The sequence below is a fragment of the Streptomyces sp. NPDC020747 genome (assembly GCF_044334695.1).
Lineage (GTDB): Bacteria > Actinomycetota > Actinomycetes > Streptomycetales > Streptomycetaceae > Streptomyces.
Genome location: NZ_JBIRTJ010000032.1, coordinates 1 through 49,481, shown reverse-complemented (window position 1 = coordinate 49,481; position 49,481 = coordinate 1). Strand labels below are relative to the sequence as shown.

The following is a 49,481-nucleotide window of genomic DNA, read 5'->3' as shown; positions in this document are numbered from 1 at the left end:
AACTCAGCTACGACGGCGTGGCCAAGCCCATCCGCTTCAACCAGGACATCACCCACGGACTCAGACCCGAGAACACGAGCTTCCTGTACCAGGTCAAGGACGGGAAGTTCCGATTCCTCGGCCGGTACGACCAGGTGACCTGACCAGCGCCGTTCCACAGGCGAACCGCACGCCCTCGCCGCCGGAAGCGGTCGCCTTCTACGCTGCCTTTCTCATTGTCATGGCGTTCGCCGGCAGGGCCATCGCCCGCCTCGGTGAGGCTGTCGCCGGTGGGACGGTTGGGGGTGCCCAGTTGCTGGCCCCATCAAGGTTCGGGACCCCGCGGGGGTGAAATCCGCCCGTTCCGGCTGCGCGTTCGGTGGGCGCTGCGACGACCCGGTCCAGGCTGCTCTCGCTCATCCTGCGCGAACTCGGCCAGCGCTCGGTACTTGGCTTCGTCGAAGGTATCGCCCGAGCCCCCGCGCCTTGCCTTCCACTGCCATGTGACAGCGGATCGCCCGTCCTCCGTCCTTCACCGCGCCGCGCGACACCTGCGCCACCGCGTCCCACAGTGCCGACACGTCTGGGCGGCATACGTCCACGCGGGGACGTGACCGCGCACGGTCCGGGCGTGGCTGATTCATGCCCACTGGCTTCCCGCCGACCGCGACTCGTCCGGTGTACGGGGCTGTACGTCACTGTCCGCCCGGGCCGTGCGCGGACGACCGGACCGTCCCGACGCGGCGCGGCGACCGTGCAGGGAGCCGGAGAGCAAAAGGCTCGTGCTCAAGAGTGCCGCCTTTGGCCGTCTAAGCTGCTGAAACAGGCATTGCCTTTCAGGGAATCGGACACGGCTCGTGCTTTCACGGGTCCGGACACCACGGACAGGGGACGACGCATGGCGGCACCGCAGGACCGATGGAGCGCCTTGCTGGACATACTGACGCGCGACGGGCGGATCGAGGTAGAGGCCGCCGCGGAAGTACTTCAGGTCTCCTCCGCCACGATCCGACGCGACCTGGATGAGCTGGCACGCCAGCAAATGGTCACCCGTACCCACGGCGGCGCCGTGATCAACGCCATCGCGTACGACCTTCCGCTCCGCTACAAGGCCGCACGCAACGCTCCGGAGAAGGAGCGGATCGCCAACGCGGCGGCGGGTCTGGTGAAGCCGGGTGCCGTGGTGGGTCTGAACGGCGGCACCACGACCACCGCGGTCGCCCGGGCGCTGGCCATCAGGCCCGATCTGAGCACGGAGGGCGCCGGGCCCCCCGCGCTGACGGTCGTCACCAACGCCCTGAACATCGCCAACGAGCTGGTCGTACGCCGCCACGTGAAGCTCGTCCTCACCGGGGGAGTGGCCCGCCCGGCCTCGTACGAGCTCACCGGACCGCTCGCCACCGGAATGCTCGCGCAGATCACCCTTGACCACGCTTTCATCGGCGTCGACGCGATCGACGTCCAGCACGGGGCAACGGCCCAGGACGAGGGTGAGGCCGGTATCAACTGGGCGTTGGCCCGCCGTGCCGAACGCGTGATCGTGGTCGCGGACTCCTCCAAGCTGGGTCGGCGGGCCTTCGCCCGGATCTGCCCGGTGGAAGACGTCCACGTTCTGGTGACCGACAAGGCAGCGGGCCCGGAGCTGACCGAGCCGTTCGCCGCGGCGGGTGTGGAGATCGTCCGGGCCTGAGCCCCCTGAGCGCTGCAGGCCGCAGCCGCAGCCCGCCTCGTGAAGGAGCGCAATGCGTGTGCCTGCAGATCACTTGATGCCACCGGCCGTCAGACCGCTGATCAGGTAGCGCTCCACGAAGACGAACAGGACGACGACCGGCACGATGGCGATCAGTGACGTGGCGAAGAGGTACTGCCACTGCTCCTGGTACGCCGTGACGAATCCGGGGATTGCCTTGGTCAGCGTTGTCCGGTCGCCGGACGAGGTGATGGTGAGGGCGACGACGTACTCGTTCCAGGCCCCGATGAACGTGTAGACGAGCGCGGTCACCACTCCGGGCAGCGCCAACGGCAGGGTGACTCGCACCATCGCGCCCAGCCGGCCGGCCCCGTCCATGTACGCCGCCTCCTCCAACTCCTTGGGGATGCTTGCGAAGTACGCGTTGAGGATCCAGATGCAGAACGGCAGGTTGAACGCCGCGTTGACCAGGATCAGCCCCTCTGCGGTATCGGTCAGATCGAGGCTGACCATCTCCCGGTAGATGCCGACCAGCAGTGCGGTCGGCGCGAACATCTGAGTGACGAGCACCAGCAGCAGGAAGGCGCCGCGTCCGCGGAACCGGTGACGGGCGGTGTAGTACGCGGCGGGCAGCCCCACGGCGAGGGTGAGGAGCGTGGACATCCCGGCGACGTACAGCGAGAACCAGAGCGCGTCGGAGACCGGCGGGTCCTTCAGCGACCAGACGTCGGCGAAGTTCGACCACTCCCACCGTGACGGCAGATAGGACGGCGGCGACTTCATCAGTTCCGGTGTCGGCTTCAGCGCCGTCAACAGCATCTGCAGGTAAGGCGCCAGGAACATCAGGGCCACCAGCCAGCCCACCGCGGTGAGCACGACGGTCCGCAGCCGGGGAGGACGCCGCCGGGTCGTTGTGGATGGGGCCGTCGCGGATTGGGGTGTTGTGGAACTGGCCGTGACGGCGGACATCAGCCGATCTCCTCTCGCCTGCGGACGACGCGCAGATACACCAGCACGACCAGGAGGATCAGCGCGAAGTTCACGACGGCCATGGCAGCCGACTCGCCGACGGCCTGGTTGTCGAACGCGAGCTTGTACATGTACGTCGTGGTCGTGTCGGTGGCGAAGCCGGGACCGCCGCGGGTCATGGCCCAGATGACCGGGAAGGAGTTGAACACGTTGATGACGTTGATGATGGCGGCGACCAGCAGGGAGGGGCGCAGCAGTGGCAGCGTGACGGAGAGATAGGTGCGGGCGGGTCCCGCGCCGTCCAGGCGGGCCGCCTCGTACACCTCGGCGGGAATGGTCCCGAGGCCGGAGAGGATGACGAAGGCGGTGAACGGCAGGGAGACGAAGACGGCCACGGCCATCATCCAGGCGAATGCCTGGGCAGGGTGGGCCAGCCAGTTCACCGGTTTGTCCAGGATTCCCACGTCCATGAGTACGCGGTTGACGACGCCGTAGAAGTTGTTGAGCATCCAGCGCCAGGTCAGCGCCGTCATCAGGACCGATGCGGCCCAGGGGACGATCAGCGCCCAGCGGACCATCCGGCGCCCGGGGAAGCGCGAGTTGAGCAACTGCGCCAGTGCCAGCGAGACGGTGATGGTGACCGTGACCACTCCCACCACCCACACCAGGGTGCGCAGTACGACGCCCGGCAGGTCCGGCTCGGCGAACAGTTCGGCGTAGTTGGCGCCACCCGCGAAGCCGCGGGTCACTCCGGTGGAGCTGATGTCCATCAGGGACGTGCGGACCATCTCCACGACGGGCCAGATGACCACGCCGAGGATCAGCGCCAGCGCGGGGCCGAGCCACAGCAGCGGCTCCAGTGACCGCAGGCGGAGACCCTTCCGGGCGTGGCGCGAGCCGCGCGCCGGTGCCACCGGCGTCCGTCCTTCCCCGGACCCCGAGCCGGACCTGGAGGTGGACCCGGAGCCAGTGCTGTGTGCAGCGGTGTCCTGTACGGCCACCCCGTCAGCCGTCCTTCTCGGCGGTCTCCTGGATTTCGCCCAGGACCTTCTTGGGCTCCGCGCCCGATACGGCGGTGCCGATGCGCTGTTTCACGGCGCCCTCGACGGCCGACCAGTTGGGGTTGTCGGTGGGTGCGAACCGTGCGCCCGACAGAGCGTCGACGAACGGCTTGTAGTACGCGGAATCCGAACTCAGGGCGTCGCCGGCCGACTTGGTGACCGACAGGAATCCCTCGGTGGACAGGAACTTCGAGGCGTTCTCCTTCTGGTAGAAGAAGTCGAGGAACTTGTTGACGGCCTCGCGGTTCCTGCCCTCGTCCTTCTTGAAGGCCACCAGGTAGTCCTGGACACCGAGCGTGTTGTGGGTCGTGCCGTCCTTGCTCGGCAGTGGCGCGACCCCGTAGTTCAGGTTCTTGTCGACCGTGTCGAGGAAGCCCTTGCGCATGAAGACGGCACCGTTGACCATGCCGATCTTCCCCTGCGCGAACTGGTTGAAGACGTCCTTGCGGTTGGTGGCCTCGGGGTTGGGCTGGGTCAGCCCGGCCTTCGTGAGCTTCCGTAAGTAGTCCAGCGTCTCGACGTTGGCCTGCTGGTCGACCGTCCACTTGCCCGACTTGTCGATCCAGCCCCCGCCGTTGTTCATCGCCCAGATGTAGAACTCGGCCTGGGCCTCCTCCGCGCCGAGCGGCAGGCCCAGTGGGATGTCCCCGGCCTTCTTCACCTTCCTGGCGGCGTCCTCGACCTCGGCCCAGGTGGACGGCGGTTCGGAGATCCTGGCCTTGTCGAAGATGTCCTTGTTGTAGAAGAAGAGCCGTGCACTGGAGATGAACGGCAGGCCGTACTGCACGCCTTCGTACTGCGCCTGGTCGGCGAAGAGAGGCAGGAAGTCGTCGAGCACCTTCGGCGACACGATGTCCTTGGCCTGGTAGATCAGGTCGTCGAGGGCGAAGTCGGAGAACTTGTTGTAGTTGAGGACGTCGGGCTGCTGCCCGGTCTGGATGTACGTCTTGACCTTGGAGTCGAGCTGCTCCCAGTCGACCACCTCCAACTCGACCTGGTAGCCGGGGTTCTGGGCCTCGAAGGCCTTGATGAGGTTGTCCCAGTAGGGCTGGGTGTCGTCGTCGTACTTGGCGGCCACGAATCTGATCGTCTTTCCGTCGGAATCGCCGTCGCCGGACGAACCTCCCTTGCCGCATCCGCTGAGGACCAGCGCGAGGGTCACACCTGCTGCGATGCCGATGAGGTGCCGTTTCACGGAATACCACCTTCGCTGCAACCTGTTGATTGTTTCTGCTTGAAAACCGCTCGGTTCGAGCATTAATCACCATCATGCCCAACAGGGCGCGCAGGATGTCAAGAGTCGCCACTGGGTGAAGGTTGCCTGGGGAGCCTGCCGGGTCACCGTGCGAAGGGCGCCTCGGTGTAGAGCAGTTGACTGTTCTCGGAGGGGGCGAGGTCTGCCACGGCTGCGGCCCCCGTCGGGGCGGAATCCCCCGAATCGGGCGCGGTTCACGCAGAATTTACAGCCGTTTCCCTCCAGGCCTGCCGACTCCCCAAGTAGTGCGCGGACCTGGTCAGGTGACCCCCACCAGGGGCGGCAGTGGCCCGTGGTGTGGCCGAGAAATCATGAAAGTGAATGTTGACAGCTGACGTTTATAGCCAGAACATGAGCAGAAATGAGCATGATCTTGCCGTGCTGCTCTGCGAAGCAACGCCCCGCCCCGCAGGAGGACATGAGTGCGCATCCAACCGCTCAGACGGCACAAATCCTGTAGTCCCGGAACGCTGTTGGCCGCCGCTCTGGCCCTGACACTCATACCGTCTGTTACCGGACCCCTCACCACAAAGGCTCAGGCGGACACCGGCTCCCGGCCGAAGGTGACCCAGAGCGCGGACGGCCTCACCCTGTCCGTCCCAGGCGGCAAGAACGCGCCCGGCTACACCGTCGACATCGCCACCGACGCACTCGCCCTCACCACCGAGCGCTCCGGAAAAACTGTGCTCGGCACCGCGGGCGGCGACGACGGAGGCCTCCGCTTCCGCTCCGACGGGAAGTGGGAGCACGCCACCGCGGTCACCGACTGGACGTGGCGGAGCGGCGTCCTCACTCTCACCACCGACACCACCCTCGACGGCGCCACCGTCAAGGCCCGGCTCACGCCCGAAGCCGACCGCTACCAGCTGACCTGGGACGTCGAAGGCGGCAGCCCCGATCAACTGGGCCTCGCCTACGACCTGTCATCTGCCGGCCACTGGTACGGCCACGGCGAGGCGGAGACCCCGCAGGGCGGTCCCGGCGTCAACCAGCCCTGGCCGCTCGACGCCGGTGAAGTCGACCACAAGGCCTTCGGCCCGGCGTCGTACAACATGATCGACCCGTTCTGGTACACCTCCAGATCCACCGGTCTGCGCATCGACACCGGGAACGTCATGGACGTGGCGCTCAACAAGGGCAAGGACGGCCTCGGGCAGTTCATCGTCGAGTCGCCCGACACCTACAAGGCCACCGTGTTCGTCGAGTCGACCCCGCTGGAGGTCTACCGCGACTACGTCGGCATCGTCGGCAAGCCGGCCAAGTCCGATGCCCCGTACGAGCAGTACGCCAAGCCGCTGTGGAATTCCTGGGCGCAGTTCTACACCAAGGTCGACCAGGAGAAGCTGCTCGACTACGCCACCGACCTCCACGACAACGGTCTGGACGGGCACACCATCCAGCTCGACGACAAGTGGGAGTCCAACTACGGCAATCTGACCTGGGATCCCAAGACCTTCCCCGATCCCAAGGGCCTGTCCGACAAGATCCACGACATGGGGTTCGACTTCGGCATCTGGGTCACCCTGTGGATCAACCTCGACTCCGACAACTACCAGTACGCGGTCGACCACGGCTACTTGCTCATGGACGCCAAGGACACGAGCAAACCGTGCGAAGTGACCTGGTGGAACGGCCAGGCCGGAATCATCGACCTGGCCAACCCCGAAGCCAAGGCCTGGTACGAGGGCAACCTCAAGACCCTCATGGACACGTACGACATCGACGGGCTGAAGTTCGACACCCGCTTCTTCGACGAGAAGTGCGCGCCGCGCGAGGGACACCAGGCCACGGACTACCAGAAGCTCGGCACCGAGCTCGCCGACGAGTTCGACCTCCAGGGCGCGGGCATCCGGGTGCACTGGAACCGGACGGCCCACGAGGCCGGCTTCGTCACCCGCCAGGTCGACAAGGGCACCGGCTGGGACTCCCTGCGCGCCTCCGCCACCCAGAACCTGGCCATCTCCACCATCGGCTACCCGTTCGTCGAGTCCGACATGATCGGCGGCTCCGGCGGCCAGCCCGCACCGACGAAGGACGTACTGGTGCGGTGGGCGCAATCCGCCTCCCTGATGCCGCTGATGTACGCATCAACCTCGCCGGTCGACACCAACGACACCACCACCGGCCAGAAGGTGGACTACGACCAGGAGACGGTCGACCTCTACCGGCAGGCCATCAAGACGCACGAGAAGCTCGCCCCGTACATCTGGGATCAGGTGCAGAGCACCCTGAAGACCGGCGATCCGATCATGCGGCCGCTCTTCTTCGACTTCCCGAAGGACGAGGCCAGTTACACGGTCACCGACGAGTGGATGCTCGGCCCGGCCGTGCTCGCCGCGCCCAAGCTGAGCACCGGTGCCACCCGCTCCGTCCATCTCCCGCCGGGTACCTGGTACGACGTGAACCAGGGCACCGTGATCCGCGGCCCCAAGACCCTCAAGGGGTACGCGGCACCGCTCGGCGTCACCCCGGCCTTCGTGAACCTCAAGGCCAAGGGCGCCGCCAAGGCCGTAAAGGCGCTCAAGCGCGACGACGCCCCGGCAGCCTCCGTCCTGATCACCCCGGACGCCCCGTCCACAGACGCCGGTAAGCCGTTCGCGGTGACCACTGAGGTGACCAACTGGGGCACCCGGACCCTCAAGAACGCCACAGCGGCACTGGACCTGCCCGACGGCTGGACTGCCGAAGCGACCGGCCCGACCACCGTGAAGTCCCTCAAGAACGGCGCCACACTCACCACCACCTGGACGGTGACCCCGGCCGACGACGCCCGATGGGGCAGCCACGACCTCACCGGCACTGTCACCTACACCGGATCCAACGGCTCACAGAAGGTGTCCGACACCGTGCGGGCGCAGGTGAAGGCCGCCCCGGGCAGTGTGCAGGCGCCGTACCTGACGACCGACACCACGTCCGAGGACCCCCAATACGCCCAGGCCGGCGACCAGTTCGCCATCTGGGCGGGTGGCCAGGACCTGTCCGGCTGGAAGGACGAGAAAGGCGTCATCTACCGCGACGACGCGGCCGGTGAAAAGGCCACCGTGCAGGCCCAGTTGGTATCCCAGAACAGCGCCTCACCGGTCGGCAAGGCAGGCATCGCCCTCGCCAACGACCTGACGGAGCCCGGGAAGGGCGGCTACGCGGTGCTGGTCATGACCCAGAGCTACGGCCTGGAGTTCATGACCGACAGCGACGGCGACGGGAAGCTCGACACGTGGGCGGGCGGCGGCTCCACCTACCACCCGGCGTACCTCAAGCTGACCCGGGACGGCGCCACCTACACCGCGTACGCCAGCAAGGACGGCGACACCTGGTCGCAGGTCGGCACCGCCCAGGTGCCGTCGGCCACCGGCACGGGTGATGCCGGGATGGTCGCCGGCGCGGCCAACGTCAACTACCCCGGCGAGAACATCGAAGCCGTCTTCAGCGGATTCTCCGTCACCTCCTGAAAAGCAGTCACGACCGGCACCACCCCGCTTCCCGGCAGGCCTCCCACCCCCTGGGGCCTGCCGGGGAGCACTCCCTGCACGTCCATGAGAGAGGGAACCCACCCCCATGGCACGTACGTCCTCAGCTGTCGCCGGCTTCGTCGCGGGCGTCGTCGTGGCCGCGAGCACCACCGCGATCGCCGTCACCGGTACGACGACCACCGTCACCGACCTCAATTCCAAGGCCACCACCACCTGGCTGACCGCGAAGGTCGCCGACGCCATGGGCACCAGGGACACCATCACCTGGGTTCCCACCGGCTCCTTCGCCGGCTCCGCGGAGGAACGGGTCCCGCGCTACCCGATGACCGCCATCCAGGGCAAGGACACCAAGGAGCTCAAGCTTGCCGCCGTGCGCAACGAGCAGGTGTCGGCGCAACTGGCGATCGCCTCCGGCCAGGACCTCGACGACGTCAAGGCCGTCGTCGGCGACCTCACCGGGCCCGGCGGCGCGAAGCTGTCCGGTGCCGACACCCAGGTCCGGTTCGTCAAGTACGTGCCGGTGCAGCGCTCCAAGAGCGAGGTCGACTGGTCCGCCACCATCGACCAGGTCAGCTCCGGCAAGGAGGTGTCCGGCGACCGCAACCCCGATGTGGTCGGCGACGCGATCGAGGAGCGGTCCTCGGTGGACGTACCCGCGTACGCCGCACAACCGCTGTGGTTCACCTTCCACATCCCCAAGTCGGCCAAGCCCGGCACCTACACCGGCACGGTGAAGGTCAACGCCGACGGCCGTACCCGGACCACCTACCCGCTGACCATCGAGGTCGCGGACGCGAGCGTCCCCGATCCCAAGGACTACGGCTTCTTCCTCGACGTATGGGCGCAGCCGGAGACGATCGCCAAGAACCACGGCGTCAGGCTCTGGTCCGACCAGCACTGGAAGCTGATCGAGACGTACAACCGCGACCTGGCCTCGCGCGGCCAGAAGGTCATCAACACCACCATCGTCGACAACCCGTGGCACCACCAGTGGTCGCTCGGCACCCGGGAGTCGCAGACCGCCACCCCGTACACCAGCATGGTGGGCTGGGCCTGGAACGGAAAGGCGTTCTCCTTCGACTTCGGCCGCTGGGACAAGTACGTCCAGACCGCCAGACGCGCCGGTCTCGGGCCCGACATCGGTGCCTTCTCCATGCTGGCGTTCCAGGACCAGGAGCACCTCACCTACACCGACACCCGCACCGGCAGGACCGTCTACGAGATCGTCGATCTGGGCGGCGACCGCTGGCGGGAGGCGTGGGGAGCATTCCTCCCGGCCTTTGAGAAGCACCTGAAGGTCAAGGGCTGGCTGGAGGACACCTGGCTGTCCTTCGACGAGCGGCCCATCGACACCATGACGGTCGTCAAGGACTTCGTCCACGAGGTCGCGCCGGTCTTCGACGACCGTATCTCCGTGGCCGGTTCGATCAGCACCGAAGGCGTCGCATCCAACCTGTCCGTCGACTGGGGCGGCATCGACGCGATGACGAAGGAGAAGGTGGCCGAACGGCGCAAGGCCGGCAAGACCACGACCTTCTACGTGTACGGCGCGCCGGCCCACCCCAACACGCTCTCGTTCTCGCCCGCCGTCGAGTCGCGGATGCTGCCGTGGATCTCCGCCGAGCGGAACCTGGACGGTTTCCTGCGCTGGTCGTACAACAGCTGGACCAGCGACCCCTTCAAACAGCCCGTGCACATCTTCACGCAGGGCGACGAGTACCTGGTCTACCCGGGCAAGGACGGCCCGATGTCCAGCATCCGCTGGGAGCAGCTGAAGGAGGGCATCGAGGACTACGAACTCATCGCCCAGCTGCGGAAGAAGAACGGCGGCACCGACAGCGACGCCCTGACCGAGGCCCTCGCCACCGCGACCCGGAACCTCGACGGCCGGACGAAGGACGCCAATGACATCGAGACCGCGCGGGCGGCCGTCGTGAAGGGCCTGACGTCATGAGGGGGAAGTGGAGGTCCCTGCTGCTCGCTGCGGCCTTGACTGTCATGCCCCTGACGGGCGCGGGCGCCGTGACACAGGCCCAGGCGGAGCTACAGGCCCAGACGGAACAGCGGGCCCGGGCCCCGCACACCGTCACCTACGACCAGTACGCCGTGCAGGTCGACGGCAAACCCCTGTACATCTGGGGCGCCGAGTTCCACTACTTCCGGCTGCCCAGCCCCGACGCGTGGCGCGATGTCCTGCAGAAGATCAAGGCGGGCGGATTCAACGCCGTCTCGCTCTACTTCGACTGGGGCTACCACTCGGCCAAGCCGGGCTCGTACGACTTCACCGGCATCCGTGACGTGGAGCGGCTGCTCGACGAGGCGGAGCGCGCGGGCCTGTATGTGATCGCCCGCCCGGGCCCGTACATCAACGCGGAGGTCTCCGGCGGCGGTATGCCGGCCTGGCGCAAGACGCAGGCCGGCGTGAACCGCACCTCCGAGCCGGAGTACATGAAGGCGGCCCGGGAGTGGATGAGCCGGATCAACCCGATCATCGCGCGCCACCAACTCACGCGCGGCACCGGCAATGTGATCCTCTATCAGGTCGAGAACGAGTACCAGGGCGGTCGCCAGGACGCCGACTACATGCAGACTCTCATCGACTGGGCCCGCGAGGACGGCATCGACGTCCCGACGTTCGTCAACGACGGCGGCGCCAACAAGAACTGGGTCAGCGGCAAGGGCGCCCCGGACATCTACGGCTTCGACGCCTACCCGCAGGGCTTTGACTGCAAGGACCCCGACACCTGGAAGAACCTGCCCGACTACTCGTACGTCAACGAGTGGAAGCCCGAGTCCCCGCTGCTCATCCCGGAGGCGCAGGGCGGCGCCTTCGACCCCTGGGGCGGCACCGGATACCAGGACTGCGCGAAGCTCACGGGCACCGACTTCACCCGGGTGTTCAGCAAGATGAACATCGCCGCCGGAGTGAGCGGCCAGTCCTTCTACATGACGTACGGCGGCACCAACTGGGGCTGGCTCGCCGACCCCAACGCGGTCTACACGTCGTACGACTACGGCGCCCCGATCAACGAGTCCCGCCAACCGACCGACAAGTACCAGGAGTTCAAGCGCCTCGGGTACATGGTCAATTCCGTCACCTCACTGGCGCGCACCGACAAGGCCGAGGCCCCCGCCCCGTCCGACGACGCCCTGCGCATCGACCGGCGCGTCAACCCCGACGACGGCACCCAGTTCTTCACCGTCCGGCACGCCGACACCCGGGTGAAGGACAGGGACGAGACCACCCTGTCGCTGAAGGGCGCGGACGGCGACTACCCACGCGTGCCGCAGCAGGGAACGATCACCGTCGACGGCCGGGACGCCAAACTCCTCGTAGCCGGTTACGACTTGAGCGAGAGTCAGCGGCTCGTCTACTCCACCTCGGAGATCATGACGCACGCCCGGATCGGCGACCGGGACGTGGCGCTGCTGTACGGGCGTGCGGGCGAGGCAGGCGAGACTGTGCTGCGTTACGCCGAGCGCCCCAAGGTGACCGTCCTCGACGGCGATGTCACCACCATCTGGGACGCCGAACGCGGCGACCTGCGCCTGAACTACACGCACAGGGGCCTGGCCCGGGTGCTGGTGAACGGCATGGAACTGCTGATCGCCGACACCGCCGAGACCGCCCACTGGTGGCGGCAGGACACCGCCTCGGGCCCGGTCCTCGTACGCGGCCCGTCCCTCGTCCGTACGGCTGAACCGGCCGACGGCACCCTGAAGTTGACCGGCGACTCCACCAAGGCCGCGAAGATCGAGGTCATCGCGGACGCCAAGAAGGTGACCTGGAACGGCAGCAGGGTCGCCGTCACCCAGGCGCCGCGCCCCGTCGAGTTGCCCAGGCTGACGACATGGAAGTACAAGGAGGAGGCACCGGAGTCCGCCCCGGACTTCGACGACGCCACCTGGACCACCGCCGACCGCCTCACCGCCAACAACCCGGACCTGGCAGGGTCGTTGCCGGTCCTTGCGATGGACGAGTACGGCTACCACCACGGCAACGTCTGGTACCGCGGCCGGTTCGAGACCACGGGCAGGGCGACCGCGCTCGCGCTCGACGCCAACACCGGCCCGACCGGCCAGTACGCGGTCTGGCTCAACGGCCGCTACCTCGGTAGCTCCGGCGACGGCGCGCACACCTTCGACATCCCGGCGGACACGCTGAGGGCCGGTGGAGACAGCGCGGACAACGTCCTCTCCGTCCTCGTGGAGAACGCGGGCCACAACGAGGAATGGGGCCACGACTACTCGAAGGAGCCGCGCGGACTGCTCGGCGCCGAGGTGATCGGCGGCGCCTCCACTCTCACCTGGAAGATCCAGGGCAGCCGGGGTGGCGAGGACCCCGTCGACACCGCCCGGGGCCCGTACAACAACGGCGGGCTGTACGGAGAGCGGGCGGGCTGGTCGCTGCCGGGGTACTCCGACGGCAGCTGGAAGAGCACCCGCCTCTCTCGGCAGACCGGGAAGAACGAGCCCGGCGTGCGCTGGTACCGCACCTCCGCACGGCTCGACCTGCCGCAGGGCCAGGACAACGCGATCGCGCTGGACCTGGCCGAACCCGAAGGCGGCAGTACCGGCTACCGCGCCCAGATCTTCGTCAACGGCTGGCTGATCGGCCGCTACCTGCCGGACACCGGACCCCAGACACGGTTCGTCGTCCCCAAGGGCATACTGCGCGAGCAGGGCACCAACACCATCGCCCTGGCCGTGTGGTCCACCGAGGCCGGTGCGGGCCCGGGTGCCGCGAAGCTCGTCGGCCTCGGCGCCTCGGCGGGCGGGATCAAGGTCGGTACGGTGACCGCGCCCTCGTACGACGCCGAGACCTACGCCATGCCGACCGCCGGCGCGCATGTCACCGTCGACGCCGAGCCGTTCCTGGGCACCGGTACCGCCACCGAGGTTCCGGTGTCGCTCACCGTGCCGAAGGGCGCGCCCACCGCCCGGGACGTACGGCTGACGCTGACCACCCCCGACGGCTGGACCGCGACCACCGACGACACCACCCGTTTCGACCGGATCCGGCCCGGCGACACGGTGACCGCGGACTACACCGTGACCCCGCCCCGCGACCCGGTCCACTACGCCGTCCTGTCCGCGACCGCCAAGCTCACCCAGCCCGGCCGTCCGGGCACCGTCACCGGTGTACGGGCCGTGCAGGTGCCACCGCCCGGGCTGTCCGCCGACGCCCATGTGAGCGACCTGACTCTGGTCAAGGCGGTCAACGGCTGGGGTCCGGTGGAGAAGGACGCTTCCAACGGGGAGTCCGCGGCCGGCGACGGTCGATCCCTGAGCATCGGCGGCACCACGTACGCCAAGGGACTCGGCGTGCACGCCAACAGCCAGATCCGGGTCTACCTCGGCGGGGGCTGCACCCGCTTCACCGCGACCGCTGGGGTGGACGACGAGGTCGGCGACAACGGCAGCGTCTCCTTCGAGGTGATCGCCGACGGCCGCTCCCTGTTCGACAGCCCGGTGCTGCACGGCTCCGACGGCGGCGCCGCGGTCGATGTGGACGTGACCGGCGCCCGTTGGCTCGACCTGCTGGTCGACGGCGACGGCGATGTCTCCACGGACCACGCCGACTGGGCCGACGCCAAGCTGACCTGCGGCGGCGGCGTCTGATGCCCGTCATCGGGAAACGAGCTGTCCGCTCCGGCTCGGCGGCGCTGCTCCTGACCGCCCCGCTGCTCGGCACGGCTCCGGCAGCCGCCGACTCCGGGCCGATCACCTTCGCGACACCCGCCTACGAACTGCGGATCGCCACGGACCGGTTGGCGGTCACCACCGTGCGGGCGGGCCGGACCGTCCTGGCCACCGCGCCCGGGGCGTTCCGGTTCCGGATCGGCGGCGACTGGCACATCGTCCGGGAGGCCACCGGCAGCACCCGTGACGGCAACTCCCTGCGCGTCACCGCCGCGACCGACCTGCCGGGCGTCACCGTCGATCTGCGGATCACCCTGCGCTCCGACCGGTACGACCTGAACTGGAACCTGTCGGGGGCCCGGGCCGACGCGCTCAGCACCGCGTACGACCTCAGCAGCGCCGGGCACTGGTACGGGCACGGCGAGAACAGCGACCAGACGGTCCAGCCGTGGCCGTTGGACTCGGGGCAGTTGGTGGACGCCGGGTTCAGCCCGGCGTCGTACCAGGTGGTCGCCCCCTTCTGGTACACCTCGAGCGCCACCGGGCTGCGGGCGAAGACGAACGACCCGATGGACGTACGGATCAACGGCGGCGGCAACGGGCTCGGCGAGTTCACCGTCACCGGCGAACGGCCCGCCGCCTCCACGGTGTTCGTCGAGGACACCCCCGCCGAGGTCTACCGCGACCACATCGCGCTGGTCGGCAGGCCGGAACGCTCCGACACCCCCTACGAGCAGTACGCCACCCCACTCTGGAACTCCTGGGCCCAGCTCTACGGAGAGCAGACCCAGGAGAACGTCCTCGACTGGGCCCGCGCGCTGGCCGGCGCCGGGCTCGGCGGGCACGCGGTGCAGATCGAGGAGAGCGTGATCGCCGCCGACTTCGGCGAACGCTTCCCCGACCTGCCCGCCCTGTCCGAGCAACTCGACCGCCTCGGCTTCGACCTCGGCATGTGGACCGGCCTGTACATGCCCGAGACCGCCGCCAACTTCTCCGAAGCAGTCGACAACGGGTACCTGCTGAAGGACCCGTCCGACCCGACCAAGCCGTGCCTCTTCACCTGGTGGAACGGCCGGCAGACCGGCCTGATCGACCTGGCCAACCCGGCCGCCCGGCAGTGGTACACCGACGATCTCCAGGCACAGACAAGCGAGTTGGGGGTTGCCGGGTTCAAGTTCGACACTGCCTTCTTCGACGACCGGTGCGCCCCGTATCCGGGGGCGACCCGCGTCGACTACGTGAAGTACGGCACCGAGCTGGCCGACGAGTTCGACCAGCAGGGAGCCGGGCTACGGGTCGCCTGGAACGCCGCGCAGGACAAGGGCTTCGCCACCCGCACGGCCGACAAACCGACCACCTTCGCCGGGCTCCGCGCCGCGGTCTCGGCCAACCTGGCGGTCTCCACGATCGGTTACCCCTTCGTCGAGACCGACATGATCGGCGGCTCACTGAGCTACCCGCCACCCACCAAGGAGGTCCTGGCCCGGTGGGCGCAGGCGGCATCCCTGATGCCGCTGATGTACGCCTCGACCTCGCCCACCGGTGTACGGGACGCGACGACCGGCGAGTGGGTCGGCTACGACCGGGAGACGGTCGACCTCTACCGGTCGGCCATCGCGACGCACGAGCGGCTGGCCCCGTACATCTGGGATCAGGTGCAGGGCGCCGTGAAGACCGGCGATCCGATCATGCGGCCACTGTTCTTCGACTTCCCGAAGGACGGGGCGAGTTACACGGTCGCCGACGAGTGGATGCTGGGCCCGGCCGTGCTGGCCGCGCCGAAGCTCGACGAAGGCACCACCCGGGACGTCTTCGTGCCGACCGGAACATGGCGGGATGTCACCAACGGCAAGGTCGTACGCGGTCCGGTGACGCTCAGGGGGTACGCGGCACCGCTGGGCGTGACCCCGGCGTTCGTGAACCTCAAGGCCGAGGGCGCCACCAAGGCGTACCGGGCCCTCGCGCGTACCGGCGCGGAACGGTAGGGGGCGGCGCATGCATGCGATAGGCGGCAGACTCGCGGCCTTGCTCCTGGCGGTCGTGGCCGTCGTGGCGGGGACGACGGCACCCGCGGAGGCCGGTCAGCAGACGGATTGGCGCGGCTGGACGGGGACCTGGGCGACAGCGGCCAGCGAGCACTACGAGGTATCGGGGATGTCCGAGGTGACGGTGCGGATGCCGGTGCACACCAGCGTCGGCGGTTCATCCGTACGCATTCGCCTGACCAACGCCTACGCCACCGACCCGGTGACGATCGGGCACGCGACGGTGGGCCTGCGCGACGGGGGTTCTGCCGTGGCACGCCCGCACGACCTGTGGTTCGGCGGGAAGCGCGCGGTCACCGTCCCGGCGGGCGGCCAGGCGGTCAGTGATCCGGTCGGACTCGCCGTGCCAGCCCTGGCCGAACTCGTGGTCAGTCTCCATCTGCCCGGTCAGGTCACGCACATCACCGATCACTGGTGGGCGCAGCAGACCGTGTACTGGACGGACTACGGGGCGGGCGACCACGCAGCCGACACCGCCGGTGACGCCTTCACCTGGACCACCACTAGCTGGCCTTTCCTCAGCGGCGTCGATGTGACCGCGCCGAAAGCCCGGTCGGTCGTGGCGCTCGGCGACTCGATCACCGATGGGTCCTTCTCGACGGCCGACACCAATCAGCGCTGGCCCGACCTGCTGTCCGCCCGCCTCAACGCCTGCCGGCCCGGTGCGGGGGTGCTCAACGCGGGCATCACCAGCAACCGGATCACCGCCGGGACCGCGACCAACCCCTCGGCCCTCGACCGTCTCGAACGGGACGTGCTCTCCCAACCGGGGGCCAGGACTTTGATCCTCTTCGAGGGCATCAACGATCTCGGCGGGGCGAGTGCCGAGCAGATCATCGCCGGGATGACGGAGATCGCCGACCGGGCGCACCGGCGCGGGATGCGGGTCGTCGGCGCCACGATCACGCCGTACAAGGACTTCACCTGGGGCGGCTGGAGTGAGGAGACGGAGGCCCGGCGGCAGCAGGTCAACGCCTTCGTCCGGGACTCCGGTGGGGTCTTCGACGAGTACGCCGACTTCGACCGGGCGGTACGGGATCCGGCGGATCCGCGGCGGCTGGATGCGGCGTATGACTCCGGTGACCATCTGCACCCCAATGACGCCGGGATGAAGGCCTTCGCCGACTCCATCGACCTGACTGAGCTCGGCCTCGGCCGCGGCTGTTCCTGAGGAGGACCCGTGCTTGGACCCCTACGTGGACGACGAAGATTCGCAGCCCTGAGCGCCGCCGTGGCGGCCGTCCTGGTGTCCCTGCTCCCGGTGACTCCGGCCGAGGCCGGAGCCAAGCTGGGGGAGTGGACAGGGACTTGGGCGACCGCGCAGCACGCCTCGTACGACCCGGGCATCTCGGAGGTGACCGTACGGATACCGGTGCGGGTGAGCGCCGGTGGGTCGAGCGTGCGTGTCCGCCTGACCAACGGCTTCACCACCGAGCCGGTGACGATCGGCCACGCGACCGTGGGGCGCGGTGACGGCGGATCCGCTGTCGCGAAGCCGCACGAGTTGCGGTTCGGCGGCAAGGACGAGGTGACGATCGCCGCCGGGGAACAGGCGGTGAGCGATGCCGTCCGGGTCCCCGTGCCGGCCCGCGGCGACCTGGTCGTCAGCCTGTACTTCCCCGGCCGGCTCACCCACATAAGCCAGCACTGGATGGGCCTGCAGACCGTCTACTGGACGCCCGACGGCGGCGGCGACCACGCCTCGGACGCCGCCGGGGACGCCTTCACCAGGACCGACTCCACCTTCCCGTTCCTGACCGGCGTCGACGTACGCGGTAGTGACACGGCGGGCTCCGTCGTCGCGCTCGGCGACTCCATCACCGACGGCGCGTCCTCCACGGCGAACGCCAACCGGCGCTGGCCCGACTATCTGGCGGGGCGCCTGTCGGCCTGCTCGTCCACCGCCGGAGTGCTGAACGAGGGCATCAGCGGCAACCGGATCACGGCCGGGGTCGACGGCAACCCGTCGGCACTCGACCGGCTGGAACGCGACGTGCTGTCGCAGCCGGGCGCCCGGACGGTGATCCTGTTCGAAGGCGTCAACGACCTCAGCTGGGGCGGCGCCACCGGCGACCAGGTGATCGGCGGCATGAAGGAGATCGGACGCCGTGTCCACGCCCGCGGGCTGCGCCTGATCGGCGCGACCGTCGTGCCGTACCGCGGCTGGGGCGACTGGTGGACCGAGGCCAAGGAGGCAGACCGGCAGAAGGTCAACGCGTTCGTGCGCGACTCGGACGGCGTCTTCGACGACTACGCCGACTTCGACAAGGCGGTACGGGACCCGGACGACCTGACCCGCTACGCCGCCGCGTTCGACTCCGGTGACCACCTGCATCCGAACGACACCGGCATGAAGGCGTTCGCCGACGCCGTCGACCTCACCACCCTCGGAGCGGGCCGCGACTGCCCGTCGGCCCGCGTCCGGCTCACTCCGTACCGGCCGGCCCTGCAAGCCGGTGGCGACGGCACGGAGATCACGTCGACCGTCACCAACACCGGTCCCAGGGCGGTCACTCAGGTCAGCACGCGCCTCGATCTCCCCGACGGCTGGTCCGCCGAACCGGCCGGCAGCGCGCGGATCCGCTCCCTCGCGCCGGGCGACAGCGCCACCGTCACCTGGACCGTGACACCCGCGGCCGACGCGGCCTGGGGCACCCACCGGATCGGCGTACGCACCTCCTTCCGCCAGGACGGCCGTACACGCCACGACTCCGACAGCGTGGACGCGACGGTGACCCCCGTTCCGTCAGAGGTGAGCTCTCCGTATCTGACGACCGCCACTACGACCGAGGAGGCCCAATACGCCCAGAACGGCGACCAGTTCGCCATCTGGGCGGGCGGCCAGGACCTTTCCGGCTGGCAGGACGAGAAGGCGGCGGTCTACCTCGCCGACGCCGCACCGCCGTCCGGCACGGTGACCGCCCGGGTCGTCGGCCAGACCGGCAGCGGCCCGTCCGCCAAGGCGGGGATCGCCGTGGCCAACGACCTCACCGCGCCGGAGGCGGGCGGCTACGCGGTGCTCACCATGTCCGCGCAGTTCGGCCTGGAGTTCCTGACCGACAGCGACGGCGACGGGAAGCTCGACACCTGGGCCGGAGGCGGCAGTTCGTACCACCCTGCCTGGCTGAAGCTCGTCCGCGACGGCACCGCCTACACCGCGTACGCCGGCTCCGACGGGACCACCTGGCAGCAGGTCGCCACCGCCACCGTGCCATCCGCGAGCGGCACCGGCGACGCCGGGCTGATCGCGAGCGCAGTCAACCTCAACTATCCCGGCCAGATAACGACGGCACTCTTCGACTCCTTCTCCACCCACGAGTGAGAGGCACGTTGATGGCAGTCAACCGCAGACACTTCATGACCACCGCGGCCGCCCTCGGCGGCGCAGTGCTGCTCGCCCCGCCAGGCACCGCCCAGGCCCTCTCCGGCGGCGCGGTGCCCGGCGGCTCCGGCATACCCGACTACCAGCCCACCAAGGCGTCCCTCGATACCCATCCCGTGCCGCGCTGGTACAAGGACGCCAAGTTCGGCATCTTCGTCCACTGGGGCGTCTACTCGGTGATCGGCGGCGCGACGCCGAGAAGTGCCTCCGAGTGGTACCTCTGGTACCAGAGCTCCAAGGACTCCGCCGAGTGGAAGTACCACCGCGACACCTACGGCGAGGACGTCACCTACGACGACTTCATCCCGCGGTTCAGGGCCGAGAAGTACGATCCCGACGCCTGGGTGAAGCTGTTCGAGCAGGCGGGCGCCGAGTACTTCGCGCTGACCAGCAAGCACCACGACGGATTCGCCCTCTACCCAAGCAAGGTGACGGACCGTCACTCCGTGGCGTACGGCCCGAAGCGCGACCTCGTCGGTGAGTTGATGACCGCGGCCCGCAGGCGCGGCACCGTGCGCCCGGGCCTGTATTACTCGCTCGGCGAGTACTTCAACCCGGCGATCGGCCGGCCGATGCGCAACTTCTACACCGACCAGGAAATCCCGATGACCGGCTACAGGCCGGTCGAGGACTACATCGGCGACTACGAGCTCAAGCAGCTCCACGAGATCATCGACCGCTACGACCCGGAGCTGCTGTGGGCGGACGGACAGTGGTTCCGGCCCACCGGCGAACCGCCGTGGCGCAGCGAAGAACCCCTGGCCCACTACTACAACCAGGCCAAGAACCGTAAGCGCCCCAAGGGCGTGGTGGTCAACGACCGGTTCGACACCCACTTCGACTTCGCGACGTACGAGCAGCGCACCAACCCCACGATGGATCCGCAGAAGTGGGAGTGCTGCATGACGATGGGCTACTCCTGGGGCTACAACAAGCACGAGCCGGACGAGGACTACAAGACCTCCGAGTTCCTGATCCGGCTGCTCGCCGACGTGGTCAGCAAGAACGGCAACCTGCTGCTCAACATCGGTCCCAGGCCGGACGGCACGATCCCCGAGATCATGCAGGAGCGGCTGCGGGACATCGGCGCCTGGCTGAAGGTCAACGGCCCGGCGATCTACGGGTCGACGCCCTGGGTGCGGGCGGAGGAGGAGGGCGGCTCGCTCGGCATCCGCTACACCGTCTCCCCGGGCAAGTTCAACATCATCGTGCTGGGCGCGCCCAGCGGCACCCTCTCGGTGCCCGGCGACATCCCCATCAGCGCCACTTCCCGGATCCGGCTGCTCGGCACGAACGGCAGTCTGCGGTGGACCCGCCGTGACGGAAAGATCAACATCACCGTCCCGTCCTCCCTGCCCAGCGACATCGCCAACGTCTTCACCGTCGACTGGGCCCGGTGAGCGGCATGGGAATCCGAAACAGCACCCGGTTCGACACCGTGGGGCCCGCGCTCACCGTCACCACGGAACCCGTCGAGCCGGCCGGCGGTGACACGGTCACCGCCACCGCGGTCCTCACCAACGACTGCCCCTTCCCGCTCCGCAACGCCGTGCTCCACCTGATAGACCCCGGCGCCACCACGGCGGCGAAGACCATCCGGCTCGGCGACCTGCGGCGCGGAGCGAGGACGACCCGGCGCTGGGAGACGGCGATGCCGGCCGACGTGGCCGGGAACGTGTCGTTCACCGCGCACGTGGTCTTCGACGTCGACGGGCGCAGCAGCGACTGCGCGCGGTCCGCGAAGACGTTCACGGTGCCCTACGAGCCCAATGAGGTGCGGGACCCGTACCGGACGTTCGCCACCACCGACGACGCCGAGTTCGGCCAGTACGGCAGCCAGTTGGTGATCTGGGCGGGCGGCCGCGACCTCTCCGGCGGCACCGACGAGAAGGGGGGCATCCTCCTTCCCGGATCCGCCGCCGAGTCGAGCGTGGTGCAGGTCAAGACGGTCAGCCTCACCGGCAGCGACAACCCGACCGCCAAGTACGGCATCGCGGTCGCCAACGACCTGACCGCGCCGGAGAAGGGCGGCTACGCCGTACTCACCATGTCGAAGTCGTTCGGCCTGGAGTTCATGACCGACAGCGACGGCGACGGACGGCTCGACACCTGGGCCGGTGGCGGCGGCTCCACCCACCCCGCCTGGCTGCGCCTGGTCCGCGACGGCACCACTTTCACCGCGTTCTTCAGCACCAACAACGGCCTTTCCTGGACCGAGATCACGAGCGTGAACGTCCCCTCCGCGAGCGGAGTTCTGGATGCCGGCGTGGTGGCGAGCGCCGTGAACCTCAACTACCCCGGCACCAACGTGCAGGCCGTGTTCGACCACTTCTCAGCGGAGACGAGATGACAACCCATCGCCCTGCCCAGGCCGCCTACCGCCCCGAACAGGACTTCCTCCCGCCGCCCGTCTCCCTCACCGTCACCCCGGCCACCCCTGAGCCGGGCGAGGCCGTGGCCTTGACCGCCACCCTCAGGAACACCACCGGCATCACCCTGCGCGGCACCGTTCTCTACCTCGCGGTGGGTGACGTCGAGGAGTCGGACGGCCTGGGCGGCATCGCGCCCGGACGGTCGGTCACCCGCACCTGGAGGACCCGGCTGCCCGACGACGCCGAGGGAGTGGTCCCGTGCGTCGCGCACGCGCTCTTCGACGTGCACGAGAACGGATCCGACTGCACCCGTGCGACCTCGCTGCTGAACCTGCCGTACCGGTCGTTGGTCAGCGCCTTCGACAACGCCGGCATCTCCTCCGACGACGCCACTACCACCGCCGACATCGATGCCTCCCGTTCCAGCCTGTCCGCCCAGGCGCTGGCGTCGGTCGGACTGACTCCCGGTGCCTCGGTCACCTACGGCGGGACGGCCTTCACCTGGCCGGACACCGAGCCCGGGGCCAAGGACAACGTGGTGTCCTCGGGGCGGACCGTACGGCTGTCCGGCACCGGATCGCGGCTGTCCTTCCTCGGCACCAGTACCTGGGGCGACGGCAAGGGGCCCGGGAAGGTCGTGTACGCGGACGGTACGGAGCAGGCCTTCTCCGTCGAGGTCCCCGACTGGTACTCGGCGGACCCCGCCGCCGCGGTGGTACTGCCGTACCGCAACACCCCCTCGGGCCAGGACAGGAACCCGGTCAGTCTCTACACCTTCGGCGTCGAGCTGGAGGACAGGGAACTGCACTCCGTCGTACTGCCGAAGGTCAGCGACGGCGTGTCGAGCGGTGTTCCCGCGCTGCACATTTTCGCCATGACCGTCGCCTGATCCGGACCGCGGCCCGGCCGTACCACGGTCCGGCCCGGCCGTACCACGGTCCGGAAGATCCGAAAAGTTCTGAGAGGACGTTCATGACAGGCAATCAACCCCTCAGCCGCAGACGCCTGCTGACCGGGACGGCCGCGTTCGGCGGAGTGGTGCTGCTGGCCCCGCAGTCGGGTGCCCACGCCGCCCCAGGGGCCGCGGACAAGGCCGGCAAGCCGTTCGACGCGACCCCCGCGTCGGTCGCGCTGCGACGGCTGCTGCCCGGCCACCACCGGCAGGTGACGCTGCGCGCGTCGGCCGCCGGGGGCGCCGACCGGTTCAAGGTCACCGGCCGGGCCGGGGCGATTACCGTGGAGGGCACCAGCCCGGCGGTGCTGCTCACCGGGCTCAACACCTATCTCGCGCGGGCGGCGAAGGCCGACATCTCCTGGAACGGCGAACAGCTGAACCTCCCCAGGCTGCTGCCCGCCCCCGACGGGGAGATCGCCGGATCGGCGAACGTGCCGCACCGGTTCGCCCTCAACGACACCAACGACGGCTACACCGGCCCCTACCGGGACTGGGACGCGTGGCAGCGCGAGCTGGACGTGCTCGCGCTGCACGGCATCAACAGGGTGCTGGTCTACACCGGCGGCGATGCCGTCTACTACGACACCTTCCGGCAGTTCGGCTACTCGGACGCCGAGATGCGGGCGTGGATTCCGGCACCGGCCCACCAGCCGTGGTGGCTGCTGCAGAACATGTCGGGGTTCGGCGGTCCGGTGTCCAGGCGGCTCATCGAGAGGCGCGCCGATCTCGCCCGGAAGATCGCCGACCGGGTGCGCGAACTGGGCATGACACCAGTGCTGCCCGGCTACTTCGGCACCGTGCCGGACGACTTCGTCGCCCGACACGGAGGGGACGCGGCCGTGGTCCCCCAGGGAGACTGGGGCGCCTTCAAGCGACCCGACTGGCTCGACCCGCGCACCACGGCCTTCGACGAGGTGTCCGCCGCCTTCTACCAGGCCCAGTCGGAGCGGTTCGGCGACAGCACGATGTACAAGATGGACCTGCTGCACGAGGGCGGCAACCCCGGTGACGTTCCGGTGGACGAAGCCGCGGCAGGCGTCGAAGGGGCGCTCCAGAAAGCTCATCCGGGCGCGATCTGGGCCATCCTGGGCTGGCAGTCCAACCCGTCCGAGGCGCTGCTCGACGGGGTCGACAAATCCCGGATGCTGATCGTGGACGGCCTGTCCGACCGATACACCACCGTCACGGACCGGGAGAGCGACTGGGGCGGCACCCCGTACGCCTTCGGCAGCATCTGGAACTTCGGCGGCCACACCCCGATGGGCGCCAACGCCCCGGACTGGGTGGAGCAGTACCCCAAGTGGCGTGACAAGGAAGGCAGCGCGCTCGCCGGGATCGCGGCGATGCCGGAGGCCGCCGACAACAACGCACCCGCGCTCGCGCTCCTCACCGACCTGGCGTGGGCACCCGGCACCATCGACCTCGACGACTGGTTCGCCTCGTACGCCGTGTCCCGGTACGGAGGCGAGGACCCGCACGCCCTCGCCGCCTGGAAGACGATCCGCGACACCGCGTACAACATGACCCGCAAGGACGCGTGGAGCGAGGCGCCCGACGGACTGTTCGGAGCTCGGCCGAGCCTGGGCGCCAACAAGGCCGCCGCCTGGGGCCCGGAGGCCGACCGCTACGACACCACGGTCTTCGACACGGCCCTCACCGAACTGCTCCAGGTCGCGCCGCGACTGCGCGACAGCTCCGCCTACGCCTACGACCTCGCCGACGTGACCCGTCAGGTGCTGTCCAACCGCAGCCGTGTGTTGCTGCCCCGGATCAAGGCGGCGTACGAGGCCGGTGACCGGGCCGGCTTCGACCGGCTCACCAGGACCTGGCTCAGCTGGATGAAGCTGATGGACAAGGTGCTGGCCACGTCTCCGCAGCACCTGCTCGGACGGTGGCTGGCCGACGCCCGGTCCTGGGGCGCCACCAGGGCCGAGAAGGACCAGCTGGAGTACGACGCACGGTCGATCATCACCACCTGGGGCGGCCGGGAGAGCAGCGAGGAAGGGCTGCACGACTACGCGAACCGGGAATGGTCGGGGCTGGTCGGCGGCCTGTACCTCACGCGCTGGAAGACATACTTCGGCGAGTTGTCCGCCGCGCTCGCGGCCGGCCGGGAGCCGGCCGAGATCGACTGGTTCGCTCTGGAGGACCGCTGGGCGCACCAGCACGACAGCTACGCGGTGAAGACGTCCGGCGACATCCACAAGCTGGCCCGCCAGGTGCGGGACACCCTGGCCGCCGATCCCGACCAGGTGACGCTGACCGCGTCCGCCGACCGGGGCGCGGTGGCGGAGGGCCGCCCGGTGACGGTGACCGTGTCGTTCACCAACCGAAACGGCTTCGGGCCGGCGACGGACGTGACGCTGTCCGTCGAAGCGCCGGAGGGGATGACCGCCGAGCCGGCCGGGGCGACCACCGCGGCGTCGGTCGCCCCGGGCGAGACCTTCTCGGCGACTTTCCGGGTCACCCTCACCAAGACTGCCAGCGTGCTGGTCTCCCGGGTGCCGGTGGGCGCGTCCTACCGGACCGGCGGCACGCGCGGCTCGGCCTCGATGGCGGTCCGGCTGATGGCGGGCACCGGTGTCCAGGCGCCTTACCGAACAGCCTCCTTCAACGACGCGGTCTTCGGCCAGTCCGGGGCCGCGCTGGCCATCGAGGGCGCGGGCGCCGACCTGTGGAGCGGTACCAACGAGTTCGGCACGGTCTACCAGGCCGCCGCCCTCGGCTCCTCCTCGACCGCCACGGTCCGGGTCACCTCGCAGGACACCACCGGCGGCTGGGCCCGCGCCGGGCTGATCGTCCGCAACGACCTGTCCGAGAACGGCTCGGCCGGCTACGTGAACCTGGCGGTGACTCCGTCCAACGGCTGCGCGCTGTCCTGGGACTCCGACGGCAACGGCCAGTTCGACTCCATCGAGTTGGCCGGTTCCCAGGCCGCCCCGGTGCACCTGCGACTGACGCGCTCCGGCGACGCGTACACCGGTGAGTGCAGCCGCGACGGCGTCTCCTGGACCAAGGTCGGCACCGCCACACCGGGCGGCGCTGCCGACACCCAGGACATCGGCGTCTTCATGACAGCGGCCAACGGCTGGACCGGCACCCGCGGGATCGCCGCCTTCGAGGACTTCTCCGTCACCTGAGTGATGGGCCGGCCGGGCCGTGGCCGCCTCGCGTCTCCGGCCCGGCCGTCGCCGTATGGCCGGAGGAACGCGTGCCCCTGCCACGTCGTCATCGTCTGCGTGCGCCCAGAGCGACGTCCGTAAGTCGGTACGCGCCCTCCGGAGCGGTGCCTCCGTGATCGACACCTCGACGCCGGCCTGCCCCACGGCCACGTCTTCCTGAGACCACCCCGCACGAGGAGCCGCGCCCCCGAGAGCCCTCGTACGGGGTGCCGTCGACAGAGACGGCGGGAGCCTACTGGACGAGTTCCCAGTCCTGTGAGCCGTCCGTGGCCGCGTTCTGCAAGGTCAGCGGCGCTCCGTCGGACGCGCCGGTCAAGTACAGGTTCGTGTTCTTGACCGCTTGCAGTTTGTAGAACCCGTCCCTGGTCTTGACGAGGTTCCAGCTGCCGGTGGAGCTGTTGTCGACCCACTGACCGATCCGCTGCCCGACCGTCGCGTTGCCCGTCCAGATGGCTGCTGCGCGACCGCCAGACTTGTTCAGCAGGCTCGTGCCACCGTTCGGCTCGGTCACCACGTGCCAGTACTGGGTGTCCGGGTTCGCGGCCGAGCCGGGCTCCTCCAACACGACGTCGGGAACGTCTCCGTTGCCGATGTTCGCGTCATTGGTGTGGTTGCCGGTGCCGATCACCTGGTCGGTCTTGCGGTTGACCAACTGGTAGTAGGCGCCGTCCGATTGGCCGAGGTCGACCTCGGCGTGGGCGATCGTCGAGGTGCCCTGGTTGTTGAGGATCGCGATGCGGCCGGTGCCTTGGACGTACTGCAGGTTGCGGCTGTAACCGGCAGGCGAGGTCGTCTGGTACTCCTTCCACGTGCCGTCGCTGCGTCCGCTCTCGTTGACCCAGACGTTGCCGCTGCCTGCGGCGTTGTAGACCAGGCGGCCGCCGGGAAGCCTGACGATGACCGGACTGCCGCCTCTCGCGAGGGGGCGGGAGCCTGCGGCGACGGGCAGGGAGGCGACGTCCGTGCCGGTGGCGGAGCCACGGTAGAACTCCAGCGGGCTGTCGGCGATCACGTACCGGGTGTTGGCGCCGCCACCCCAGTACTCGAAGGGGAGCATCCACTTGCCGTCCGTCGTCCGGACGACGTTCGTCATGCCCGGCCGCCCGCCTCCGATCTCCGTCTTGCCGCCGCCCATGTCCTGGGTCAGCCCGGCGAGGTCGACGACGGGGCCGCTCCACTGTGCACTGCGGCCGTCCCAGGTCTTGTGCACGAGGATCTGGCCGTGCGAATCCGGAGCGGTGTCGTTCGCGCGGTCCAGCGTCGGGACGCCCGTGGCCGGGTCGAAGCCGATGTAGTCGTTCTCGTCGGAGTAGTAGCAGACGAGCTTGCCCTTGTAGACCATCAGGTACGGCTCCCAGAGGGGATCCACCTGCTTGTGCGTGTTCGCGCTCGCGATGTTCTGGCCGACCGCGCCCGCGCTGCCGCCCTGCCAGCCGCCCGTCGCGATGACGTTGAGGACCTTCCACGACACGCCCCCGTCGGTGCTGGAGTAGAGGGCGATTGCCATGTTCTTGCGGTCTCCGTCGTTGGACGGGGTCCAGTTCGGGTCGGCTGCCTTGTGTTCCTTGTAGTAGTGGTCGTCGCCGGACACGACGCTCGCGAGGAGCAGCGTGCCCTGCTTGAGGTTCCCGACGTCCTGGGGAAGCGTGTAGAGGTACGGGTTCGTCCAATTGCTCGTGTACTTCGCGTACTTGGGGTCGTTGGAGAGGTACGCGGGAGCCTTGACCTGCGACAGCCGCTGCCAGCTCGTTCCGTGGTCGTCGCTCTTGTACACGGGGAGGGTCTGTCTGTCGGCGCTGCCAGTCTTCGGCACCACCGTGGACTTCTCGAACGACGCGACCAGACGTCCGCCCGGCAGCTGCGCCGACTTCGGGTAGACCGCACAGTTGCCCCGCCCCTTGAGGCACGGTTCGTTTCCGAGCTGGTAGAGGATCCCGCCCGTCGGGTTGTACGCCTGCGCGCTGCCCATGGGTATCGCCAGCAGCGCGGATGCCGCGACGAACGTACCCAGCGCCTTCACTGTTCTTCGTTGCACAGCCCCTCCTTCGGGGAGACGAGTATGCGGACGTCCCAGGCACCGAGGTCCAGCGCCGTGCCCGCGGGGAGGGACGTGCCGGTCAGGGCGTCGGAGAGGTCCACCGGGGCGGGTACGCTCGCGGGCTCCCAGCTCCAGTTGTGGACGATGTGGACGCGGCGTCCGTCGGGGGAGGTGCCGGTCGTCGCGGTGACGGATTCCGGGAGGTCCTGCCACGCGCTGCGGGAGGCCGGTGCCATCCAGGCGGCCAGTGCCCGGGCGAGGTCGCGGCCGGGGACGGTGCCGACGGTGGTGACGCGGCCGGAACCGTGGCGGCGGGTGGTGACCGCGGGCCAGCGGCCGAAGTGGGGGTGGTCGTAGGTGGCGAGCACCTCGGCGTCGGTGACGGTCAGGCCGTCCGCCCAGCGGGTCGCGGTCGAGCCCTCGGGCAGGTCGAGCGGCCCACCGGACGCCGACTGGACGGGGACCTCCTGTGCGAGGTTGCTGAACTCGTCGTAGTGGACACCGGCGGCTTCCACCAGTCGCCCGGGGGCCGGTTCGTGCCGGGCCCTGGCCTCGTGGTCGGCGTAGCCGGTGCGCGGGCCGAGGACCAGGTGGCCGCCCGCCTCCGCGTAGGCCGCCAGCCAGTCGAGCGTCGAGTCGGCGGCGACGTACAGGGCCGGGACGACGAGGACGGGGTGGCGGCGCACGGCCTCCTCCGTCGTCAGGCCCTTCCGTTCGCCGCGCGGGTCGTGCAGCTGGCGGGCGTGGACGATGCGCACCTGGCGGCCGGCGTCGAAGGCGCCTCGGTAGAACGGGTCGAAGATGCGGTGGTAGGCGGTGGGGTCGGGTTCGCCGTCGGGCGTCGCGAGCGGCGGGTACTTCTGCATGAGCCATTTGCTCGGCGTCGAGTAGACCATGGTGATGTCGGCGTCCGGTTCGAGTCCGGCGACGAGTGGACCCGCTGCCTCGAACTCGGAGCCCAGACCGGCGAGTTCGGCGTACGTGCGGCCGGGCCGGCCGGTGTGGGGCAGGATGCCGCCCCAGTAGGTCTCGGCGCCGAAGTGCAGCGTGTGCCAGTGCCAGTACTCGATCATGCGGGCGCCGCGGGCGACGAGTGCCCAGGCGGCCTGCCTCCACTGGCCGTCGTAGGCGGGGCGGTTGTCCCACGGCATGCCGATGGAGCCGGCGTTGGTCTCGGTGACGAGGAAGGGCTCCTGGCGGGAGGAGAACATCCAGTCGGCGGTCTGGTACAGCGCCCAGACGCCGGTGGTCTGCCAGCTCTGCTGGTGGTCGTCCGGTGTGGGGTCGGGCAGCAGCAGATCGTCCTGCATGCCGTAGTACGCGTTGCCCGTGGCGATGTCGAGGCGGTCCGTCAGCTCGTCGTCCTCGACCGCGGGGCGCTTGTAGGAGATGCAGGTGGTGACGAACTGTTCGGGGCCGGCGTACTCACGGACGACGTCGGCCTGCCAGCCGATGAATTCGGTGACCTGCTGGGCCTGGAACTCCCGCCAGGCGACGTCGTATTGCGGCTGGGCGTTGCCGTCGGGTGTCCACAGGTCGGCCCATGTCGACAGTCTGTGCGACCAGTACACGAGGCCCCACTCGTGGTTGAGTGTCTCGACATCGCCGTATCTTGCGCGCAGGTGGTCGACGAAGCGTTCGAATACCCCGTGGTTGTGGAGGAGTTCGTTGCCGGGTTCGTTGTCGACCTGGAAGCCGATGACCGAGGGGTGGTCGGCGTACCGGGCGACCATCTTGCGGATGACCCGCTCGGCGTGGAAGCGGAAGGCGGGGTGGGTGAAGTCGACTTCCTGGCGGGCGCCCCAGCCGATGCGCTCGCCGGTGTGCCGCTCGCCGGTGATCTCCGGGTACTGGCGGGCCAGCCACGGCGGGACGGCGTACGTCGGGGTGCCGAGGACGACGGCGATGCCGCGCTCGTGGGCGCCGTCGAGGACGGGCTGGAGCCAGTCGAGGTCGAAGCGCCCGTTCTCGGGCTCCCAGGTGGACCAGACGGACTCGCCGACGCGGATGACGCTGAGGTGGGCGTCGGCCATGAGGTCGAGGTCGGTCTTGAGGCGCTCCTCGGGGCGTTCGGTGCCGTAGGGGGGCCGGTACTCGTGGTAGTACGCGGCGCCGAAGAGGACGCGGGCGGGCAGGTCCGCCATGGACAAACCTCCGGGGATCAGGGGGAGTTGGGGGAGGGGCGTGGGGGTGTTACTGCTTGACGCCGCCGGTGGCCAGGCCGCTCTGCCAGTAGCGCTGGAGCAGCAGGAAGGCCAGGACGAGCGGGACGATCGAGATCAGGGAGCCGGTCACGACGAGGGCGAGCAGGTCGCTGCTGGCTCCGGCGCCGCCGTTCTGGGCCTGGTCGGCCCAGCGGGACAGCCCCACCGTGATCGGGTACAGGTTAGGGTCGTTGAGCATGATCAGCGGCAGGAGTAGTTGTTCCAGGTGGCGACGAGCGTGAACAGCACGACGGTCACCAGGCCGGGGGCAAGGAGCCGCAGCGCGATGGTGCAGAAGATGCGCAGCTCTCCGGCGCCGTCCATGCGGGCGGCCTCGATGAGGCTGTCGGGGACGGCGTCCTCGGCGTAGATGCGCATGAGGTAGAGGCCGAACGGGCTGATCAGGGACGGCAGGATGACCGCCCAGGGGGTGTTGACCAGGCCCGCCTTCGCGAAGAGCAGATAGGTGGGGATCGCCAGCGCGGTGGTGGGGATCATGATGGCGCCGAGGATCAGGTTGAAGGCGGCGCCGTGGCCCCGGAAGCGGTACTTGGCGAACCCGTACCCGGCAGCGGCCGCGAGCACCGCGGCACCGATCGCGCTGACACCGGCGTACAGAACGGTGTTGAGCAGCCAGCGTCCGAAGACTCCGTCGTCCTGGGTGAAGGTGGCCTTGATGTTCGCCAGCAGCTGTGGGGCGTCCGAGAACCACAGGCCGAAGCTGTTGAAGAGGTCCTGGGTGCTCTTGGTCGAGGCGACCAGCAGCCAGAGCAGCGGCAGCAGGAAGTACGCGAGCGCGGCCAGCATGGCGATCGTGAGCGGGGTGCTGCGGCGGCGGGCGGGGGAGCGGCGCCGGGACCGGGCCTCGGCGGGAAGTCGTTTCGCCGCCGAGGTGGTGGAGGCTGTGGATGCGTTGGGTGTCACGGTGGTCATGAGGTCCTCCTCCTGCGGTTCGCGGTGAGCAGGAAGGCGTACGACACGATCACGATGACGAGACCGAGGATGAAGGACACCGTGGCCGCGTAGTTGGTCTGCTGGCTGATGAAGGCGACGGAGTAGGCGTAGAGGTTGGCGGTGTAGGAGCTGTTGATGACGTCCGGGGCGACCTTCATCAGCAGGCTCGGTTCGTTGAACAGCTGGAAGCTGCCGATCACCGAGAACAGCAGGGTGAGCGTCAACGCCGGGCGCAGCGCGGGGAGTTTGACGGACCAGGCGATCCGCCAGGCGCCGGCACCGTCCATGGCGGCCGCCTCGTACAACTCGGCGGGGATGGTGCGCAGGGCCGCGTACAGGATGATCATGTTGTAGCCGACGAACTCCCAGGTCACGATATTTGCGAGGCTGCCCAGCATCCAACTGTCGCTGAGGAAGTGCGGGGCCGGCAGGTGGAGATCGCGGCTGACCTGGGCGAAGGGGCCGAAGTCGGGGCCGTACAGGTAGCCCCACATGAGGGTGGCGATCACACTGGGGACGGCGTACGGGACGAAGATGCCGAGCCGGATCACCCGGGACAGCCGCAGCAGGCCGCTGTCCAGCGCGAGCGCGAAGAACAGGGCAAGGAGCAGCATCACGGGAACCTGGATGACGAAGAACAGCGCGACGCGGCCGATGCCCTTGCGGAGGAGCGGGTCCTTCAGGGCCGTCACGTAGTTGTCCAGGCCGACGAACGACGAACCGCCGATGAGCTTCTCCTGGAACAGGCTCAGATAGGCGGCGTAGCCGAGCGGGGCGAGGAAGAGCAGCACGAACAGCACCATGAACGGGGCGATGAACAGGGCCCCTGCCGTGCCGTGGCGCCGTCGTGGTGAGGACTTCCTGCGAACTGCCGTTGTGACGGGGGCCGTTGTCGTGGTGGCCATCGTCAGCCTCCCTTGACCGTGAAGCCCTGGCCCTTGGCGAAGGTCGTGATGCGCGACTGCCACGCACCCAGTGCGCGGACGGTGTCGGACTTGTTGGCGAGGGACTTGCCCACGGTCTCCGTCCAGTCCGTGGCCACCCGGTCGAGGAACGGCGGCCACTGGAAGGAGGGGTTGACCTGTGAACTGATGTCCGCGAAGACCTCGTTGACCTTCTGGCCGCCGTAGAAGGCAGGCGTGTCCCCGAGGAAACTCGCTTCGGCCAGCAGGGCCTTGGTCGCCGGGAAGAAGAACTGCTCGGTGGCGAACATCTTGGCGCTGGCGGGGTCGCTGTTGAGGAACTGTGCGAACACCGCCGCCTGGATCGGGTTCTTGGTGGAGCGGATGACCGCGGTGGTGGAGCCGCCCCAGTTGCCCGAGCTGGGTTTGGCGGCGTCCCACTGCGGGAGCGGGGCGGCGCGCCACTTGCCTGCGGTGGCCTTGGCGGAGCCGGAGAGGAAGGCCGGGCCCCAGGCGCCGGTGAGCCAGGTGGCGTACTTGCCCTTGTTGAGCGCGGCGTACCAGCCGTCGGTGAAGTCCGGCTCGACGCCGATCACGCCCTCCTTGGCCAGTGCTCCCCAGTAGTCGCCGAGCTTCCTGGAGACGGCGTCGTCGACGCTGACGGTGATGTCGCTCTTGCCGGACGTGACGTACGGCTTGGCGCCCGCCTGCCACAACAGGCCGTGCCAGGCGGCGACCTGGTTGGCGGCGAGGTTGGTGAGGTAGACGTCCGGGTCGGCCTTGTGGAGCTTGCGGGCCGCCGCGGCGAACTCGTCCCAGGTGGTGGGGACTTCGATGCCGTGCTGGTCGAAGATGTCCTTGCGGTACAGCATGCCCATCGGGCCCGTGTCCTGGGGGATGGCCCAGACCTCGCCGCCGCTACCGCTGACCTGGCCCCAAGTCCAGTCGACGAACGTGGACTTGAGCGCGGAGGCGCCGTACGGCCGCAGGTCCAGCAGGCTGTCGGTGATGGTGAAGGTCGGGATGGCCTGGAACTCGATCTGCACCATGTCCGGGGCGCCGCTGCCCGCTTTGAGCGCGGTGCGCAGCTTGGTGTACTGGGGCGTGCCCTGGCCGGCGTTGACGACCTTGACCTTGACGGCCGGGTACTTCTTCTCGAAGAGCGCGACCTCCCTGTCGATGTTCGGGACCCAGGTCCAGAACGTCAGCTCGGTCGGCGTCTGCATCGCCTTGTCGATATCGGCCTGGCCGACCGGCTTGGCGGAGGTTCCGCTGGTGCCGTCGCTGTCGCCGCCGCAGGCGGACAGCGCGGCGCTCAGCGACAGCGCTCCCGTCGCGGTGAGGAAGAGCCGACGGTTCATGGAGGAGGAGCCGGATGTGGGCATGGTGAACTCCCGCCGATGGCGAAGGGGCCGGCACGCCGGGGGAGGGCGTGCGGAAAGGGGATGCTGAAGGGGAGATGGGGGCGCGACGATCTGGACGTCGAAGCCGACGGGTTCGGGGAGCGTGGTTGCGCGGCCTGTGTGCGGCACACAGATGTGTGCGGGACAGGCGGAGAGCGCTGAGGCAATGCGGCTCAAGAGCCGCTGGGTGAAGCAGAGTTCGCGTGTTGCCCGTACGGGGAGGGTGGTCCGCAGCGGCGGGGCACGGTCGGGATGGACGGGGCCGAACAAAGGCCGGTAAGGCGGCTCGCCCCTGGGATCACATGCCGGGTCCGGCCCGGCGGCCGGGCTGACCGGCGCTGTTCAGTGCTGGCTGGACGAGCCTCCCTTCGGAAGCGGGGGACTGTAGGTGCTTTCACGGGATCGGGTGGCGGTACGTCGCCGACGTCCCGGAGGTGTCCGGGGCGGTGGGGCCTGGGCCGAGGCACGAACGACGAGGTCAACCGGTGGGTCGCTCGCAGGCAGCGCCTCTGCCTGAGGGTTCTCGATGGCGTGTACGAGTCGTTTGAGCCCCTCCTGCGCCACGGTGTCGAACGGCTGCCGCACCGTGGTCAGCGGGGGAGTCACATAGGCGGCGACCGGGATGTCGTCGAAGCCGACGACGCTGACGTCCTCCGGCACCCGCCGGCCGGCTTCCGTCAGGGCCCGGATCAGGCCGATGGCCATGTCGTCGTTGGCGGCGAACACCGCCGTCACCTCGGGGTCGGCGGCCAGTTCCCGGCCCGCCGCGTAGCCGGACGCGGCCGACCAGTCGCCCTCGATGACCGGCGGTTCGTCCCTGCCGTGCTCGGCCAGGGTCGCCCGCCACCCCGCGAGACGGTCCTTGGCGGCGTACCACCGCTGGGGACCGGCGAGGTGATGGACCGTCACATGTCCCAGGTCCAGCAGGTGTTCGACGGCTGCCCGGGCCATCAGATCGGCGCCGCCCGCCCCGGTCAGCACGGTGGAGGCCGTGAAGGGTGGTGGCACGCCGAGGACCAGGACCGGCACGCCGACGTGGACGGACAGGTCTCCTTCGTTTCCTTCCTCCTCGATCGGCTCGGAGATGACGATGCCGTCCACGCCCTGGTCGAGGAGTGAGCCGACGGCGCCGGCGACGCCCGCGGGGTCGCCTTCCATCGTGTTGACCACGCGGAGGGCGTATCCCGTGTCCCGGACGACCCGCTCCACACCCATGAGGAGTGAGGCGGGACCGTACAGGGCCGTACCCAGTGTCACCACGCCGATCGAGCGGGTTCGTCCGGAGGCCAGTGCTCGGGCGGCGTTGTTGCGCCGGTAGCCGAGCTGTTCGGCGGCTTCGAGGACACGCCGGCGCACCTCGGGGGAGACGTACGGCTCGTCGTTGAATACCCGCGACACCGTTTTCTGCGAGACCCCGGCCAGCCGGGCCACGTCCACGCTGCGCGGCGCACCGGGACTCCCGTCCCGTCCTGTCCCTCGCGTCATGGCGTCTCCCGATGGCTGCACGATCGAGCCCAATACTGCCAGACGCTGTTGTCTGACTGCGCTGTCATGTCTACGCAGTCATACGGTGGCCGTCAAGAGTTCGGAACGTATCCGTGACGTCCGTCCGCGTCGGCCCGGCCTGGCCGAGTCCGCCATCATGTCGGCGCCGCCGGCGGGCGTGGGGGCCCTGTCACACCCTGGAACGCCGATTCCCGACCTGGCACGGTCTGTCGTGATGCGAGAACAGTGACCAGGCCAGGTGCTCGTTGAAGATCCTCGTACAGCCCCCGACCTCGGCGGCGGCGCCGCGTGGACCCCGACCTGTTCGAGCCCTCCGCAGAAACAGCCACACGAGAACCGGGGAGATGAACGGATGTCCACCATCGCGCCCTGGACCGATCTAATGCCTGCAACACCGACCCGAGACGGGCTGCCACTCCCCTCGCGGCAGCAGCGGGTGAGACGTTCGTGGTGTGGGCCGTTGTCGACGATGCAGCCTTCTTCGCGAAGGGCGACGCTGCCGGCGGCGCGGATGGCCGATGGCTGATGGGTGACATTGAGAGTTGTGAGGGCTGTATGTGCGGTGCGCATCGTCCGGTCGACGTCGACCTCGGTTTCGTCGCCGAGGTTGGAGACCCGCCTCGTCCAGGACCAGGACGGGCGCCGGTGGGCGGAGCGGTGGGCGATGGCGATGCGGTGACGTCCGGAGAGACGGGCGCCGCGCTTTCGCGGCGGGAGTGTCGTAGTCGCTGGGAAGGTCGCCCACGATGAAGTCCAGCCAGGTGGTTCGCCCGAAAGCTGTTTGTCGATAGGGCCGTTCAGGTGACTGCCGGACCCCCCGGAGGGAGTAGTGCCAGGGCCCTCTGGCGGGTTCGCTCCTATCGTGGAACCGCTCACTGACGGTCGGCGCCGAGGCGGCAGCACATGACGGAACCGCAGATCGACTATGCGGCGGTTTTCCGGGCCCTGCCCGGCATGGTGGCGCTGCTCACCCCTGACCTGGACTATGTCGACGCCAACGACGACTTCCAGCGGCTGGCCGGGCGCACGCGCGAGCAACTGCTGGGCCGCTACATCTTCGATGTCTTCCCCGAGAACCCCAACGAGCCGGCCGCGGCCGGCATGCGGGAGACCGAGGCATCGATGCGTCGCGCGGTGGCCACCGGTGAGCGCGACACGATGGCGTTGATCCGCTACGACATCGAGGATCCTCAGCGGCGCGGCCATTGGCAGGAGCACTACTGGAGCCCGGTCAACGCACCCGTCTTCGGCCCCGACGGGCGGGTGGTACTGATCGTGCACCGGGTGGAGGAAGTCACCGAGCTCATCCGCGCATTCGGCCGCCCCGGCGGCGACAGCAGGGCCCGTGTGCTGGAGGCCGAGCTGTACACCAGGGCCAGAGAACTGCAGGAGGTCAACGAACGTCTGCGCAAGGCGCATGCCCGCGAACGTGAGGTAGCCCTGGCCCTGCAGGCGGCGATGCTGCCGCCGCCCGGACCGACCGGCCCGCACGTGGCGGCCGTGCGCTATCGGCCTGCCGTCGGAGCGTTGAACGTGTGCGGCGACTGGTACGACCTGGTCGACCTGCCCGGCGAGAGCCTCGCGGTCGCCGTCGGTGACGTCGTCGGCCACGGCCTGGCGGCTGCCTGCGTCATGGGGCAGTTGCGCAGCGCCCTGAGCGCGGCCTGCCGCGTCGCCGAGGGCCCGGCCCAGGCCCTGGATGCCCTCGGGCTGTACGCCCGCTCCGTCGAGGGCGCCGAATCGACCACCGCGGCGGCGACGTTCGTCGACTGGGGCGACCACTCGATCACCTACAGCTGCGCCGGACATCCTCCGCCCGCGCTGCTCCGCCCCGACGGCACCGTGATCTTCCTTGACCGGGCCACCGACCCGCCGCTCGGCGCCCGGCCCGAACACATCCCGCGAGCCCAGGCCCGCACGCCTTTTGCCGAGGGCGCCACTCTGGTCCTCTACACGGATGGCCTGATCGAACGTCGTACCGAGGACATCGACACGGGTCTGGCCCGCCTCGCCGACGCCCTCACCCGCCACCGGCTGCTAGACGCCGAGGCACTGGCCGACGCCCTTCTGGCCGACCTCATTCCACCGAACGGCAACACCGACGACACCGCGCTGGTTGTCATCCCCCTATGACTCCGATCGCAAGACCGTGACACGCCATGGCTGCCATCGATGCTTCCCTCGGAATTGCTTGAGGCGAGTAGGGGGAGTGTAAATCTAACGGCGGATCCGACGATCACGGGAGAGACGTCAAGTGACTGACACCGCCGTGGAGTTGGAGACCGTGAAGCCTGCCGAGAGTGCCCAGTCCGGGCCGTCTGCGCCCGTGTCCGACGAGCAACTGGTCGCGATGCTGGTGGAGCGGGCTCGGTCGGAGGGGCTGCAGCTGACCGGGCAGGGTGGGCTGCTGCAGCAGCTGACCAAGCGGGTCCTGGAGTCTGCGCTGGAAGGTGAGATCGCGGATCACCTCGGCTACGAGAAGCACGATACTGCTGGCCGGGGCAGCGGCAACTCCCGCAACGGGGGCCGGGCCAAGACCGTGCTGACCGACGTCGGGCCGGTCGAGGTCAAGGTCCCGCGTGACACCTCGGGCACGTTCGAGCCGCAGATCGTCAAGAAACGGCAGCGGCGGCTGACCGAGGTCGACGAGATGGTGCTGTCGCTGTCCGCGAAGGGGCTCACGCACGGCGAGATATCCGCCCATCTGGCCGAGGTCTACGGCGCCGAGGTGTCCAAGCAGACCATCTCCACCATCACCGACAAAGTGATGGAGGGCATGGCCGAGTGGCAGAACCGGCCCCTCGACCGCGTCTACCCCGTCCTGTTTGTGGACGCCATCAACGTCAAGATCAGGGACGGGCAGGTCGCCAACCGTCCCGTCTACGTGGTGATGGCGGTGACCGTGGACGGCACCCGCGACATTCTCGGCATCTGGGCCGGCGACGGCGGCGAGGGCGCGAAGTACTGGCTGCACGTGTTCGCTGAGCTGAAGAACCGCGGCCTGGATGACGTGCTGATGCTGGTCTGCGACGGGCTCAAGGGCCTTCCCGAGGCCGTGGAGACCGTCTGGCCTCGCACGATTGTCCAGACGTGCGTGGTTCACCTGCTGCGGAACTCGTTCCGTTACGCCGCCCGTCAGGACTGGGACAAGGTGGCCAAGGCACTCAAGCCCGTCTACACCGCGCCCAGCGAGGACGCGGCGACGGAACGGTTCCTGGAGTTCCAGGAAGCGTGGGGGAAGAAGTATCCGGCGATCGTGAAGCTGTGGTCCGACGCCTGGGCCGAGTTCGTGCCCTTCCTCTCCTTCGACGTCGAGATACGCAAGGTCATCTGCAGCACGAACGCGATCGAGAGTGTCAACGCCCGCATCTGCAGGGCCGTCCGTGCCCGCGGGCACTTCCCCAATGAGGCCGCCGCCCTCAAGTGCATCTACATGGCGCTGATGAGCCTGGACCCGACCGGGAAGGGCCGCAAGCGGTGGACCATGCGCTGGAAAGCACCCCTCAACGCGTTCCAGATCGCCTTCGAGGGCCGCCTGACCCCGAGCAACAACTGACCATCAACAACCAAGATCAGCCGTTAAATTGACACACCCGCTTCAAGGATGCCTGCACCACCCGGTCGGCGATTGTCGCGATCCCCAGGCGGCGCAGCTTGCCGCCTGTCTTGGGGATCATCCGCTCGCGCACCGGCAGCGGACGGAAACTACGATCCTTGATCGAGCCTCGTAGTGCGTCGAGGAACTCCAAGCACATCGCCCGCCGGCTCGACACACTCCTGGAATCCCTCGCCTTCACGGAACAGCCCGGCGAGTTCGACACCCCGGACGCCGGGGTCCTGCTCACCGTCGCCGATGCGGTGCGCCACCGCCGGCCGGTCTCGGTCCGCTACACCGACCGCGACGGACGGCGCAGCGAACGCACGCTGCACGCGTACGGGATCGTCGCCCACGCGGGCCGGTGGTACGTCACGGGCAAGGACAACCGGATCGGCGAGGACCGGACCTTCCGGCTCGATCGCATCGCGGACGCGCGGACCCTGCCCGGCTCATTCGAAGCGCCCGTGGGTCCCGGTCCGGCACAGCGCGTGTTGTCGGCGTTCGCCACGGCCGAGTACCGGCATGAGGTGACCTTGCGGATCCACGGGACAGTCGAGCAGATCCGCGCCCGCCTTCCCGCCGGCGTCGCGAGCCTGGAGGAGCACGAGCCCGCGGCAGGCCAGGACCGGGCGACCGAGCGCTGGCTGCGCGTCGAGCTGCGGGCGGAGCGGCTCGACTGGTTGCCTCCAGTACTCGCCTCACTCGACCGGCCGTTCGTCATCGAGCGCCCCGACGAACTGCGCGACCTCGTCACCGCGCTCGCCGATCGCCTCGCGTCCTACGCCCGCCAGGCCTGACCACGAGGAACCAATGTCATGAGACGGCACAATTAGGGGTCCACCGCCACATCCATAACCGCCACTGCGGAGGGACAGCAGACAACGGCCATCACAGCCGAATAGGTGGCGTATGTCGTTTTCCTCGCCACGAAGGCGCTACGCCGCGGCGTAACTGAGCCGGAACAGGCCGCTCGGCGCGCGGGTGTGCCCGTCCTCGTGTCGGCCCTGACGGTGGTGGAGGCCGTCCACGGGAAGACGGATACCGCCCGGCTGCGCTGGGTGCTTCTCGGCTTCAGGTCCAGGACGTTACCCAGGCGGACAGTCTCACCGCGGTGCAGTTGCTGAGCGACGCCGGGGGCCTGCACGGCCACAAGTACGCCATCGACGCCCTCGTCGCCGCGATGGCGCTCCGCTCTCCGGGGCCCGTGCTGGTGCTGACCTCGGACCGCGACGACTGGTCGAAACTGTGCGGCGACCGCGTACAGATCAAGGAGATCTGAGCTGCTCAGCCAGCGGTTGGCAAGGCAGACGATCACGCAGGCTGCGCCCGCGGCGAGGCAGAACTCGGTCCCGCTCGGACAGCGAACCGGTCCGGGGGGCTCGATCGCGAGCGCTGAGTCAAACGTCGGCACGTCTGTCGTGGAGTGAGTTGTGCCTACTGGGCGTTGCCCTTGCTGCGTCCCCGTTCGCGGATCCTGACGGCCACGAACACGACGACAGCCAGTGCGACGACCGCGATGACCGCCTTCTGGAGGACGCCCGCGTACTCGTCCACGTCCTGCCAGTTGGCGCCCAACTGGTAGCCGGCCACGACGAAGCCCGCGTTCCAGATCAGGCTCCCGAGCGTGGTCAGGTACAGGAACCGCCACAGGGGCATCCGTTCGACGCCCGCGGGTAGCGAGATGAGGCTGCGGAACAGCGGCACCATCCGGCCGAAGAACACCGCCTTCGTGCCGTGCTTGAGGAACCACCTTTCGGTGCGGTCGAAGTCCGACGGTTTCATCAGCGGCGTACGGATGATCAGGGAGCGGACACGGTCGCGGCCGAGCCATGCGCCCAGCCAGTAGGTGAGCAGGGCACCGGCGACGGAGCCGAGGGTGGTCCAGAACAGCGCCATGAACAGGCTCATGGTGCCTTGACTCGCAGCGAAACCGGCCAGGGGCAGCACCAGTTCGCTCGGCATCGGCGGGAAGATGTTGTCGATACCGACGAGGATCGCCGCGCCCGGTCCGCCCAGCTTGTCCATGATGTCCACCACCAGGCCGGCGAGACCTCCTGGCTCGTCGACGGCTGCCATGTACATACTCCGACTCCCTCGGGTTGGCTGTGGAATTCCGCAGTGAAACCTGGTGGATCACCGCGCATTCAGCGCATCGTGAATGTGTGATTTCTGTGCTCCCGGCGGAGATCCCCGCCGGAACTCGCGGAATGCATTCCACACCACGGACACGACCGCGACCGCCATGAGGGCAGCGAGGATCCGGAATTCCAGGGTGGGCGCGAACGGGTTCGGCATCCCGGCCGGCATCTCGGTCGGGATCTCGCCCGTCGTGCCGCCCGGTGTGGCCCCTCCGCCGGGAAGGCCGGTCCCTCCTGGCAGGTCTCCCGGGGGCGATGAATCCTCTGCCGGGAACAGCACGTCGAGATAGGCGAGGAACGAGGCCGCCTGTACGAGGACAGGCACGTACCAGAGGCGACGCGGCAGGTAGAACGCCGCGATCACTGTGAGGACCTCGGCCAGGTAGAAGTACCGCTCGTGCATCGACGGCAGGAGAAAAGGCACCAGGACAGCCGAAGTTGCTCCCATCAGCACGACTTTCGCTGTCGTCAGCCGGACTCGGCTGAGCAGTACGCCGAAGCACAGCCCGAGAATCACCAGCCCGGTTACCGCGATACCGATGGGCCGGATCACTGCCGCGTCGGCGCTCGCCGGGAGGAACTGGTAGATCGACGGCGCGCGCAGCGACAGCTGCGTGTACGAGCTCGTCTGGTCCGCGTAGACCGACAGCAAGCGCCCTATGGGTGCTCCGGCCAGCAGCGCCGGCACGTCGAGGAGCAGGACGACCCCGGGGACGGCCAGCAGTACCCGCCACGGGAGCCACTTTTTCAGTGCGAGGACCAGGAGCAGCGGGAACAGGAAAATCGCCTGCAGTTTGAAGGCCAGTGACAGGCCGAAGAAGACTCCGGCGAGCCACGGCCGCCTGCGCAGGAGGAAGTACACGCCGCCGAGGCCGAACGCGGCGTAGATGGAGTCGGCCTGCCCCCACAGCCCGCTGTTGCTCGCCACGGTGGGGAGGAACAACACGATGAGGGCGGCCAGCGCCGGCCACCGGAGGCCGGTGTGCCGCAGCGCGACGATGCGATAGGTGAAGTACGCCAGTACCAGGTCGAACACCACCGAGATGATCTTGACCCCGATGAGTGCGGGTACCGGCAGATAGGTCAACGCCGCGAGCAGGTACAGATAAGGGACGTTGTAGTCCGCGAAGCTGTACTTGAGAGCGCCGAATCCACCGTGTGTGGAAATGAATTCATACCAGCCCTTGACGAAGAATTTGTAGTCGGTGGACTCGTGGTCGAACATGGCGACCCTGACCACGACCGCGAGCACGACCGCTGCGGTCACCAGTCCCACTCGGCGGAATGTTTGCTTTCTTTTCTCGTCGATGTCGACGGATTCCGTTGTTGCTGACACGCCGCGACCGTAGGACGCGTTTGTGCGAGTTACCTGGGAGCCGAACTCGCAGATTCCCAGGCTTCTTTCAGGTCCCGTCCAGGCTGCTTGCGGGTACGCCTGGCACACCTGTAGTCATGACTGGCACCCCTGCCCCGGCGACACCGCCGGACCTGACCGGTGCGACCAAGACCGCCACGGTCGACGTCGTGATCCCTGTGTACAACGAGGAACGCGCGCTGCGCGGCTGCGTGGACGTCCTGAAGTCCTACTTGGGCGAACAGTTGCCGTTCGAGTGGACCATCACCATCGTCGACAACGCCAGCACCGACGCCACCCTGGCGATCGCCAACGAGCTGACCGAAACATCGGATCAGGTCCGTGTGCTGCATCTCGACGAGAAGGGCCGTGGCCGGGCACTGCGCACCGCGTGGCAATGGAGCGACGCCGACGTGGTGGCCTATATGGACGTCGACCTGTCGACTGGCCTCGACGCGTTACTGCCCCTTGTGGCTCCGTTGGTCAACGGCCACTCGGACGTCTCGATCGGCTCGCGTCTTGCCCCGAGCGCGAGGACCGTACGCGGCCCGAAGCGTGAGCTGATCTCCCGGTGTTACAACGCGCTCATCCGGCTCAGCCACGGCGCGAAGTTCTCCGACGCCCAGTGCGGCTTCAAGGCGGCGCGTACGGACGTGATCCGCCCGCTGCTCGACCACATCAAGGACGACAACTGGTTCTTCGACACCGAACTGCTGCTGCTGGCCGAGCACAATGGACTGCGGGTGCACGAGGTTCCGGTCGACTGGGTCGAGGACGTCGACACCCGGGTCAAGATCGGATCGACCGCGCTCGAGGACATCCGAGGTCTGATCCGGGTGGCGCGGGCGAAGGCCGCCGGCACGGCAAGAGTCGCCGACCTGCCACGGCGCCCGGAACCCCAAGCGGCCCATCCCGACGCGGTGTTGTCCAGGCGGGACCCGGGGCTGGTCTGGCAACTGCTGTCGTTCGGCGCGATCGGCCTCTTGTCCACAGCGGTCACGCTGCTGCTCTACGCGCTCTTGCGGCCGGCGATGCACCCGTTGGCGGCCAACCTGCTGGCGCTCATGGTCACCACGATATTCAACACCGAGGCCAACCGGCGGTTCACGTTCCTCGGCTCCCGTGGCTCGTCCGGCAGAGCGCACCTGCAAGGACTCATCGTCTTCGGCCTCTACTACGCGTTCACATCGACCGCGCTGCTCGTCCTGCACTCGGCAGTGGCCGAACCGTCGCGTCTCCTCGAGCTGGTCGTGCTGCTGGGCGCGTCCGTGCTCGGCACGGCCGGTCGGTTCGTCCTGCTGCGTGGCTGGGTTTTCAAACAAGAAAAGGGAAACGTATGACCGCCGCCGATACCGGCCAAGCGCAGCAGACGGTGCACATCGAACCCACACGGCAACGCCCCCGGCCCTGGCCGACGTATGCGCTCATCGCGATCCTCGCACTCGGGACGGTGCTGTACGGCTGGGTGCTGGGGACCGACAGCTGGGGCAACACGTACTACACGGCCGCGGTCAGGTCGATGTCGTCGAGCTTCACGAACTTCCTGTTCGGTTCGTTCGACCCGGCCGGTGCGGTCACGATCGACAAACCGCCGTTGGCGTTGTGGCCGCAGGTGGTCTCGGTGTGGATCTTCGGCTTCCACCACTGGTCCGTGCTGCTGCCGCAGGTGGTCGAAGGCGTCGCGGTGATCTTCCTGCTGCACCGGACGGTCCGGATGTGGGCGGGCGAGAAGGCCGCGCTGATCGCCGCGCTGGTGTTCACGCTCACGCCGATCACTGTGGCGACCACCCGCACGAACAACACCGACACCATGCTCGTCCTCACGCTCGTCGCGGCGGCTTACGCCTTCACCCGCGCGATGAAGGCACTGGAACCACGCACAAGGACGAAGTGGCTGCTGTTCACGGCGTTCCTGCTCGGGTGCGGCTTCCTGGCGAAGATGGCAGCCGCGTACATCGTCGTTCCTGCCTTCTTCGCCGCGTACCTGGCCGGCAGCAAGGCGCACTGGCGCCGTCAGGTGCTCGACCTGGCCGGTGCGGCCGTTGTGCTGCTGGCGAGTTCACTGTGGTGGGTCGCGGCAGTCGGACTGTGGCCGGGCACGAAGCCGTACATCGGCGGCAGCACCGACGGCACGGCCCTGGATCTGGTACTGGGCTACAACGGGCTCGGCCGCGTGTTCGGCGGTGAAGGAAACGGCAACGGCGGCGGAGGTGGCTTCGGCGGCCCCGGCGGCGCGAGTTTCGGCGGCTCGTCCGGTGCGGGCCGGATGTTCGGTGAGGCGGTCGGCGGGCAGATCAGCTGGCTGCTGCCGTCGGCGCTGATCGCGCTGGTGTTCGCGGCGGTGCTCGGCTTCCGGCGGCTGCGCCGCTCCGCCCCTGCGGACACCGCCAACCAGGCGGGCTGGGTGCTGTGGGGCAGCTGGCTCCTGGTGAACACCGTTGTGTTCAGCCACCAGAAAGGCGTCTTCCACCCGTACTACACCACCCTCATGGCACCCGCGATCGCAGCACTCGTCGGCGTAGGCGCCGTGTGGGCGTTCCAGAAGTACCGAGAGCGCGAGGGGCTGGGCCGGTTCGTGCTGCCCGCCGGCGTCGCGCTGAGCGCGGCATGGGCGTGGGTGCTCATCTCCCGGCACACCTCATGGCACGGCTGGCTGCGGTACGCGGTGGTGATCGTCGCACTGGTCGCGATCCTGGCCCTGGTGCTGCGCAAAGTCCCGAAGGCGGGAATCGCGCTCGCGCTCGGCGCGGTGCTGCTGGCACCTGCCGTGTGGTCCGCTGCCGGTGCGGTCTCCACCGCAGGCACCCCGAGCCTGCCGGCCGCGGGGCCGGTGGCGGACGAGATGCCTGCCGGCTGGGACAGCGGGGAACTCACAGCGGACCAACGCAAGATCCTGGACTACGCCAAGTCGCATTCGTCCGGAGCCGAGATCACGCTGGCAGTCGAGGGCGGCTCCCAGGCCGCGGGGGTGTACCTCGTCGCCGACGACGAGACCGTGGTCGGCATGGGCGGGTTCGACGGCAAGGACCCGGTGCCCTCGGTGGACCAGTTGTCCACCTGGGTGCATGAGGGCAAGCTGCGGTTCGTGCTCACCGGCGGCGGGATGATGAACGCGGACGCGAAGACGGTCATCGAGCGGACCAAGTGGATCAAGCAGAACTGCAAGCCTGTACTCACAGCGGGCCAGAGCGGGACACTGTACGAGTGCACGGACGCGTGATTCACGGCGCTTTCAGCAAGTTCCCAGGTTCGTCGTCGATGCTGGTCAAGTGGACCAGCATCAGCGTGGCGAGGCGACCGTCCTCGTAGTGGACGACGAACCGAACATCCTGGAGCTGCTGTCGGCAGCGCTTCGGCTCAGTGGGTTCACCGTGTACGCGGCGAACTGCGGAGCCGAAGCGCTGGCCACGGCCCGGCGCGTCCGGCCGGACATCGTCATTCTGGACGTGATGCTCCCCGACACCGACGGCTTCAGCCTCGCCCACAGCCTCCGTACGGTGCACGACCGGCTGCCGGTGCTCTTCCTGACCGCACGGGGCGCCGTGGAAGATCGGATCGCGGGCCTGACAGCCGGCGGCGACGACTATGTGACCAAGCCGTTCAGCCTGGAGGAAGTGGTGTTGCGGCTGTGGGCGATCTTGCGGCGCACAGGCGGCGACCCCGACATCCCACTGGACGACTGCACCCTCCGGTACGCCGATCTCGTGCTCGACGAGGACGCCCACGAGGTCCACCGGGCCGGTCGGCTGGTCCAACTGTCGCCCACCGAGTTCAATCTGTTGCGGTACCTGATGGTTAACGCCGAGCGCGTGGTCAGCAAACCGCAGATCCTCGACCGGGTGTGGAGCTATGAATTCGGCGGGGACGGCCGGATCGTCGAGTCGTACATCAGCTATCTGCGCCGCAAGATCGACTCGGTGGAACCGCCGCTGATCCACACCATCCGGGGTATCGGCTACTCACTGCGGTTGCCCAGGGAGGATCGGTGAACAAGAACCGGTGGCGCCGACCGTGGACACTACGGGCGCGCCTGGTCATGGCGTTGCTCGTGCTGGCCGCCCTCGGCCTGGGCACCATCGCGGTCACCAGCGTCGTACTGATCCGCGCGTCGATGATCGCCCGGTCCGACGACCGGCTCAGAGACCTCGCGCGCCAGGTGGACGGCCGCCCTGGGAACTTGAGTCCGTCGCCCGAGGACCTCGGAGCCAACTCCGACGGTCTCCCCACGGACTTCGCGCTCCAGCTGCTCCGCCTCGACGGGACACCGGAAGTGTCCGTCCCGGGCGGCGCGGGCGGACCGGCCCTGCCGGTGATCGACTCGACCACCGTCGGACAATACGAGAAGCACCCGTTCCTGATCCCCGACAAGCAGGGCGGTGCCGACTGGCGCGTCATGGTGTCGCGGAAGACGATGTCCGACGGGTCCCGGATCGTCGTTGTCGCACAGTCGACGGAGACCACCGAAACGACCGTGACGCAACTGATCTGGATCGAGGCCGGGGTTGGGGTCGCTTTGCTGCTCACCCTCGGCGCGGTCGGGTTGCTGCTGGTACGGCTGGGACTGCGACCGTTGACCAAGATCGAGAAGACCGCGGAGGACATCGCCGGCGGCCACCTCGACCTGCGGGTCGCCTCCGATGCACACACCGAGGTCGGCCGACTCGGTGACGCGCTGAACACCATGGTGGGCAGGCTTTCCTCCGCGCTGCGCGAACGGGAACGGTCCGAGGCGCGGCTGCGCAGGTTCGTGGCGGACGCCTCGCACGAACTGTGCACCCCGCTGACGTCGATCCGTGGCTTCGCCGAGTTGAACCGCTGCGGCGGTGCGCCGGACCGGGCCGATGTGGACCGGCTGATGGGCCGGATCGAGGGCGAGGCGATCCGGATGGGCCGGCTGGTGGACGACCTGCTGCTGCTGGCCCGCCTTGATCAGGAACGCGCCCTGGACCTGACCGAACTCGACGTCCGCACACTCGTCGAGGACGCCGTGCACGACGCCAGGGTCCGCGAGCCGGAGCGGCCGCTGGTTCTGGAAAGCGCCGAGACGCCGATCCGGGTCACGGTGGACGAACACCGGATGCGCCAGGTGATCACGAACCTCGTCAGCAACGCCATGGCCCACACCCCGCCCGGCACACCCGTGCACGTCCGCGTGGGCATGCCCGTCGAACGGTCGGAACCTTCTGTAGCAGCGGCGGGGAGTCCGGAATCACGCGGCCGCGTCGTGCTGGAAGTATTCGACGAAGGGCCCGGTGTGCCGCTGGAGGCCGCGCCGAACATCTTCGACCGGTTCTACCGGGTCGACGAGGCCCGGTCCCGCACCCGCGGCGGCACCGGCCTGGGTCTGGCCATCACCGCCGCGATCCTGGAGGCCCACAGCGGCCGCGTCGAACTCAGGACGGCGCCCGGCGAAGGCGCTCACTTCACCGTGCTGCTTCCCTGGTCCCTGCTGCGATGAGCCTCGCCGGTCCGCTGCACCACCGTCAAGGCTGCGTTCGAACGAGCCCCGCGTCGTACGAGATGATCACGGCCTGGATGCGGTCCCTGGCTCCGATCTTGGCGAGGACCCGGCCGACGTGCTTCTTCACCGTGGATTCGGTGAGGACGAGACGATCGGCGATCTCTGTGTTGTTCCATCCCCGGCCGATGGCGATGAGCACTTCCCGCTCACGGCCGCTGAGGGTGGCAAGGCGGGGGTCTTCGGTGGCAGAGGTGCCGGTCGTGGCGAGGACCTGGTGGGCATAGGCGTCCAGCAGGCGCCGGGTCAGGCTGGGTGCCACGACGGCGTCGCCGGTGGCGACCGCGTGGATGCCGGCCACGATCTCCTCGGGACGGGCGTCCTTGAGCAGGAAGCCGCTGGCTCCGGCGCGCAGTCCGTCGTGGGCGTATTCGTCGAGGTCGAAGGTGGTCACGATGAGCACGCGGGTCCGGCCGCCTGCGGCGGTGATCCGGCGGGTTGCCTCCAGGCCGTCCATGCCGGGCATGCGAATGTCCATCAGGACGACGTCGGGGCGCAGTTCGGCTGCCATACGGACGGCCTCCGCGCCGTGCTCGGCCTCGCCGACGCAGGTCAGGCCGGGGGTCCCCTCGATGAGCATGCGGAAGCCCATGCGTTGCAGGGGCTGGTCGTCCGCGATCAGCACAGTGGTCATGGCAGCGGTTCTTCTCCTGGTGCCGACGGGGCGGGTTCGTCGGATGCGTGGATGAGGACGTCGACGATCCAGCCGGGCCGGTCGTCGCGCGGGCCGATGGTGGCGGTGCCGCGGTAAAGGGCAGCCCGCTGACGGATGCCGACCAGGCCGTGCCCGGGATCGTCGGGCTGCGGCCCCGGCCCCCGTACCTCCGGTGGGGCTCCGGTGTCGGCGACCCGGATGCGGACCTGTCCGGAGTCCGCGGTCACGGCGACCTCGGCGGTGGAGCCGGCACCGGCGTGCTTGAGAGTGTTGGTCAGGGCTTCCTGGACGATGCGGTAGACGGTCAGCTGCACGCTGCTGCCGAGGCTGTCGAGGTCGCCCACGCTCCGGTAGGTGACGCCCAGGCCCGCGGTGCGGACCCGGGCCAGCAGGGCGTCCAGATCGCGGATACCGGGCTGCGGGCTGAGCGGCCGTTCGCCGTGCTGTTCCTCGCGCAGGACGCCCAGGACGCGCCGCAGTTCACTCATGGCCTGGCGGCCGGTGTCGCCGAGGATGCGCAGGACCTGTTCGGACTGCTCGCTTCTGTTGGCGGCGAGGGTGGCGGCGCCGTCGGCGACACTGATCATGACGGAGAGATTGTGGCCGACGATATCGTGCATCTCGCGGGCGACGCGGGAGCGTTCGGCGGCCACGGTGAGCTGTTCGCGCTGGTCACGTTCGATCTCCAGACGTCGGGCGCGGTCTTCCAGCGCGGTCAGATACATCTGTCGGGTGCGCAGCGTCAGCCCGACGGCGGCAGCGGCGGTGACCGTCGCCAGCTGGAAGAACAGACTCTGCAGCCAGTCTTCATCCGGCAGGTTGACGAGGAATGGAACCATGACCTGCGCGATGGCCACGGCGGCGGTCCAGCTCAGCAGCCGCAGGGAACCGTAGCGGGCCATGGTGTACAGGGCGATGAACGCGGCGATGCCGGCCGCCAACTGCAGGCCCAGCGCCTCCTGGACGAGGGCGACCAGGGTGACCACGAAATACACGGGGGCTGGGGCGCGGCGACGCCACCACAGCGGCACGACGAGCGCGGCGGACACCACGTACGAGACGGCGGTCGGCAGGTCGTCGCGGCCTTCGGTGTTCCCGAAGGGGCCGGGGCCGTCGCTAGTGCTGTGACCGTGTTGGTTCGCCGGGTTTGTCAGGCTGCGGTGGTGAGGGGGCGTCCGCCCCAGCGGATGCCTTTCTCGCTGCGGATG

Annotated in this window: 29 protein-coding genes and 4 pseudogenes; 19 read left to right on the top strand and 14 right to left on the bottom strand. The window is 68.8% G+C overall.

What is annotated here, in order from left to right; genetic code table 11:
- The first annotated feature begins 877 nt into the window (after window positions 1–877).
- Window positions 878–1,669, top strand: coding sequence for a DeoR/GlpR family DNA-binding transcription regulator (locus tag ACH4YP_RS46680; protein ID WP_269649119.1), 792 nt, complete (start codon window positions 878–880; stop codon window positions 1,667–1,669).
- 69 nt (window positions 1,670–1,738) lie between these two features.
- Here ACH4YP_RS46680 and ACH4YP_RS46675 read toward each other — a convergent pair whose 3' ends face one another.
- The 3 genes from ACH4YP_RS46675 to ACH4YP_RS46665 all read right to left on the bottom strand — a co-directional run bounded on the left by ACH4YP_RS46675 (window position 1,739) and on the right by ACH4YP_RS46665 (window position 4,894).
- Window positions 1,739–2,638, bottom strand: a complete 900-nt coding sequence (locus ACH4YP_RS46675) for a carbohydrate ABC transporter permease (protein ID WP_398497547.1) — start codon at window positions 2,636–2,638, stop codon at window positions 1,739–1,741.
- Window positions 2,638–3,552 (bottom strand): carbohydrate ABC transporter permease, encoded by a 915-nt coding sequence (locus ACH4YP_RS46670; protein ID WP_398497546.1) that lies wholly within the window; start codon window positions 3,550–3,552, stop codon window positions 2,638–2,640. Before ACH4YP_RS46670 ends, ACH4YP_RS46675 begins: the two co-directional genes overlap by 1 nt.
- Before the next feature lie 91 nt (window positions 3,553–3,643).
- Window positions 3,644–4,894, bottom strand: a complete 1,251-nt coding sequence (locus ACH4YP_RS46665; protein ID WP_398497544.1) for an extracellular solute-binding protein — start codon at window positions 4,892–4,894, stop codon at window positions 3,644–3,646.
- A 488-nt stretch (window positions 4,895–5,382) separates the two neighbouring features.
- On the opposite strand from ACH4YP_RS46665, the gene ACH4YP_RS46660 reads away from it, so the two are divergent.
- From ACH4YP_RS46660 to ACH4YP_RS46615, 10 genes are all read left to right on the top strand, one after another.
- The gene (locus tag ACH4YP_RS46660; protein ID WP_398497557.1) at window positions 5,383–8,403 is read left to right on the top strand and encodes a TIM-barrel domain-containing protein; all 3,021 of its coding nucleotides are present in this window, start codon (window positions 5,383–5,385) and stop codon (window positions 8,401–8,403) included.
- Window positions 8,404–8,509: 106 nt separating this feature from the next.
- Window positions 8,510–10,378 carry a glycoside hydrolase domain-containing protein gene (locus tag ACH4YP_RS46655; RefSeq protein WP_398497542.1) on the top strand — a complete coding sequence of 623 codons (1,869 nt, stop codon included), beginning with the start codon at window positions 8,510–8,512 and terminating at the stop codon, window positions 10,376–10,378.
- 44 nt (window positions 10,379–10,422) lie between these two features.
- Window positions 10,423–14,046 carry a beta-galactosidase gene (locus ACH4YP_RS46650; RefSeq protein WP_398497555.1) on the top strand — a complete coding sequence of 1,208 codons (3,624 nt, stop codon included), beginning with the start codon at window positions 10,423–10,425 and terminating at the stop codon, window positions 14,044–14,046.
- A complete protein-coding gene (locus tag ACH4YP_RS46645) occupies window positions 14,046–16,052 on the top strand; it encodes a glycoside hydrolase family 31 protein (RefSeq protein WP_398497540.1) in 2,007 nt (668 codons plus the stop codon). Before ACH4YP_RS46650 ends, ACH4YP_RS46645 begins: the two co-directional genes overlap by 1 nt.
- A 10-nt stretch (window positions 16,053–16,062) precedes the next feature.
- On the top strand, window positions 16,063–17,283 hold the full coding sequence (locus ACH4YP_RS46640) for an SGNH/GDSL hydrolase family protein (RefSeq protein ID WP_398497538.1): 1,221 nt from the start codon (window positions 16,063–16,065) through the stop codon (window positions 17,281–17,283).
- Window positions 17,284–17,292: 9 nt separating this feature from the next.
- A complete protein-coding gene (locus ACH4YP_RS46635) occupies window positions 17,293–19,434 on the top strand; it encodes a GDSL-type esterase/lipase family protein (protein ID WP_398497536.1) in 2,142 nt (713 codons plus the stop codon).
- A gap of 35 nt (window positions 19,435–19,469) precedes the next feature.
- Window positions 19,470–20,894 (top strand): alpha-L-fucosidase, encoded by a 1,425-nt coding sequence (locus ACH4YP_RS46630; RefSeq protein WP_398497535.1) that lies wholly within the window; start codon window positions 19,470–19,472, stop codon window positions 20,892–20,894.
- Between the two features lie 5 nt (window positions 20,895–20,899).
- Entirely contained in the window at window positions 20,900–21,844 is a 945-nt protein-coding gene (locus tag ACH4YP_RS46625) for a hypothetical protein (RefSeq protein ID WP_398497533.1), read from the top strand.
- Entirely contained in the window at window positions 21,841–22,755 is a 915-nt protein-coding gene (locus ACH4YP_RS46620) for a beta-glucosidase (RefSeq protein ID WP_398497531.1), read from the top strand. The genes ACH4YP_RS46625 and ACH4YP_RS46620 overlap by 4 nt, the downstream gene beginning before the upstream one ends.
- Window positions 22,756–22,838: 83 nt before the next feature.
- Window positions 22,839–25,961, top strand: coding sequence for an alpha-N-acetylglucosaminidase TIM-barrel domain-containing protein (locus ACH4YP_RS46615; protein ID WP_398497529.1), 3,123 nt, complete (start codon window positions 22,839–22,841; stop codon window positions 25,959–25,961).
- A gap of 274 nt (window positions 25,962–26,235) precedes the next feature.
- Here ACH4YP_RS46615 and ACH4YP_RS46610 read toward each other — a convergent pair whose 3' ends face one another.
- The 6 genes and pseudogenes from ACH4YP_RS46610 to ACH4YP_RS46585 all read right to left on the bottom strand — a co-directional run bounded on the left by ACH4YP_RS46610 (window position 26,236) and on the right by ACH4YP_RS46585 (window position 34,989).
- A complete protein-coding gene (locus ACH4YP_RS46610) occupies window positions 26,236–27,972 on the bottom strand; it encodes an RICIN domain-containing protein (RefSeq protein ID WP_398497553.1) in 1,737 nt (578 codons plus the stop codon).
- Window positions 27,973–28,019: 47 nt separating this feature from the next.
- Window positions 28,020–30,185 (bottom strand): beta-galactosidase, encoded by a 2,166-nt coding sequence (locus ACH4YP_RS46605; RefSeq protein WP_398497527.1) that lies wholly within the window; start codon window positions 30,183–30,185, stop codon window positions 28,020–28,022.
- A gap of 49 nt (window positions 30,186–30,234) precedes the next feature.
- Window positions 30,235–31,178: pseudogene (locus tag ACH4YP_RS46600) on the bottom strand (carbohydrate ABC transporter permease).
- Complete coding sequence (locus ACH4YP_RS46595; RefSeq protein WP_398497526.1) at window positions 31,175–32,104, bottom strand: carbohydrate ABC transporter permease; 930 nt, start codon at window positions 32,102–32,104, stop codon at window positions 31,175–31,177. Before ACH4YP_RS46595 ends, ACH4YP_RS46600 begins: the two are co-directional and overlap by 4 nt.
- 2 nt (window positions 32,105–32,106) lie before the next feature.
- Complete coding sequence (locus tag ACH4YP_RS46590; RefSeq protein WP_398497524.1) at window positions 32,107–33,486, bottom strand: ABC transporter substrate-binding protein; 1,380 nt, start codon at window positions 33,484–33,486, stop codon at window positions 32,107–32,109.
- Between the two features lie 360 nt (window positions 33,487–33,846).
- Entirely contained in the window at window positions 33,847–34,989 is a 1,143-nt protein-coding gene (locus ACH4YP_RS46585) for a LacI family DNA-binding transcriptional regulator (protein WP_398497522.1), read from the bottom strand.
- 924 nt (window positions 34,990–35,913) lie between these two features.
- On the opposite strand from ACH4YP_RS46585, the gene ACH4YP_RS46580 reads away from it, so the two are divergent.
- Together ACH4YP_RS46580 and ACH4YP_RS46575 are read left to right on the top strand one after the other, a co-directional pair.
- Entirely contained in the window at window positions 35,914–37,143 is a 1,230-nt protein-coding gene (locus ACH4YP_RS46580) for a PP2C family protein-serine/threonine phosphatase (RefSeq protein WP_398497520.1), read from the top strand.
- Between the two features lie 217 nt (window positions 37,144–37,360).
- On the top strand, window positions 37,361–38,566 hold the full coding sequence (locus tag ACH4YP_RS46575; protein ID WP_398497552.1) for an IS256 family transposase: 1,206 nt from the start codon (window positions 37,361–37,363) through the stop codon (window positions 38,564–38,566).
- Between the two features lie 28 nt (window positions 38,567–38,594).
- Here the strand turns inward: ACH4YP_RS46575 and ACH4YP_RS46570 are convergent.
- A pseudogene (locus ACH4YP_RS46570) lies at window positions 38,595–38,753 on the bottom strand (group II intron reverse transcriptase/maturase); the annotation flags it as partial.
- A 4-nt stretch (window positions 38,754–38,757) separates the two neighbouring features.
- On the opposite strand from ACH4YP_RS46570, the pseudogene ACH4YP_RS46565 reads away from it, so the two are divergent.
- Both ACH4YP_RS46565 and ACH4YP_RS46560 read left to right on the top strand, forming a co-directional pair.
- Window positions 38,758–39,405 (top strand): annotated as a pseudogene (locus ACH4YP_RS46565) (WYL domain-containing protein); the annotation flags it as partial.
- Window positions 39,406–39,573: 168 nt separating this feature from the next.
- Window positions 39,574–39,887, top strand: a pseudogene (locus tag ACH4YP_RS46560) (DNA-binding protein); the annotation flags it as partial.
- A 155-nt stretch (window positions 39,888–40,042) separates the two neighbouring features.
- Here the strand turns inward: ACH4YP_RS46560 and ACH4YP_RS46555 are convergent.
- Both ACH4YP_RS46555 and ACH4YP_RS46550 read right to left on the bottom strand, forming a co-directional pair.
- On the bottom strand, window positions 40,043–40,690 hold the full coding sequence (locus ACH4YP_RS46555) for a DedA family protein (RefSeq protein ID WP_398497518.1): 648 nt from the start codon (window positions 40,688–40,690) through the stop codon (window positions 40,043–40,045).
- Between the two features lie 51 nt (window positions 40,691–40,741).
- Window positions 40,742–42,082, bottom strand: coding sequence for a glycosyltransferase 87 family protein (locus ACH4YP_RS46550; protein WP_398497516.1), 1,341 nt, complete (start codon window positions 42,080–42,082; stop codon window positions 40,742–40,744).
- A gap of 116 nt (window positions 42,083–42,198) precedes the next feature.
- Between ACH4YP_RS46550 and ACH4YP_RS46545 the strand changes: the two genes are divergently transcribed.
- Genes ACH4YP_RS46545 through ACH4YP_RS46530 form a run of 4 tightly spaced genes read left to right on the top strand, consistent with a single transcriptional unit; the run spans window position 42,199 to window position 47,558 of the window.
- Window positions 42,199–43,440: a glycosyltransferase gene (locus ACH4YP_RS46545; RefSeq protein WP_398497514.1), complete on the top strand. Its 1,242-nt coding sequence runs from the start codon at window positions 42,199–42,201 to the stop codon at window positions 43,438–43,440.
- On the top strand, window positions 43,437–45,320 hold the full coding sequence (locus ACH4YP_RS46540) for an ArnT family glycosyltransferase (protein ID WP_398497512.1): 1,884 nt from the start codon (window positions 43,437–43,439) through the stop codon (window positions 45,318–45,320). Before ACH4YP_RS46545 ends, ACH4YP_RS46540 begins: the two co-directional genes overlap by 4 nt.
- 49 nt (window positions 45,321–45,369) lie before the next feature.
- A complete protein-coding gene (locus ACH4YP_RS46535) occupies window positions 45,370–46,089 on the top strand; it encodes a response regulator transcription factor (protein WP_398497510.1) in 720 nt (239 codons plus the stop codon).
- A complete protein-coding gene (locus tag ACH4YP_RS46530; RefSeq protein WP_398497509.1) occupies window positions 46,086–47,558 on the top strand; it encodes a sensor histidine kinase in 1,473 nt (490 codons plus the stop codon). Before ACH4YP_RS46535 ends, ACH4YP_RS46530 begins: the two co-directional genes overlap by 4 nt.
- A 25-nt stretch (window positions 47,559–47,583) precedes the next feature.
- Here the strand turns inward: ACH4YP_RS46530 and ACH4YP_RS46525 are convergent, their stop codons facing one another.
- Together ACH4YP_RS46525 and ACH4YP_RS46520 are read right to left on the bottom strand one after the other, a co-directional pair.
- Window positions 47,584–48,252: a response regulator gene (locus tag ACH4YP_RS46525; protein ID WP_398497507.1), complete on the bottom strand. Its 669-nt coding sequence runs from the start codon at window positions 48,250–48,252 to the stop codon at window positions 47,584–47,586.
- On the bottom strand, window positions 48,249–49,457 hold the full coding sequence (locus ACH4YP_RS46520) for a sensor histidine kinase (RefSeq protein WP_398497550.1): 1,209 nt from the start codon (window positions 49,455–49,457) through the stop codon (window positions 48,249–48,251). Before ACH4YP_RS46520 ends, ACH4YP_RS46525 begins: the two co-directional genes overlap by 4 nt.
- Window positions 49,458–49,481: the final 24 nt, after the last annotated feature.

Bases quoted from the DNA above. Each gene is read 5' to 3' on its own strand.
- ACH4YP_RS46680 (WP_269649119.1), top strand. From the start codon at position 878: ATGGCGGCACCGCAGGACCGATGGAGCGCCTTGCTGGACATACTGACG.
- ACH4YP_RS46675 (WP_398497547.1), bottom strand. From the start codon at position 2,638: ATGTCCGCCGTCACGGCCAGTTCCACAACACCCCAATCCGCGACGGCC.
- ACH4YP_RS46655 (WP_398497542.1), top strand. From the start codon at position 8,510: ATGGCACGTACGTCCTCAGCTGTCGCCGGCTTCGTCGCGGGCGTCGTC.
- ACH4YP_RS46650 (WP_398497555.1), top strand. From the start codon at position 10,423: ATGCCCCTGACGGGCGCGGGCGCCGTGACACAGGCCCAGGCGGAGCTA.
- ACH4YP_RS46645 (WP_398497540.1), top strand. From the start codon at position 14,046: ATGCCCGTCATCGGGAAACGAGCTGTCCGCTCCGGCTCGGCGGCGCTG.
- ACH4YP_RS46640 (WP_398497538.1), top strand. From the start codon at position 16,063: ATGCATGCGATAGGCGGCAGACTCGCGGCCTTGCTCCTGGCGGTCGTG.
- ACH4YP_RS46630 (WP_398497535.1), top strand. From the start codon at position 19,470: ATGACCACCGCGGCCGCCCTCGGCGGCGCAGTGCTGCTCGCCCCGCCA.
- ACH4YP_RS46625 (WP_398497533.1), top strand. From the start codon at position 20,900: ATGGGAATCCGAAACAGCACCCGGTTCGACACCGTGGGGCCCGCGCTC.
- ACH4YP_RS46620 (WP_398497531.1), top strand. From the start codon at position 21,841: ATGACAACCCATCGCCCTGCCCAGGCCGCCTACCGCCCCGAACAGGAC.
- ACH4YP_RS46615 (WP_398497529.1), top strand. From the start codon at position 22,839: ATGACAGGCAATCAACCCCTCAGCCGCAGACGCCTGCTGACCGGGACG.
- ACH4YP_RS46610 (WP_398497553.1), bottom strand. From the start codon at position 27,972: ATGGGCAGCGCGCAGGCGTACAACCCGACGGGCGGGATCCTCTACCAG.
- ACH4YP_RS46605 (WP_398497527.1), bottom strand. From the start codon at position 30,185: ATGGCGGACCTGCCCGCCCGCGTCCTCTTCGGCGCCGCGTACTACCAC.
- ACH4YP_RS46595 (WP_398497526.1), bottom strand. From the start codon at position 32,104: ATGGCCACCACGACAACGGCCCCCGTCACAACGGCAGTTCGCAGGAAG.
- ACH4YP_RS46590 (WP_398497524.1), bottom strand. From the start codon at position 33,486: ATGCCCACATCCGGCTCCTCCTCCATGAACCGTCGGCTCTTCCTCACC.
- ACH4YP_RS46585 (WP_398497522.1), bottom strand. From the start codon at position 34,989: ATGACGCGAGGGACAGGACGGGACGGGAGTCCCGGTGCGCCGCGCAGC.
- ACH4YP_RS46580 (WP_398497520.1), top strand. From the start codon at position 35,914: ATGACGGAACCGCAGATCGACTATGCGGCGGTTTTCCGGGCCCTGCCC.
- ACH4YP_RS46575 (WP_398497552.1), top strand. From the start codon at position 37,361: ATGCTGGTGGAGCGGGCTCGGTCGGAGGGGCTGCAGCTGACCGGGCAG.
- ACH4YP_RS46555 (WP_398497518.1), bottom strand. From the start codon at position 40,690: ATGTACATGGCAGCCGTCGACGAGCCAGGAGGTCTCGCCGGCCTGGTG.
- ACH4YP_RS46545 (WP_398497514.1), top strand. From the start codon at position 42,199: ATGACTGGCACCCCTGCCCCGGCGACACCGCCGGACCTGACCGGTGCG.
- ACH4YP_RS46540 (WP_398497512.1), top strand. From the start codon at position 43,437: ATGACCGCCGCCGATACCGGCCAAGCGCAGCAGACGGTGCACATCGAA.
- ACH4YP_RS46525 (WP_398497507.1), bottom strand. From the start codon at position 48,252: ATGACCACTGTGCTGATCGCGGACGACCAGCCCCTGCAACGCATGGGC.